Source organism: Gracilibacillus sp. JCM 18966, assembly GCF_055392695.1.
Genome location: NZ_AP043883.1, coordinates 3,460,291 through 3,517,961 on the forward strand (window position 1 = coordinate 3,460,291; position 57,671 = coordinate 3,517,961).

Annotated in this window: 56 protein-coding genes (2 of these 56 only partly in view); 4 read left to right on the forward strand and 52 right to left on the reverse strand. The window is 36.7% G+C overall.

The annotated features are described in order from the left end of the window. The 22 genes from hslU to smc form a co-directional block, all read right to left on the reverse strand. Nucleotides 1-886 carry the 5' portion of an ATP-dependent protease ATPase subunit HslU gene (gene hslU, locus ACZ5N5_RS16825; protein WP_464372810.1) on the reverse strand. Its footprint begins 515 nt before the window's first position, so 886 of the gene's 1,401 nt are visible here — the first part of the coding sequence; its start codon is at nt 884-886; the stop codon falls past the left edge of the window. An 11-nt stretch (nt 887-897) separates the two neighbouring features. Continuing rightward, nucleotides 898-1,437 (reverse strand): ATP-dependent protease subunit HslV, encoded by a 540-nt coding sequence (gene hslV, locus ACZ5N5_RS16830; RefSeq protein ID WP_054787622.1) that lies wholly within the window; start codon nt 1,435-1,437, stop codon nt 898-900. 20 nt (nt 1,438-1,457) lie between these two features. Beyond that, on the reverse strand, nt 1,458-2,375 hold the full coding sequence (gene xerC, locus ACZ5N5_RS16835; RefSeq protein ID WP_464372811.1) for a tyrosine recombinase XerC: 918 nt from the start codon (nt 2,373-2,375) through the stop codon (nt 1,458-1,460). Between the two features lie 462 nt (nt 2,376-2,837). Further along, complete coding sequence (gene topA, locus ACZ5N5_RS16840; RefSeq protein ID WP_109984615.1) at nt 2,838-4,916, reverse strand: type I DNA topoisomerase; 2,079 nt, start codon at nt 4,914-4,916, stop codon at nt 2,838-2,840. Nucleotides 4,917-5,143: 227 nt separating this feature from the next. Next, a complete protein-coding gene (gene dprA, locus ACZ5N5_RS16845) occupies nt 5,144-6,061 on the reverse strand; it encodes a DNA-processing protein DprA (RefSeq protein ID WP_464372812.1) in 918 nt (305 codons plus the stop codon). Nucleotides 6,062-6,124: 63 nt separating this feature from the next. Next, nucleotides 6,125-7,027 (reverse strand): succinate--CoA ligase subunit alpha, encoded by a 903-nt coding sequence (gene sucD, locus ACZ5N5_RS16850; RefSeq protein WP_109984443.1) that lies wholly within the window; start codon nt 7,025-7,027, stop codon nt 6,125-6,127. A gap of 115 nt (nt 7,028-7,142) precedes the next feature. Then, nucleotides 7,143-8,309: an ADP-forming succinate--CoA ligase subunit beta gene (gene sucC / locus ACZ5N5_RS16855; RefSeq protein ID WP_109984444.1), complete on the reverse strand. Its 1,167-nt coding sequence runs from the start codon at nt 8,307-8,309 to the stop codon at nt 7,143-7,145. Between the two features lie 153 nt (nt 8,310-8,462). Further along, complete coding sequence (locus tag ACZ5N5_RS16860) at nt 8,463-8,738, reverse strand: EscU/YscU/HrcU family type III secretion system export apparatus switch protein (RefSeq protein ID WP_054787568.1); 276 nt, start codon at nt 8,736-8,738, stop codon at nt 8,463-8,465. Beyond that, nucleotides 8,735-10,759 carry a hypothetical protein gene (locus tag ACZ5N5_RS16865; protein WP_464372813.1) on the reverse strand — a complete coding sequence of 675 codons (2,025 nt, stop codon included), beginning with the start codon at nt 10,757-10,759 and terminating at the stop codon, nt 8,735-8,737. The genes ACZ5N5_RS16860 and ACZ5N5_RS16865 overlap by 4 nt, the downstream gene beginning before the upstream one ends. Nucleotides 10,760-10,770: 11 nt before the next feature. Continuing rightward, on the reverse strand, nt 10,771-11,595 hold the full coding sequence (locus ACZ5N5_RS16870) for a ribonuclease HII (protein WP_464372814.1): 825 nt from the start codon (nt 11,593-11,595) through the stop codon (nt 10,771-10,773). Between the two features lie 102 nt (nt 11,596-11,697). Next, nucleotides 11,698-12,549 (reverse strand): ribosome biogenesis GTPase YlqF, encoded by an 852-nt coding sequence (gene ylqF / locus ACZ5N5_RS16875; RefSeq protein ID WP_054859511.1) that lies wholly within the window; start codon nt 12,547-12,549, stop codon nt 11,698-11,700. Between the two features lie 33 nt (nt 12,550-12,582). Next, nucleotides 12,583-13,143 (reverse strand): signal peptidase I, encoded by a 561-nt coding sequence (lepB, locus tag ACZ5N5_RS16880; protein ID WP_054787574.1) that lies wholly within the window; start codon nt 13,141-13,143, stop codon nt 12,583-12,585. A gap of 128 nt (nt 13,144-13,271) precedes the next feature. Further along, nucleotides 13,272-13,616 (reverse strand): 50S ribosomal protein L19, encoded by a 345-nt coding sequence (rplS, locus tag ACZ5N5_RS16885; protein ID WP_054787575.1) that lies wholly within the window; start codon nt 13,614-13,616, stop codon nt 13,272-13,274. Nucleotides 13,617-13,735: 119 nt separating this feature from the next. After that, nucleotides 13,736-14,479 (reverse strand): tRNA (guanosine(37)-N1)-methyltransferase TrmD, encoded by a 744-nt coding sequence (gene trmD, locus ACZ5N5_RS16890; protein ID WP_109984447.1) that lies wholly within the window; start codon nt 14,477-14,479, stop codon nt 13,736-13,738. Then, nucleotides 14,476-15,000, reverse strand: a complete 525-nt coding sequence (rimM, locus tag ACZ5N5_RS16895) for a ribosome maturation factor RimM (RefSeq protein WP_109984448.1) — start codon at nt 14,998-15,000, stop codon at nt 14,476-14,478. Before rimM ends, trmD begins: the two co-directional genes overlap by 4 nt. Before the next feature lie 16 nt (nt 15,001-15,016). After that, nucleotides 15,017-15,403, reverse strand: coding sequence for a YlqD family protein (locus tag ACZ5N5_RS16900; RefSeq protein WP_054787577.1), 387 nt, complete (start codon nt 15,401-15,403; stop codon nt 15,017-15,019). Between the two features lie 168 nt (nt 15,404-15,571). Further along, complete coding sequence (locus tag ACZ5N5_RS16905; protein ID WP_054787578.1) at nt 15,572-15,799, reverse strand: KH domain-containing protein; 228 nt, start codon at nt 15,797-15,799, stop codon at nt 15,572-15,574. A gap of 14 nt (nt 15,800-15,813) precedes the next feature. Next, on the reverse strand, nt 15,814-16,083 hold the full coding sequence (rpsP, locus tag ACZ5N5_RS16910; RefSeq protein WP_054859514.1) for a 30S ribosomal protein S16: 270 nt from the start codon (nt 16,081-16,083) through the stop codon (nt 15,814-15,816). Between the two features lie 110 nt (nt 16,084-16,193). Further along, the gene (gene ffh / locus ACZ5N5_RS16915) at nt 16,194-17,555 is read right to left on the reverse strand and encodes a signal recognition particle protein (RefSeq protein WP_109984449.1); all 1,362 of its coding nucleotides are present in this window, start codon (nt 17,553-17,555) and stop codon (nt 16,194-16,196) included. 12 nt (nt 17,556-17,567) lie between these two features. Beyond that, the gene (locus ACZ5N5_RS16920; RefSeq protein ID WP_054787580.1) at nt 17,568-17,894 is read right to left on the reverse strand and encodes a putative DNA-binding protein; all 327 of its coding nucleotides are present in this window, start codon (nt 17,892-17,894) and stop codon (nt 17,568-17,570) included. Between the two features lie 71 nt (nt 17,895-17,965). Continuing rightward, nucleotides 17,966-18,961, reverse strand: a complete 996-nt coding sequence (gene ftsY / locus ACZ5N5_RS16925) for a signal recognition particle-docking protein FtsY (RefSeq protein WP_054859515.1) — start codon at nt 18,959-18,961, stop codon at nt 17,966-17,968. Nucleotides 18,962-18,977: 16 nt separating this feature from the next. Continuing rightward, complete coding sequence (smc, locus tag ACZ5N5_RS16930) at nt 18,978-22,544, reverse strand: chromosome segregation protein SMC (protein ID WP_464372815.1); 3,567 nt, start codon at nt 22,542-22,544, stop codon at nt 18,978-18,980. Nucleotides 22,545-22,682: 138 nt separating this feature from the next. Here smc and ACZ5N5_RS16935 point away from each other — a divergent pair, with 138 nt between their 5' ends. Then, nucleotides 22,683-22,904, forward strand: coding sequence for a DUF1128 family protein (locus tag ACZ5N5_RS16935; protein ID WP_054787581.1), 222 nt, complete (start codon nt 22,683-22,685; stop codon nt 22,902-22,904). A 55-nt stretch (nt 22,905-22,959) separates the two neighbouring features. Here the strand turns inward: ACZ5N5_RS16935 and rnc are convergent, their stop codons facing one another. The 9 genes from rnc to ACZ5N5_RS16980 all read right to left on the reverse strand — a co-directional run bounded on the left by rnc (nt 22,960) and on the right by ACZ5N5_RS16980 (nt 31,831). Next, nucleotides 22,960-23,646 (reverse strand): ribonuclease III, encoded by a 687-nt coding sequence (rnc, locus tag ACZ5N5_RS16940; RefSeq protein WP_109984451.1) that lies wholly within the window; start codon nt 23,644-23,646, stop codon nt 22,960-22,962. Between the two features lie 183 nt (nt 23,647-23,829). Continuing rightward, nucleotides 23,830-24,063: an acyl carrier protein gene (gene acpP / locus ACZ5N5_RS16945; protein WP_054787582.1), complete on the reverse strand. Its 234-nt coding sequence runs from the start codon at nt 24,061-24,063 to the stop codon at nt 23,830-23,832. 75 nt (nt 24,064-24,138) lie between these two features. Beyond that, the gene (gene fabG / locus ACZ5N5_RS16950) at nt 24,139-24,879 is read right to left on the reverse strand and encodes a 3-oxoacyl-[acyl-carrier-protein] reductase (protein ID WP_054859517.1); all 741 of its coding nucleotides are present in this window, start codon (nt 24,877-24,879) and stop codon (nt 24,139-24,141) included. Further along, on the reverse strand, nt 24,879-25,826 hold the full coding sequence (fabD, locus tag ACZ5N5_RS16955) for an ACP S-malonyltransferase (RefSeq protein WP_277677836.1): 948 nt from the start codon (nt 25,824-25,826) through the stop codon (nt 24,879-24,881). Before fabD ends, fabG begins: the two co-directional genes overlap by 1 nt. Further along, a complete protein-coding gene (gene plsX / locus ACZ5N5_RS16960) occupies nt 25,827-26,837 on the reverse strand; it encodes a phosphate acyltransferase PlsX (protein ID WP_464372816.1) in 1,011 nt (336 codons plus the stop codon). Beyond that, the gene (gene fapR / locus ACZ5N5_RS16965) at nt 26,821-27,414 is read right to left on the reverse strand and encodes a transcription factor FapR (protein ID WP_109984454.1); all 594 of its coding nucleotides are present in this window, start codon (nt 27,412-27,414) and stop codon (nt 26,821-26,823) included. Before fapR ends, plsX begins: the two co-directional genes overlap by 17 nt. A 104-nt stretch (nt 27,415-27,518) precedes the next feature. Further along, nucleotides 27,519-29,552, reverse strand: a complete 2,034-nt coding sequence (gene recG / locus ACZ5N5_RS16970) for an ATP-dependent DNA helicase RecG (protein WP_464372817.1) — start codon at nt 29,550-29,552, stop codon at nt 27,519-27,521. A 175-nt stretch (nt 29,553-29,727) separates the two neighbouring features. Next, nucleotides 29,728-31,392, reverse strand: coding sequence for a DAK2 domain-containing protein (locus tag ACZ5N5_RS16975; RefSeq protein WP_181397508.1), 1,665 nt, complete (start codon nt 31,390-31,392; stop codon nt 29,728-29,730). A gap of 76 nt (nt 31,393-31,468) precedes the next feature. Further along, on the reverse strand, nt 31,469-31,831 hold the full coding sequence (locus tag ACZ5N5_RS16980) for an Asp23/Gls24 family envelope stress response protein (RefSeq protein ID WP_054859520.1): 363 nt from the start codon (nt 31,829-31,831) through the stop codon (nt 31,469-31,471). A 409-nt stretch (nt 31,832-32,240) separates the two neighbouring features. Here ACZ5N5_RS16980 and rpmB point away from each other — a divergent pair, with 409 nt between their 5' ends. Continuing rightward, nucleotides 32,241-32,429 carry a 50S ribosomal protein L28 gene (rpmB, locus tag ACZ5N5_RS16985; RefSeq protein ID WP_054859521.1) on the forward strand — a complete coding sequence of 63 codons (189 nt, stop codon included), beginning with the start codon at nt 32,241-32,243 and terminating at the stop codon, nt 32,427-32,429. A gap of 53 nt (nt 32,430-32,482) precedes the next feature. On the opposite strand, the gene spoVM is transcribed toward rpmB, so the two are convergent. The 14 genes from spoVM to ACZ5N5_RS17055 all read right to left on the reverse strand — a co-directional run bounded on the left by spoVM (nt 32,483) and on the right by ACZ5N5_RS17055 (nt 45,894). After that, complete coding sequence (gene spoVM, locus ACZ5N5_RS16990) at nt 32,483-32,563, reverse strand: stage V sporulation protein SpoVM (protein WP_054859522.1); 81 nt, start codon at nt 32,561-32,563, stop codon at nt 32,483-32,485. A 106-nt stretch (nt 32,564-32,669) separates the two neighbouring features. Next, a complete protein-coding gene (locus ACZ5N5_RS16995) occupies nt 32,670-33,323 on the reverse strand; it encodes a thiamine diphosphokinase (RefSeq protein WP_054787585.1) in 654 nt (217 codons plus the stop codon). A gap of 71 nt (nt 33,324-33,394) precedes the next feature. Beyond that, nucleotides 33,395-34,045 (reverse strand): ribulose-phosphate 3-epimerase, encoded by a 651-nt coding sequence (gene rpe, locus ACZ5N5_RS17000; RefSeq protein ID WP_277677834.1) that lies wholly within the window; start codon nt 34,043-34,045, stop codon nt 33,395-33,397. A 1-nt stretch (nt 34,046) separates the two neighbouring features. Continuing rightward, entirely contained in the window at nt 34,047-34,928 is an 882-nt protein-coding gene (gene rsgA, locus ACZ5N5_RS17005) for a ribosome small subunit-dependent GTPase A (protein WP_109984458.1), read from the reverse strand. Then, nucleotides 34,929-36,914 carry a Stk1 family PASTA domain-containing Ser/Thr kinase gene (gene pknB, locus ACZ5N5_RS17010; protein ID WP_109984459.1) on the reverse strand — a complete coding sequence of 662 codons (1,986 nt, stop codon included), beginning with the start codon at nt 36,912-36,914 and terminating at the stop codon, nt 34,929-34,931. It lies immediately after the preceding gene. Then, nucleotides 36,908-37,660, reverse strand: a complete 753-nt coding sequence (locus ACZ5N5_RS17015; RefSeq protein WP_054787586.1) for a Stp1/IreP family PP2C-type Ser/Thr phosphatase — start codon at nt 37,658-37,660, stop codon at nt 36,908-36,910. The genes pknB and ACZ5N5_RS17015 overlap by 7 nt, the downstream gene beginning before the upstream one ends. A gap of 28 nt (nt 37,661-37,688) precedes the next feature. After that, nucleotides 37,689-39,050, reverse strand: coding sequence for a 16S rRNA (cytosine(967)-C(5))-methyltransferase RsmB (rsmB, locus tag ACZ5N5_RS17020; RefSeq protein WP_464372818.1), 1,362 nt, complete (start codon nt 39,048-39,050; stop codon nt 37,689-37,691). Beyond that, complete coding sequence (gene fmt / locus ACZ5N5_RS17025; protein WP_277677832.1) at nt 39,047-39,985, reverse strand: methionyl-tRNA formyltransferase; 939 nt, start codon at nt 39,983-39,985, stop codon at nt 39,047-39,049. The genes rsmB and fmt overlap by 4 nt, the downstream gene beginning before the upstream one ends. A 21-nt stretch (nt 39,986-40,006) precedes the next feature. Beyond that, nucleotides 40,007-42,415, reverse strand: coding sequence for a primosomal protein N' (gene priA / locus ACZ5N5_RS17030; protein ID WP_109984462.1), 2,409 nt, complete (start codon nt 42,413-42,415; stop codon nt 40,007-40,009). A 1-nt stretch (nt 42,416) separates the two neighbouring features. Then, on the reverse strand, nt 42,417-43,616 hold the full coding sequence (gene coaBC / locus ACZ5N5_RS17035) for a bifunctional phosphopantothenoylcysteine decarboxylase/phosphopantothenate--cysteine ligase CoaBC (protein WP_109984463.1): 1,200 nt from the start codon (nt 43,614-43,616) through the stop codon (nt 42,417-42,419). Nucleotides 43,617-43,863: 247 nt separating this feature from the next. Continuing rightward, nucleotides 43,864-44,073 carry a DNA-directed RNA polymerase subunit omega gene (gene rpoZ, locus ACZ5N5_RS17040; protein ID WP_109984464.1) on the reverse strand — a complete coding sequence of 70 codons (210 nt, stop codon included), beginning with the start codon at nt 44,071-44,073 and terminating at the stop codon, nt 43,864-43,866. Further along, entirely contained in the window at nt 44,070-44,690 is a 621-nt protein-coding gene (gene gmk, locus ACZ5N5_RS17045; protein WP_054859528.1) for a guanylate kinase, read from the reverse strand. Before gmk ends, rpoZ begins: the two co-directional genes overlap by 4 nt. Before the next feature lie 15 nt (nt 44,691-44,705). After that, nucleotides 44,706-44,966, reverse strand: coding sequence for an extracellular matrix/biofilm regulator RemA (remA, locus tag ACZ5N5_RS17050; RefSeq protein WP_054787587.1), 261 nt, complete (start codon nt 44,964-44,966; stop codon nt 44,706-44,708). Between the two features lie 40 nt (nt 44,967-45,006). Next, nucleotides 45,007-45,894: a YicC/YloC family endoribonuclease gene (locus tag ACZ5N5_RS17055; protein ID WP_464373794.1), complete on the reverse strand. Its 888-nt coding sequence runs from the start codon at nt 45,892-45,894 to the stop codon at nt 45,007-45,009. A 141-nt stretch (nt 45,895-46,035) separates the two neighbouring features. On the opposite strand from ACZ5N5_RS17055, the gene ACZ5N5_RS17060 reads away from it, so the two are divergent. Then, nucleotides 46,036-47,745 carry an Rqc2 family fibronectin-binding protein gene (locus ACZ5N5_RS17060; RefSeq protein WP_464372819.1) on the forward strand — a complete coding sequence of 570 codons (1,710 nt, stop codon included), beginning with the start codon at nt 46,036-46,038 and terminating at the stop codon, nt 47,743-47,745. Nucleotides 47,746-47,986: 241 nt separating this feature from the next. After that, entirely contained in the window at nt 47,987-49,285 is a 1,299-nt protein-coding gene (locus tag ACZ5N5_RS17065) for a DUF2254 domain-containing protein (protein ID WP_464372820.1), read from the forward strand. Between the two features lie 279 nt (nt 49,286-49,564). Here the strand turns inward: ACZ5N5_RS17065 and pyrE are convergent, their stop codons facing one another. The 7 genes in view from pyrE to ACZ5N5_RS17100 are tightly spaced (each overlapping or abutting the next) and all read right to left on the reverse strand, a layout consistent with a single transcriptional unit that may run on beyond the window. Further along, the gene (gene pyrE / locus ACZ5N5_RS17070) at nt 49,565-50,188 is read right to left on the reverse strand and encodes an orotate phosphoribosyltransferase (protein ID WP_109984468.1); all 624 of its coding nucleotides are present in this window, start codon (nt 50,186-50,188) and stop codon (nt 49,565-49,567) included. Continuing rightward, nucleotides 50,181-50,885, reverse strand: coding sequence for an orotidine-5'-phosphate decarboxylase (gene pyrF, locus ACZ5N5_RS17075; RefSeq protein ID WP_464372821.1), 705 nt, complete (start codon nt 50,883-50,885; stop codon nt 50,181-50,183). Before pyrF ends, pyrE begins: the two co-directional genes overlap by 8 nt. Then, nucleotides 50,878-51,792, reverse strand: a complete 915-nt coding sequence (locus tag ACZ5N5_RS17080; RefSeq protein ID WP_277677827.1) for a dihydroorotate dehydrogenase — start codon at nt 51,790-51,792, stop codon at nt 50,878-50,880. The genes pyrF and ACZ5N5_RS17080 overlap by 8 nt, the downstream gene beginning before the upstream one ends. Next, nucleotides 51,789-52,550 carry a dihydroorotate dehydrogenase electron transfer subunit gene (locus ACZ5N5_RS17085; RefSeq protein WP_277677826.1) on the reverse strand — a complete coding sequence of 254 codons (762 nt, stop codon included), beginning with the start codon at nt 52,548-52,550 and terminating at the stop codon, nt 51,789-51,791. The genes ACZ5N5_RS17080 and ACZ5N5_RS17085 overlap by 4 nt, the downstream gene beginning before the upstream one ends. Next, the gene (gene carB, locus ACZ5N5_RS17090) at nt 52,547-55,747 is read right to left on the reverse strand and encodes a carbamoyl-phosphate synthase large subunit (protein ID WP_464372822.1); all 3,201 of its coding nucleotides are present in this window, start codon (nt 55,745-55,747) and stop codon (nt 52,547-52,549) included. Before carB ends, ACZ5N5_RS17085 begins: the two co-directional genes overlap by 4 nt. Beyond that, on the reverse strand, nt 55,747-56,853 hold the full coding sequence (locus tag ACZ5N5_RS17095) for a carbamoyl phosphate synthase small subunit (protein WP_464367977.1): 1,107 nt from the start codon (nt 56,851-56,853) through the stop codon (nt 55,747-55,749). Before ACZ5N5_RS17095 ends, carB begins: the two co-directional genes overlap by 1 nt. Next, a protein-coding gene (locus ACZ5N5_RS17100) for a dihydroorotase (RefSeq protein ID WP_464372823.1) crosses the window boundary here: on the reverse strand, nt 56,853-57,671 show its 3' portion. 459 nt of this gene lie beyond the right edge of the window; only the last 819 of its 1,278 coding nucleotides appear in the window; the start codon falls outside the window, past its right edge; it ends in the stop codon at nt 56,853-56,855. Before ACZ5N5_RS17100 ends, ACZ5N5_RS17095 begins: the two co-directional genes overlap by 1 nt.

Consider the following 57,671-nt stretch of genomic DNA (forward strand, 5'->3'; position numbering starts at 1 on the left):
AAACGGTGGCGGATTGCTCTTGCTTGACAGCAATTTTATCCACTTCATCGATAAATATAATACCTGTCTGTTCCGCTCGCTCGATTGCTTTTTGTGTCACTTCATCCATATCGATTAACTTTTGTGCTTCTTGCTGTGTTAATATTTTTCTTGCTTCCTTTACTTTCAATTTTCGTTTCTTCTTTTTCTTTGGCATGAATTGACCTAGTGCATCTTGCATATTCATTCCCATTTGTTCCATTCCCGATCCTTGTAGCATATCAAACATAGATGGCGTTTGTTCCTCTACCTCTATTGAAACGATATTATCTTCAAGTTCTCCTAGATCCAATAGGCTTTTCATTTGTTGTTTTTTTTGTTTCATCGTTTCCGCTTGTTCACTTGATTCCTCTTCTGTATCATTAGATTTTTGTTGATTGGGGTTTAAGAACATTTCAAATGGATTTTTCGAATGATTTGCCTTTCTTTTATCTGGTACTAATAATTTTACAAGTTGCTTATTCGCCTCCTCCTCTGCTTTTCCCTTTACGAGCTCCATTTCTTCTTCTTTAACCATTCGTACGGATGTTTCAACTAGATCCCTAATCATCGATTCGACATCCCGTCCAACATAACCAACTTCCGTATATTTTGTTGCTTCCACTTTAACAAAAGGGGCTCCAACTAATTTAGCTAATCTTCTAGCTACTTCCGTTTTTCCTACCCCGGTTGGACCGATCATTAAAATATTCTTTGGAACGATTTCATTTCTTAGCTCTTCTGTTAATTGCATTCTTCGATATCGATTTCTTAAGGCAACAGCAACAGCCTTTTTTGCACTTTCTTGGCCAATGATATAGGCATTTAATTTTTCCACGATTTGTTTAGGTGTTAAATTTATTGACATGATTCTCCTCCTTAAAGCTCTTCTAAAACTAATTGATCATTGGTAAATACACATATTTCTCCAGCAGTCTCTAAGGAAGCCTTTGCGATTTCTTTTGCACTGAGGTGGGAAGCATGCTTCTTCAATGCTCTTCCTGCACTTAGTGCATAATTACCACCTGAGCCTATCGCTAGTATTCCATCATCTGGTTCAATCACTTCACCTGTACCTGAAACGAGTAAAAGCTCCTTCTCATTCATTACGATTAACATGGCTTCTAATTTCCGTAAATATTTATCATTACGCCAATCTTTGGCTAATTCAACAGCAGCTCTTGATAAGTTACCATCATAACTCTCTAATTTTGCTTCAAAGCTTTCAAATAAAGTAAACGCATCTGCAACAGATCCAGCAAATCCTGCTAAAACTCTTCCTTTAAATATTCTTCTCACCTTTTTAGCCGTGTGTTTCATTACAACTTGATTCCCAAGTGTTACCTGGCCGTCTCCACACATTGCTGCTTTACCATTGTGCTGTATAGCAAAGATAGTTGTTGCATGTAATTGATTCAGTTCATTCATCACGATACCTCCTATTTATTACTATTTTTTGCTCTCGGATGTGCCGATTGATAGATACTTGTTAATCTATCCTTTGTAACATGCGTATATATCTGTGTTGAAGATAAATTTGAATGGCCCAATAATTCTTGAACTGCCCTAAGATCTGCCCCATTGTTTAGCATGTGTGTAGCAAATGTATGACGTAATTTATGGGGGTGTAAGTGGACGGTAAGCCCAGCCTTTTTTACCATTTTACTTAGAATTAATCGCATTCCTCTTACAGTAAGTGGGCTTCCTTTTGCATTTAAAAACACAAAATTACTTGGAATGCTTTTACTTCCCATTAGCTGGTTACGTCCATCATTTATGTAGGTTTTTAAAGCATCTTCTGCAAACTCACCAAAAGGGATATATCTTTCTTTATCCCCTTTTCCTAATACTAAAATCGTCTTTAAGCTAAAATCAATATTTTCTATTTTTAAACTGGCGCATTCACTTACACGAATTCCGGTCGCATATAACAATTCTAATAACGCGGCATCTCTTTGTCCTAATGCTGTCGTACGATCAATAGTAGAAAATATGGTGTCGAGCTCTTCTTGGAATAAGAAACCAGGAATTGGCTTAGAGTTTTTAGGTAGGGTTATATGCTGAAAAGGGTTTGAATCGACAACCGCTTCCCTTACAAGAAGCTTATAAAAACTTCTAAGTGTCGATATATGTCTAGTGACGGAGCGCTTGGAAAGACCACTTTCGTATAACTGAGACAAATAATTTCTCACGATGTTGTGATCCACCTCTTGTAGTCTAGTCATGTTCTCTTTGTACATAAATTGAAAAAAATGTTCTACATCCTTTTGATATGTTTGAATCGTGGTCTTCGCAGCATTCTTTTCTATTTGTAAGTAATCTAAATAAAGTAACCATTCCTTCGTAAAGGGTTCCATTTTTCACCTCTAATAAGCGATAAAATCTTATCATAATCCTAAGTGTATCGCAAGTTCGTTAACCAATTTGTCAAATCTTTAACCTTTATACTATTCTATTCCCATCAAGTTAAACCATAAAACGATAATTATATTATTACCGTTTCCATTCCATTGTATCACCTATTTCTTGTCTAGACCAATCAAAAAGGTACCTCCCTAAAATATAAAGGCGAAGAACAAAAGCGCTAGGCGCCTGTTTAAAACGTAGCGACTGGTGCAAACCAACTGAGATAAAGGAATCATGCCCCTTCATAGGGGTATGCCGACGCCTTAACGCATAGTCCGTATTTAGTCAGCTTTCATTCAGCTTTAAAACTGGCCCATTGCGCTTTTCCTTATCTATTGAGTCATATTTTTATGCTTACTTACCTTAAAAAAACAAAAACTTGCTATCAGTATTAGATAGCAAGTTCAAACTGTTTAGCTCTGTGCCTCTTCTTTATAATCACAATGAGGACATTGTACTTGTGCCGTTTTTTTACTTTTCTTCTCGACGAGCATCGTATGACATTTTGGACAATTTCGTCCAATAGGTTTATCCCATGAGATGAAATCACATTCCGGATAATTATCGCATCCATAAAAGGCTCTTTTCCGTTTTGTTTTTCGTTCTACAATATTTCCATCCTTACATTTAGGACACTTTACTCCGATCTCTTTTAATATCGGTTTTGTATTTCGACAGTCAGGAAAATTAGAGCAGGCAAGAAATTTGCCATATCTCCCCATTTTGTAGACCATTTCATGTCCGCATTTTTCACAATTAATTCCTGCAGGTTCGTCTTTAATTTCAACCTTTTCCATTTCTTCTTCAGCTTTGGAAAGGCGTTGACTAAACCCTTGGTAAAACTGATCAATAATTCTTATCCATTCCGTTTTCCCTTCTTCAATCGCATCCAAGTCATCTTCCATTTTGACTGTAAAAGCGACATCGATAATCTCAGGGAAAAACTCTTCCATTAAAGAACTTACGATTTCTCCCAACTCAGTTGGAACAAATCGACGATTGTCTAACGCTACATAGCCTCGTCTCTGAATGGTGTCCAGTGTAGGGGCATAGGTTGAAGGTCGTCCAATTCCCTTTTCCTCCATTGTCTTAACAAGTCTCGCCTCTGTATATCTCGGAGGAGGTTGAGTAAAATGCTGACTAGGTTCCATTTTTTCCGATTTTACTTTAATTCCTTCTTCTATTTCTGGTAGCCACTTCTCTTGTTTATTTTCCTGATCATCACTACCCTCAATATAAACCTTCATAAAGCCTTTAAATTTAACTTTCGATCCTGTAGCACGAAATTCTATTCCTTCATTTAGCAAATGAACAGTCATTGTATCCATAACAGCAGGGGCCATTTGACTAGCAATAAATCGTTCCCAAATTAGTTTGTACAGTTTAAGCTGATCTCCTGATAGTACATTTTTTAATGACTGTGGATCACGAAAGCTATTTGTCGGTCGAATTGCCTCGTGCGCATCCTGTACGCCTTCACTTTTCTTAGCTTGTTTGTTAGAGCCTATATATGATTTCCCATACTTTTGATCAACAAAATCTCTCGCTTGGTTTTGTGCAGTGGTTGAGATTCTCGTAGAATCGGTACGCATATAGGTAATAAGTCCGGTGATTCCACCTTCTTTTTTACCCAAATCTATTCCTTCATACAATTGCTGTGCAATCATCATTGTTTTTCGAGCTCTGAAATTCAATTTTCTAGCTGCTTCCTGTTGAAGGGAGGATGTAGTAAATGCTGGTGAAGGATTTCGTCTTCTTTCTTTTTTATTAACTTTATCTACTAAAAAGTAGTCACCCTTCAATTTTGCTAAAATTTTATCTACATCTTCTTTTGTTTTTAATTCTACTTTTTTCCCATTAGAACCATAGAAATTGCCTTCAAATTGTTGGCCATCCTTAGAAAAGAGAGACTGGATACTCCAATATTCCTCCGGCTTGAAATTCTTTATTTCATTTTCTCGGTCGATAATCATCTTAACAGCAACTGATTGCACTCTTCCTGCACTAAGCCCTTTTTTGACCTTTTGCCATAATAGCGGGCTGATATTGTAACCAACTAAACGATCTAATATTCTTCTGGCTTGTTGTGCATCGACTAGATCCATATTAATTTTTCTCGGATGCTTAAAGGAATCTTTAACTGCATCCTTAGTAATTTCATTAAACACCACTCGGCAATCTGAATGTATATCAATGTCTAAGCTATGAGCTAAATGCCATGCAATAGCTTCTCCCTCGCGGTCGGGGTCGGCTGCTAGAAAAACTTTATCTGCTTTTTTGGCAGCTGTTTTTAGTTCTTTTAAAACCGGACCTTTTCCTCTAATTGTAATATACTTTGGTTCAAAATTGTTTTCGACATCTACCCCTGTTTGACTTTTAGGTAAATCTCGAATGTGCCCCATCGATGCTTTTACTTTATATCTTTTACCTAAATATCTTTCAATTGTTTTAGCTTTAGCAGGTGATTCGACGATTACTAGATATTGTGCCATAAATTCTAACCCTCCCAAGAGGTTACTTCCTATTAAATAGTACATTATCGAAATTTCAAATTTTATTCAACTATTTCTCTTTTAATGAATAAGATAAATCTTCCCTATTATTAAATACTTTTGTATGATTTGTCAAATAATGAATAAAAAATATCCTTCAGTAATTAAATGTAAAAAAACTCCTTTTATTTAGTCATTTACCCATTTAGCTACCTCTTAAATACTAGTTAAGATTGTGGTGAATGGTTTAATATTTCGATCCATTTAACTTTTTGATCATGCCATTCCTCGATTATTTCTTGTCCTGTAAGCACTGATTTTGCACCGTCCTTGATTAATTGATTACACCCTCTGCTAGTTGGGCATAAAACAGAACCAGGTACTGCAAAAACTTCTCTCCCTTGTTCTAATGCTTGGTCAACAGTTATCAATGAACCACTCTTTTCTTTTGCTTCTATCACTAAAGTACCAAACGTTAATCCACTTATGATGCGATTTCTTTCGGGAAAATGGTATTTTTGAGGTGTTTTATATGGAGGATATTCAGAAATGACGAGATTATGCCTGGATAGGTTTTGATACATTTCCACATGCTGTTTAGGATAGACATGACGGAAACCACTACCAAGCACCGCAATTGTAGGAGAATCGTATTTCATGGCTAATTCATGCACATAACCATCAATACCAAGGGCCATTCCGCTTACCAATAGCCATTTTTCATTAATTAAAGGCTTCAATAATGTTTGCATAATGGTTTTTGCAGCATCAGAGGGATAGCGTGTACCTACAATACTGATATTCGGTTGATGTGTCAATATATCTATATTTCCTTTTAAGTATAAGCTAAGAGGAGGATCTGGGATAAAGCGGAGCTGTGGTGGATAATTCTTATCAAAAATGGTAATAGCTTGATATTGTTGTAGGTCTTGTAGAATTTCTTTTTGTAACGAGGTCTGATGTAATCCTTGATAAAGTGCTTCTGCTCTTTGCGGATCTACACGAAGGATATCTCGCAAATCTTTCAAATTGTAATCATATATGTTTTGAAGATGAGGGTCTGACTTTAACAGTTTCCAAATAATTGGTCTCGTAACCCCTCTAATTTGTTTTAAATGTAGGAGTCTTAAGTTTTTTTTATCCATCTATTCACGTCCTTTGATTTAAATAAGGAAGAGATAAGGGAAGCTATCTCTTCCTAGTAAACATTAATGTGTCTTACATTTGTCATAGAGTCCTTTTTCTTTGAGGACTTTAATGAGTGTTTCACCCATCACAGATGGTGTTTCTGCCACTTGGATACCACAGCTGTTCATTACTTTAATTTTCTCTTCAGCGGTTCCTTTACCTCCAGAAATGATCGCACCTGCATGCCCCATTCGCTTACCTGGAGGTGCCGTACGTCCACCAATAAAGCCAACAACAGGTTTGGTCATATTAGCTTTTACCCATTCTGCTGCTTCTTCCTCCGCTGTTCCTCCAATTTCACCAATCATCATAACCGCTTCTGTTTCGGGATCATCATTAAACGCCTTTAAAACATCAATAAAATCTGTTCCGTTTACAGGGTCCCCACCAATACCAACAGCTGTTGATTGGCCAAATCCTTCTTCTGATAATTGATGAACTGCTTCATACGTCAATGTTCCTGAACGGGAAACGACTCCGATATGACCTTTTTTGTGAATATACCCAGGCATAATACCTATTTTACATTCTTCTGGAGTAATAACACCAGGACAATTCGGACCTACTAATCTCGTTTTCTTTCCTTCCATATAGCGCTTAACTTTGACCATATCCATAACAGGAATATGCTCCGTAATACAAATAACCAAATCAAGCTCTGCATCTACTGCTTCCATGATCGCATCTGCTGCAAATGGCGCAGGCACGTAAATAACTGATGCATTCGCTCCTGTCTCTTTAACCGCATCTTCTACTGTATTGAATACAGGTACACCTTCTACTTCTTGCCCACCTTTTTTTGGTGTTACACCAGCGACAATTTTCGTTCCATATTCTAGCATTTGTTTAGTATGGAAAAGTGCAGTTGATCCAGTAATACCTTGAACAAGCACTTTTGTATCTTTGTTAATAAAAACACTCATGTAATGGTTCCTCCTTATTCACTTTCTAGGAATTTATAAAATTCTGGACTGTGATAACCTATAGAGCTATGAAGATCAGCACGCTCCTCTGCGCTTCTTCCTTAAAACAACTCTATTAAGCTTGGTTTACTAATGAGACAATTTTTTCGGCACCATCAGCCATTGACTCTGCTGGTGTAATGTTTAAACCAGATTCAGCCAGAATTTTCTTTCCAGCATCGACATTAGTACCCTCAAGACGGACAACGAGTGGAATCTTCAAGCCCACTTCTTTCGTAGCTTGGACTACCCCTTCTGCAATGACATCACATTTCATAATACCACCGAAAATATTAACAAAAATGCCCTTTACATTTTTATCCGATAAGATAATCTTAAAGGCTTCTGTTACCTTTTCTGCTGTCGCACCGCCCCCAACATCTAAGAAGTTGGCTGGATCACCATTGTAGTGTTTGATAATATCCATTGTGGCCATGGCAAGTCCTGCTCCATTTACCATACAACCAATATTTCCATCTAAAGCAATATAACTTAAGTCATATTTGGATGCTTCTATTTCTTTCTCATCCTCTTCTTCTAAATCGCGATATTCGACAATATCCTTTTGACGGAATAATGCATTATCATCAAAGTTTAATTTCGCATCTAGTGCTAATACTTCTCCATCACCAGTTGTCACTAATGGATTGATTTCTGCGATAGAACAATCCTTCTCGATAAATACCTTGTATAATCCGAGCATAAATTTAACCGCTTTCGATAAATATTCTTCTGGAATATTGATATTAAAAGCAAGGCGTCTCGCTTGATATGGCATTAATCCAGTAACAGGATCGATCTCTTCTTTAAAAATTTTCTCAGGTGTTTCGGCAGCCACCTCTTCGATTTCTGTACCGCCTTCTTCTGAAGCCATCATCGTAACTCTTGAAGTAGCACGGTCTAATACTAAACCGATGTAATATTCTTTTCTAATATCACAGCCCTCTTCGATCAGTAAACGTTTTACTTCTTTACCTTCAGGACCTGTTTGATGTGTGACAAGTGTCTTGCCTAAAATTTCATCTGCATATGTACGAACTTCATCGATATTTTTCGCAACCTTCACACCACCTGCTTTTCCTCTTCCCCCAGCATGAATTTGCGCTTTAACTACCGATACCTCTGTACCTAATTCTTTGGCAGCATCGACAGCTTCCTCTACTGTGAATGCTACTTTCCCATTCGGAACAGCCACTCCGTATTTACGCAGAATTTCTTTGCCTTGATACTCGTGAATATTCATCTTCCATCCTCCCATCAATTAATCACTGCATTCTCATTGTATAAAAAAAGGACAGCAATTGTCTACAAAATACTCTAAATAATATGAAACTTCATTTTATTTCAATCTTCCTTCTTTCCATCTCATTTTTATAGTAAAGATTGGCCTGTGTAACTATTTTGATTGTTGATCTATTTGATAAATATAGGCAAACACTTCTGCTACTGCTTGATATAACTCTTCTGGTATTGTCTCATTAATGTTCAATTCAGAAAGTAATTCGACTAAGGTAGGATCTGATTGAATTGGAATCTGATGCTTTAGGGCCTTTTCAAGTATATTTTCGGCAACATACCCTTTTCCAACAGCTGTAACCTTAGGTGCATTGTCTACATCACGATCAAATCGGAGTGCTGCTGCCTTAGCCTTTTGTTGCTTCTCCTTACTCATATGCGAAAGTCAATCCCTTCTGTACGTGTAGATTCTTTTATATAAGGTTGACGGGGTAATTTACCAATTTGTTGATCACTCATCTTTTTCCAAACAACAGAGGTAAGTTGATAGTTAAGTTCCTCCAACCTTTCTTCTAGCTGGGGTTTATACATAGATAAAAGAGGTGGAGCTAACTCTTTATCATTGTAGACCGTAATATGGACGATTCTTTTTTGGATGGACATGGCAATCATCGTTTCCCCTAGTTGATTCAAATCAAGGTGAAATAGAATTCGGCAATATTCTGGATCAATCTCATCACTCTCATTTTTTCGTTTTCCTGCGAATTGTAGCACTATGTCATTTGCAAGACCTAATTTCTCTGCGGGTATTTGTAGATTAAGCTCATACATTTGATGATCATTTACCATCTGTAATTGTAATCCTGTTAATGTTTGTAATAATCTAGTCATTTTATCCCCGATACTGTCAGTGGAATGCTGCGAGAGTAGCAGAAGTGTTTGCTTCAAGGAAAGCGGTTCTATCTGTTGTCCTTTTTGTTTAAGTAGCTGTGCTTCATCCTGTATTCCACTTGTTTCTATAAAATGCTTTATTAATGTAATAAAATGGTTTTTAACAGATTGTGGATCATTCGGATTCATTTGATCGAGTCTCTGCAAAATCTCTCTTGCTACAAACATTTCATCTTGCGTCAATTGTTGCCCCATTACCTTTGTAAGTATTTGTATTGCACGTTGATCACTATTATTCAATGGCTGATTTTGATCCATCCATGACCGGATAAATTGGGCATCATCTGCTGATAATCCTTTCAATAATACAGAAAAAATAGAATGACTTGCTATTAATGATTTGATTGATCCAATCGGTAGATTATTCTCTAGAGCATTCTCCAATCTACCTACTAATTGCCCGAAGCTCTGTTGTTGTTCTTGATGAATAAAAGGCTGGTTTGTCATTAATTGTTTGGCTGCCTCTTTTAATAATAAATAGAAGGATGATTGGGATAGCTGTTGTAGTAAGCCTTTATCTTTTGTCGATAAATGCTGCATTGCTTGAAAATCGTGTTGCTGTAAGACTTCTAAAGCTTGGCGTTCTATTGGAAAATGAGAAGTTGTCATTATCCATTTTTGTAAGACTACCAAATCATCTGACGATAAATGATTCGTCAATTTTGCAAGCATTCCGCTATTTGATAACGACTTTTGGATTTGATCAGCAGATAGTAATGGATGCTGTAAATTCGATTGTTCGATTATTTGTAAAAATCGAGAAATTGGAATCTCCTTGGATAATCCTGCTTTTTTTAATAATGCATTAATCGTTTGGATGTTCATAGTCAAATAGTTTTTCGTATTACCTTCATTAGTCAACAGATTGTTACCGAGTATTACTTGCAATTTATCGTATAATAAAGAAAAGTGCTTCTCATTCATGACAAGTGACTTCTGTTTCAACATTACTTCCAACATGTCATTCAATTCACTCATTTGACTTCCTAATGATTGTGTTAGTATTTGCTGCAAACTTTTAAAAACTTCTTCTGTTAGTGGTAAGTCCTTCGCTAGCATAGTTAAAAGGATTTGTTGATTTTGATTATTCCCACCTATTAACTCAATTAATTGAGCTAATTCCTTACCTGCTTTATTAGAGAAAGGTATCTGTTGTGCGACAATTTGTGCAAATAAGGAACGACTGTTTTTCGTTGAGGGTATTCCTAATTGCTGTAGTAAGCGATCTATACTACCGTCATTTTTTTGAGGTGTTTCGGTTATTTTTTTAATTCTTGTAACATCTCCAGCGGATATAACCTGAAAGAGATAACTTTTCTTCGCTGTCAAGGCTGTTTCTAATTGTGCTACTATTTCTTTTCCGTTCACTTGAATGGTAGCTTTTTGATTAGGGAAAAGCTCTAATACTTTTGCAGAAATCATTTGACCAGGCTTTAATGATGGTAATTGCTTTAAGGTGCTTGGTTTTGTTAATGAAAAAGGATTTGCAATATTTTGCAAACTCATAAATAACCCTCCTAAGTCAAAGATTTTAAAAAGCTTCTTCGATGGTGTTTAGTCAACCCATATTTCTTAATTGCTTCTATATGAGCCCTTGTACCATACCCACTATTTTTATGAAAATCATAGTGTAGATGAGATAGATGAAGTTCTTCCATCAGGCGGTCACGCGTAACCTTTGCAACAATACTTGCTGCTGCAATAGAAATACTCTTTTGATCACCTTTTATAATGGAGTCACTCGGATAAGCTAGTCCTTCTAGTTGCATTGCATCAATTAAGATATGTTCAATATCTTTGGATAATCCATTTAAAGCTAGTCTCATAGCTTTTTTGGTTGCTTGAAAGATATTTATTTGGTCAATCTCACTCGGTTCAATGATACCGATATTATAATCTAATGATTGTTCGATGATATGCTCGTAAAATTCCTCGCGTTTTTCTTTACTTAATTTTTTGGAATCATCAATTCCAATCAGTTGAAATTCTTTTGGTAAGATAACCGCTGCCGCCACAACTGGTCCAGCTAGAGGTCCCCTTCCTACTTCGTCTATTCCCACAATATGTAACTTGCCCTTTTCCCAGTGCTTTTTTTCGTAACTACTCATATGCTCAAAATGCCGTATAGCTTTAGCTATTTGGGCTTGCTTCCGATCATATTGTACAAGTAGCTTTTGTACACCCTTGCGATGATCCTGTCTAAATTCTTCTATAATTTCAGCACTACATTCACTGTTGAATAGATAGTCTTTGACTTTTTGGACTGTCCATTTTGTATCCAAATCCTCCACCTCATTTTCTTTTATCACTGTATTAAACCGTAAGGCAAGGTTATCACTCAAGATTATTTAAAAAGTAACGAATGTTACACATCTTGATAAGTCACCCTTTATATCGGCACTTTTTCATAAAAAATAAAGACATTCTTCTATAATGGAATGCCTTTAGTCATCTATATTTGGCTCTTCTAGTGTTAAATTTCCTAGCTTTCCGTTTCTTAAATCCTGGATGATAACTTCTGCCGTTTTTTCGTAATTGACGAACCCTCCCGCTTCAAGGCATCCTCGTCTTGTTCCTATCTGTTCGAATATTTCCGACATTTCTAATTGGTCTGATAATTGGTAGCGCTCCTCTATATTGGTTGGGTAATATTCCTTCATATATCGAATGATAAATGCAGCAATTTCCTGCATTGGCAGTAGCTGATCCTTAATGGTACCTATCGCCGCTAATCGGAGTCCAACAGATTCCTCTTCAAATTTCGGCCATAGTATTCCAGGTGTATCTAATAGTTCAAAGTCATTTTTCACTTTAATCCATTGTTGACTTTTCGTCACTCCTGGTCGGTCACCGGTTTTTGCTATCTTTTTGTTGGCAAGACGATTAATCAATGTCGATTTTCCTACATTTGGAATTCCTATAATCATTGCCCTTGCTGCCCTTGGTCTTACACCCTTTTTTTTCAAACGTTCCAACTTAGCCTGTCCTAATTTTTTTGCCGTTTCGACTATTGTTTGAATATCCTTACGATTATTCACATTAGCTGTCACCGCTGTTATAGTATGTGCTTGAAAATACTGTAGCCATTGTTCCGTGATTTCTTGATCTGCTAAGTCTTTTTTCATTAACACTAACATTTTTGATTTATTGTTAAGAAGTTGTTGGAGCATAGGATTCTGTGACGAGTATGGTGCTCTAGCATCCACTAGCTCGATGACAAAATCCACAAGCTTTAATTTTTCCTGCACTTCTCTACGTGCTTTTGCCATATGGCCAGGAAACCATTGAATGGTCATATCATCACCTTATTTCTATATTGTCTCATATCATTATTCTAATAAGCTAATCTTGTCAATAGGCCAATACGTTAATTTAGCAACTCCAACGATATCATCCATCGGAATATAACCTAATTGCCTACTATCTGTCGAGTTCGTACGATTGTCCCCAAGTACGAAAACATGTCCTTCAGGTACTACTTCTTTATTTCCCTTTATGTCTTCCTCCAGTGAAAAATCAGTTGTATAAGTTGTATTTTCTTCTAATTGAGATTTTACCTCAGCTAGAAATGGTTCATCCACTGGTTGGTCATTTACGTACAATTGATCATTTCTGTACTCAATTTTGTCACCAGGTAACCCAATGACTCGTTTAATATAATCCTTCTTCATGGTTGCATGGAAGACCACGACATCAAATCGCTCAATCTGATTAAAGGTAACACTTAGTTTTTCTACAATTAATCGATCTCCATTTTCTAAAGTTGGTAACATCGATGGCCCTTCTACAACGATTGGTACTGCTATAAACATTCGTACAAAAACAATGATGACTACAGCTACCAACAAAATCTTTATCCATTCGACCCAATCATTCTTTTTGGATGCCATATAGGAAGTTCCTTTCTTAACAACTAAGTAGATTTAGTCTTTGATTGCATAATTACTTTATAAGGAAATAATTGTATATAGAAGAAAAAGGAGCCTGACAATGCAAGCTCCTTTCACATTTTGTTACATTAGCGAATTTCTTTAATACGAGCAGCTTTACCACGTAGGTTACGTAAATAATAAAGCTTCGCACGACGAACTTTACCACGACGAGATACTTCGATTTTTGCGATACGTGGTGAATGCACTGGGAATGTACGTTCCACTCCTACACCGTAAGAAATTTTACGAACAGTAAATGTTTCACTGATGCCACCATTTTGACGTTTAATTACTACACCTTCAAATACCTGAATACGTTCACGGTTACCTTCGACAACCTTCACGTGAACTTTTACCGTATCACCAGCACGAAATTCAGGTAAATCAGTACGTAATTGGTCTTTTGTAATTTCTTCGATCAATTTTTGCATTCTATTACACTCCTTCCAAACCAATGCTCTTTACGAATGATCATAAGCGGAACACCGTTTTTTAACCTTAAGTCTCTACTTAAGCACAACTATCAATATAGCATAATGTCAATGTAATTTCAACTACTTCCTTTGGATTCCTTCCATTGTTTTAGCCATTCTTTTTCTTCAACAGAAAATGATTGATTTTCTAATAGATCTGGCCTTCGCAAAAAGGTTCTCTTTAAAGCCTGTTTTCTACGCCAAGTGTCAATGTGCGCATGATTTCCCGATAATAATACATCAGGTACCTTCATCCCACGAAACTCAGCTGGTCTTGTATAATGTGGATGCTCTAATAATCCAGTTGAAAAGGAGTCCTCCACTGCCGAGGTATCATTCCCGAGCACACCAGGAATTAGTCTTACTACACTATCGATCACTACCATTGCTCCAAGCTCTCCACCTGTCAGTACATAGTCTCCTATAGATATTTCATCTGTTGCAAGACCAGTTCGAATTCTTTCATCATAACCTTCATAATGTCCACATATAAAGATAAGGTGGTCCTCCTTAGCTAGTTCCTCTGCCTTTCTTTGGGTATAGGGCTCCCCTTGTGGGCACATGAGGATGATTCTCGGCTTTACCGTCTCTTCTTTTTCAATGGAGGCAATGGCATCAAAAATAGGTTGAGGCTTTAGCACCATTCCTGCACCTCCACCATATGGATAATCATCTACTTTGTTGTGTTTATTATCTGTATAATCTCTAAAGTTAATATAGTGATATTGTAAAAAGTTTTGGTCGATTGCTTTTTTTAAGATAGAGGATTGAAAAACTCCTTCAAACATTTCAGGAAATAGTGTCAGTATGTCTACCTTCATAATTCAATTAGTCCTTCCATAGGTTCAATGATGATTTCTTTCTTGTCAATGTCTACATGTTTGACAACAGACGCAATATAAGGAATGAGAATGTCCTTACCTTTATTTGATTTTACTACCCAAACATCATTTGCGCCAGGGGATAGTATTTCTTTTACTTGTCCAATTGGCTCCTTTTCCATTGTGAAGACCATACAATTTATTATTTCATGGTAATAAAATTCATTTTCCTCAAGGTCATCATCTAGTTGATCCTTTTTAATGACTAATAAGGAACCTTTATATTTCTCTACATCATTAATATTATTCATTTCTTCAAAATGTAATAAATCGAATTGTTTATGGGTCCGGTGGGCATCGACGACAACTTTTAACAAGTCTCCCTGTTCATTTGGTTGTATCCATAATGTAGATCCAGGCTCAAATCGTTGTTCAAAATCTGTAATTCTAACGACTTTGACTTCACCCTTTATTCCATGAGTATTAACAATCTTTCCAACTTTTAAAAAATTATTTTCCATATTCATTATCACCTAATTATGTAATTTTTGTAATGATTCCATCCTTGATCACAATGGATCTTTGCTCCATAATATGATCCCAATTCATACCTTCTTCTATATCGATCATAGCTTCTACTTCTCCATCACTGATTTCATTTCCGATTGGGAGTATATCCAATTGTTCGATTTTATATTTATACCATTTAATATGATCTTTTCGATTGGCAATTTCTTTCTGAAATTTCGCTGAAATATCTGCCTTTTTCTTCGCAGTACGTTGCTCAAGCTTTTTCTGTTCAAATAATAATTGTTGACATTCTTGCTCTAGCTTAAATACTTTCAAATCATATTCTTGTCTTAGCTTCGCTTTACTTTGATCTGTAACAATTTGTTTTACAGCGACCTTCCGAATAATTTTCATCCATTTCAGCCTTTCTATACTAAATTATTCAAGACCTTTTCAATAAAAGAATAGCAAAACTTCTTCGAAAGATAAAGAAGGAAACGATAATTATATAAGACTTTGACTAATAAGAAGCAGAAAAAAATTCCATAGAAAAAGAGAAGGTTCTATGCGCCTTCTCTTCTATTACATGATATCCAAATAAACTTTCTTATTGCTTTTCGTTCCAGCTGCATAAACAACTGTCCGAATGGCTTTTGCGATCCGTCCATTTTTACCAATTACCTTCCCAACATCATTCTCATGTACTTGAAGATGATAAACTATTTTATTCTCTTCTTCTTTTTCTGTCACAACAATAGACTCGGGATGATCAACCAATGGTTCGATAATTGTTTCAATTAAGGATTTCATGGAATCACACTACTTTATTGATTTTTTGAATCATGGAATTTTTTTAAGATGCCTTCTTTAGAAAACAAGTTGCGAACAGTATCACTTGGTTTTGCACCTTTTGTCATCCAATCAAGGGCTTTTTCTTCATCTAATTTTACTTCAACCGGATTCGCTACCGGATTATATGTTCCAATTTGCTCGATAATACGTCCATCACGTGGTGAACGAGAATCAGCAACTACAACACGATAAAATGGATTTCTTTTTGAACCCATACGTTTAAGACGAATTTTTACTGCCATTTCTTACACCTCCAAATAAATGTTTCACACAAGATAGAATTGTAACAGATTTTAAGTTGCCTGTAAAGTGTTTTTGCCTTACATACTAAAAATAAAATTGCTCTTCTATTTTAGAGGAAAGGGAACTGAAAACCTTTTGATTTTTTTCCCTTTTTGCCTTTCTTTCCTTGTTGCATATTGGTCATTTGCTTCATCATTTTCTTCATTTCGTCAAATTGTTTTATGAGACGGTTAACCTCCGAAACAGATCGACCAGATCCTCGTGCAATCCGCTTTCTTCTGCTTGCATTAAGGAGACTGGGATCCTGACGTTCTTGTGCTGTCATAGATTGAATAATAGCTTCTACATGCGCAATTTGTTTTTCGTCAAATTCAACATTTTTTAAGCCTTTCATCTTATTAGCACCAGGGATCATGTCTAGAAGATCCTCTAATGGTCCCATGTTACGAACCTGACCCATCTGTTCCAGAAAATCATCAAACGTAAAGGAGGCAGATCGCATTTTTTCCTCAAGTTCTTTCGCACGCTTTTCGTCTACATTATCTTGAGCCTTCTCAATTAAGGAAAGAACATCCCCCATGCCTAGAATTCTTGATGCCATTCTCTCTGGATGGAAGACCTCTAATTGATCTAGTTTCTCGCCCATCCCTGCAAATTTTATCGGTTTGTCTGTAACTGCTTTTATCGATAATGCGGCCCCACCACGTGTATCTCCATCTAGTTTTGTTAAGACGACTCCGGATACATCTAATTGTTCGTTAAAGCTCTCAGCAACGTTCACCGCATCCTGGCCAGTCATGGCATCCACCACAAGAAAGATTTCGTCTGGGCTCACATTATTCTTAATCTGAATTAATTCATCCATTAAATCTCCATCAATATGCAAGCGACCTGCTGTATCGATTAAAACATAATCCAAATGTTCTTCCTTGGCTTTTTCCAGCGCCTCATTCGCAATATCGACAGGGTTTGCATCCGTTCCAGCAGAATAAACAGGCATATCTAATTGCTTTCCAAGTGTTTCTAGTTGGTCGATCGCAGCAGGTCTGTAAACATCTGCTGCCACAAGCAATGGTTTCCGATTATATTTTTTTCGTAATAGATTAGCTAGCTTACCAGTTGTCGTTGTTTTACCAGCACCTTGCAAACCAACCATCATAATAACCGTTGGCGGACGATCTGCCGCTGCTATTCTACTTTCTTCTCCACCCATTAATGCTGTTAACTCTTCTTTTACAATCTTAATGACTTGTTGCCCTGGTGTAAGGCTCTCCATTACCTCTTGTCCTACTGCTCGTTCTTTAATATTTTTGATGAAGTCCTTGACCACTTTAAAGTTTACGTCTGCTTCCAATAGGGCAAGACGAACTTCTCGTGTCATTTCCTTAACATCCTGTTCTGTAACTTTACCTTTACCTTTAATTTTTTGAATGGTATTCTGTAGGCGGTCGGCTAAACCTTCAAATGCCATAATGTACGCCTCCTATTCAATTTCTAACATTTGATCAAAAACTTTCTCTAGCTGATCAAATTGTTTGGCTTGTAATAATTGTTTCGCTTCCTCTAATAATGATTGTCGATTTTGAAATTTTTCGTATAAGCCTAATTTTCGCTCATACTGTTCAAGCATTTGCTCCGTTCTACGAATATTATCATAGATCGCTTGTCTAGAGACATCAAAGGTTTCTGAAATCTCGCCAAGCGACAAGTCTTCCAAATAATACATTTCCATATAGCTTTGTTGTTTGGGAGTTAATAACTCCTGATAAAAATCGTATAAAGCATTAATCCTGGTCGTTTTATCTAGCATGAAAGGACACCTCGTTAAGTGAATTTCCTTTACAATTTAGTCTAAGCTTGATCGAATACACCTGTCAAATGTTATTCCTCATCATCCACCATATCAGCAAACAATCCATATACAAACGCTTGAGGGTCAAATGTCTGAAGATCTGTTACCTTTTCACCTAATCCAACAAGTTTTACTGGTGTGCCAAGTTCATTCCGTATCGCTAACACAATACCTCCTTTTGCCGTACCGTCTAGTTTCGTTAAGACAATACCAGATACATCCGTTGCTTCAGAGAAAGTTTTTGCTTGACTTAGGGCATTCTGACCAGTAGTTGCATCAAGAACAAGTAACACTTCATGAGGTGCATTTGGTACTTCACGTTCGATGACTCGTTTCACTTTAGACAATTCATTCATTAGGTTCACTTTGTTTTGTAGCCTACCTGCCGTATCACACAATAAAACATCTGCATTACGAGATTTGGCTGCTTGGATGCCATCATAGATTACAGCAGCAGGGTCACTACCTTCACTATGTTTGATTACCTCTACATCGACTCTTTTACCCCATTCACTCAATTGTTCAATGGCGCCTGCACGGAAGGTATCTCCTGCTGTCAATAGAACTTGTTTACCTTCAGATTTAAGCTGATGCGCAAGTTTACCAATCGTCGTTGTTTTACCAACACCATTTACTCCAACAAATAAGATAACCGTTAATGCATCATCTTGAAGATTTAACCCAACAGATTCTTCATTATCATCACCATAATAAATTTCTACTAGCTTTTCTGAAATAACATTTTTCACTTCATGAGAATCACTGATGTTTCTTCTCTTCACTTCCATTTTCAGATCATCAATTAGATCCATAACAGTGGAGACGCCAACATCAGCAGCGATTAACACTTCTTCTAAATCCTCAAAAAAATCTTCATCTACTTTACGATATTTCGCTACTAAATCATTAATTTTCTCGGAAAAGGACTTTCTAGTTTTACTTAATCCTTCTTTATATTTATCCGATACTTCTTCCTTCGATTGATTGGATTGAAATTTATCTTTTAATTTTTTTAGAAAACTCACAACCAAACCTCCTAAATTATGCTTCTAACAGCTCCGGTGCTTCTTCTAATTTTACGGAAACTAGTCTAGAAACACCAGATTCTTGCATGGTAACTCCATATAATACATCTGCTTCTTCCATCGTTCCTTTTCGGTGTGTTATGACGATAAATTGAGTATCCTCACTAAAATATTTTAAATATTGGGCAAAACGCGTGACATTTGCTTCATCCAATGCTGCTTCTACTTCATCAAGAATACAGAATGGTACAGGACGTACGCGCAATATGGCAAATAAAAGGGCAATAGCAGTTAAAGCACGTTCGCCTCCAGATAACAAGCCTAGATGCTGTAATTTCTTTCCTGGTGGTTGGGCAATAATATCTACACCTGTTGATAAAAGCTCTGTGGGGTCAGTGAGCTTCAATTCAGCTTCTCCTCCACCAAATAATTTTTTAAACACAATCTGAAATTCTTCCTTTATTTGAGAAAAAGTCTCTTCGAAGCGTCTTGTCATTTCCTCATCCATTTCTGCGATCACTTCATACAATGTTCGCTTGGCTTCAATTAAGTCATCTTGTTGTTGGGTTAGAAATTCATGTCTCTCCTTAATTCGATCATACTCATCGATGGCTCCAAGATTTATCGTACCTAATTCTTCGATTGATCGCTTGATAAGCTTAACCTGTTGCTTCGCTACCTCAAGGTTATCTGGTTTGGAATAGGTTGCTCTTGCCTTCTCAAAAGTGATGCTATACTCGTTTTCAAGAAAATGTAATCGATGATCCAGGTCGGCATCAAGTCGTGTTATGTTCATTTCATGTGCTTGGATCTCGGTTGCTAGCTTATGCTCTTCCTCCCTCAATTTATTCACTTCAAGCTCTAATGATTGAATGTCTTGATTAATCGTAGCACGTTCTTCTCTCATTTGTGCAATTTCTTGTTGTTTGTCCTCTTTCATCTGTTTCTTTAATACAATTTGTTCATCCATTTCTTCTTCTGTTTGCTGGTTATTTCGGAGCTCGTATAATTGATTTAATTGTTGCTTTCGTTCATTACACTCCTCCGTTAATTCAGAAACCTCTAATTGATTAAGAGTCACTTTTTCTTGCTGGTTAGTAATTTGTGTTTTTAATTCAGCCTCTCTTACTCGAAGCTTTTGGAGCTTTTCTTTTAATGAGTCCTCTTTTTCTGCATAGCTTTCACGTTGTTCTTGTAACTTATTAATCTCCTCATCTATTTCAGATAACTCTTTTTTGAGTTTTTCAAGGTTCTGATCGATTTCATTTGCTCGTTTGGTCAGTTCTTTTTGATCCTCTTCTTGTTGTAATTTATCCTGATCGTAGATGGAGAGTCGCTGATTCAGGTGATCAAGAGAAAGCTTGCTTTCTTGAAGTTTCGCCACATGCTTTTGGTAGTCTTCCTCTATTCCTTCTAATTCCTGTTTTGTTTGCTCGAGCTTTTGTTCGAGACCTTGGACCTTTTCCTTTTGTTCTTTTAACTTCGATTCAAAATCTTGTACTCGAAATTGGTAGGAATTGAATTTCTTGACAATGTTTTTAAGTTCTCGATCTCTCGTGAAGAGCGATTGGTTCGTTTTTTTCTTCGCACCGCCTGACATCGAACCACCTGGGTTTACGACATCCCCTTCTAGTGTGACAATCCGATATCTTCTGTTCGTTTTTCTTGCGAAGCCGTTGGCGTCCTTAAGTGTTTTTGCAATAATCACATTACCTAGTAATGCACGTAAGATATTCTCATATTGCTTATCATAGTCTATCAATTCACTTGCAATACCGACAAATCCTTGTTCCTCTTTAATAGCTTGAAGTAAATTCATCGGTATTGACTTTGGCTGCATCGAGCTTATCGGTAAAAAAGTAGCTCGACCAGCATTTGATTTCTTTAACCATTCGATTACTTTCCGGGCAACCTTTTCATCATCTACTACAATGTGCTGTGCTTGTGCTCCAAGTGCTGTCTCCATTGCATCAATTAAATATTCCTCAAACTCGATCAGCTCTGGAATTGCCCCATGAACACCGTGAAACAGTTTGTTTTCCCTTGCTTTTAGTACTTCCTTCACACCTGCATAGAAACCTTGGAAATCCTCCTTCAGATCCTCAAGCAATTCTTTTTTCGATTTTAAGTTTTCCAGCATTTGATAACCTTTATAAAGTTTTTGCTGCATATCTGCTAACAAATTGTTCTCGACTTTTAAGTCATGATTATATTTCTCTATGTTTGTTCTGTAATGCTCTATTTTTTGCTGCTTGTCTTGACAGATTGGTTCAAGCTGTAGGACCTCTTTAGAAAGCTCTTCTCTTTCTTCTAGCAAGTCATTCCATTTATCAGATTGTAAAGACCTTTTTCCTTCCATTCTATCTAATTGCTGCTTAATTGAGTTCTTTTCATTTCGTTTTGCTGCTTGTTGATTTAATAGTTCAATATAATCACTTTTAAGGGATTCAATTTTATCCTCTAAATCGGTTTTCCCGAGTGTTAGTTGTTCGTTCGTTACAGCTAATTCCTGTGAATTCTCGTTCTTCTGATCCTTGTATTCTTTTAGCTTTTCTCGATCTTGGGCAAGTAATTTTTCTGTCTCTATTATTTTTTCTGTATATTTTTGAATTTCCGTTTCTAGCTTTTGTTTATTCTCATGAAAGTGTTGAAGCCTTTCCTTATATATTTTTTTGTTTCCTTCAAGACTTTCTACTGCTTGTGTTACTTCCAATAGGACTTCCTGCAATGATTGAATTTTATCATCGATCTGTTGCACGGTATCTTTTTTCTCAGCTAGCATCGTTGTTTTTTCATTGACTACTTGTTTTTTTTCATCCTGAAAACCTGTTGTATTAGCTAAATCTTTTTTGGTAGCTTCAAACTGCTCATGAAGGGTTTCAATTTCTTTCACTAAAACGCCTACTTCATGCTCTGTTAGTCTTTTCTTATGCTCTAGATATTCTTTCGCAATAGAGGCTTGTTCTTCAAGAGGCTCTAGTTGACCGCTTATTTCATAGACAATGTCCTCTACACGATTCAAATTTTCTTGAGTTTCAGCAAGCTTATATTCTGCTTGTTTTTTCCGATTCTTATATTTTAATACACCAGCAGCCTCTTCAAAAATCACTCGACGTTCTTCGGACTTCGAACTGAGAATCTCTTCGACCTTTCCTTGACTTATAATGGAAAAGGCCTCTCTACCTAGTCCAGAATCCATAAAAAGCTCGGTAATATCCTTTAATCGACAAGCTTGTTTGTTCATTAAAAATTCACTTTCCCCTGAACGATAAACTCGCCTTGTTACACTAACCTCTTCATAATCAACCGGTAAGCGTTTGTCAGAATTATCCAGTACCAAAGTGACCTCAGCAACATTTAATGGCTTTCGCGTATCACTTCCTTGGAAAATAATATCTTCCATCTTCGATCCTCTTAATGATTTAGCAGATTGCTCTCCTAATACCCATCTAATCGCATCTGTAATATTACTTTTGCCACTTCCGTTCGGCCCTACAACTGCCGTCACACCAGGAACAAAGTCAACTCGTACTCTTTCAGCAAAAGATTTAAAACCCATTGTATCCAATTGTTTTAAAAACATATTAAAAACTCCTATAGGTTAATCCTAATTATCATGATGTATCTTACAATTTTACGATAACTATTTGCATTTCAACTAATTTATTTTATCATAAAGAGAGAAACGTGAGAAGAAAGAATAAGTAGGAGTTGATAAAGATTGAGTTTAGAAAACAAAACGGAAGCAAATTTTGAAGCAATGATAGTTGAAATGAGTGAAAAGCTTCAAGTCGTCAATCGTTCGATAATGGATCCAAAGGACTATGATATCGCCTATTATGAGGAGCTTAAATCATTGTATGATTATCTGATGCAAAAAGGAAAACTGTCCGTTGCCGAAACACATGCATTTATCGATGAATTAAGCCAATATCGCAAATAGTTAGGTAAGGGAAAAGGTGCAGCCACGTAGTTTTATTTCTGGCTGCACCTTTGTCTTATGGTTTTGTTTTATCAAGTGCTTGTTTCGCTGCTCGTTGTTCTGCTTCTTTTTTCGTTCTTCCTAGTCCTTTTCCGGCTATACGTCCATTGATGGTTACGACGGCATAAAACTCACGATCATGAGCAGGACCTTTCTCATCGACAATCTCATATTCCACTTGTTTGTTTTTGTGTTGTTGCACGGTTTCTTGTAACTGACTTTTATAATCCATCGTATGCGAAAAAGCACCGGTCGTAATTTTCGGATAAACATGCTTTTTTAAAAATGTAATAACTGTTTCATAACCTTGATCTAGATAGAGAGCACCTATAAAAGCTTCGAATACATCCGCTAAAAGAGCAGGTCTGTTTCTGCCTCCAGTCATTTCCTCTCCCTTACCTAATAATACAAAATCGTTAAAATGTAAGGATTCAGCAAATTTTACGAGTGCAGGCTCACAAACGATCGAAGCTCTTAATTTTGTAAGATCTCCCTCTTCCATTTCCTGATATTGTTTAAATAAATATTGTGAGACTCCTAGCTCTAATACTGCATCCCCTAAGAATTCAAGTCGTTCATTATCCGAAAGTTTTTTCTTCCTATGCTCATTCACATATGATGAATGGGTAAATGCTTGTTGTAGCAATTTTTCATCATGAAAAGAGATGCCTAATTGCTGTTGGAGTGTTGCAAAATCATTCAATATACTCACCTACCGATATAAAATAAACTGAAGCTTATGGTGGAAGGACTAATGTACTTCCCATTATAAAAACGTTTACAGAATTAATTACGTGTTTATATTGATTTTAGACTAATTGTACTGTGATTGATACTAATGTAAGGTGTGAGAAAAGCCTTACTTGAAATGTAAGGCTCTTTCTCCTTATTGATTGCTGTTTATGTAATTTACAGCATCACCTACTGTAGCGATTTTTTCAGCATCTTCATCAGCAATTTCCATATCAAATTCATCTTCTAATTCCATTACAAGCTCTACCACATCTAAGGAATCAGCCTCTAAATCATCTTTGAATGAAGCTTCTAGTGTCACTTTATCTTCATCCACATCTAAATGATCGACAACAATTTGTTTTACTTTTTCAAACGTATCTGCCATTTTACCAGTCACCTCCTTTCAAAGAATTAAGCCATAACAAGCGGAAGTTTCCACTTTAACAACAACCTCGCTATATTACATTACCATACCACCATCGACTTGAATAGTCTGTCCTGTAATGTACTTCGACTGTTCGGATGCTAAGAATAAAGCGACATTTGCAATATCTTCTGCCTTCCCAAGTTTTTGAAGTGGTATTAAAGCAAGAGTATTTTCTTTTTGTTCTTCTGTTAACTGATCTGTCATGTCTGTTTCAATAAAACCTGGTGCAATCGCATTAACGAGAATATTCCTTGCAGCGAGCTCTTTGGCTGAAGTTTTGGTTAGGCCAATTACTCCAGCTTTTGCTGACACATAATTAGCTTGTCCTGGGTTACCGCTAATTGCAACAACAGAAGAAACATTAATAATACGTCCACTTTTTTGTTTCATCATTTGCCTTGTTACAGCTTTTGTGCAAAGGAAGACTCCTTTTAAATTGGTATCAATTACATCGTCAAAATCGGTCTCACTCATTCTCATCAATAAATTGTCACGGGTTATCCCTGCATTATTGACAAGAATATCTAAGCTACCAAAAGTTTGCACAACTTCTTTAATCATTGCTTTTACTTCGTCTTCACGGCTTACATTTGCTTTAATTTTAATCGCTTCTCCACCTAATGACTGAATTTCGTCGACAACGGATTGCGCTTTTTCTTCATTTCCGGCAAAATTTATGGCAACCTTCGCACCGTTTTTTGCGTAGCTTAATGCAATTGCACGTCCAATGCCTCGAGAAGCTCCTGTAATCAATGCTACCTTATTTGCTAACATTACTCTTCCTCCTTTACCCAATCGATCAATTCCTGTAGTGACGGAACATCTTGAACTGTAAATACTTTTGCTCTACGATTGACCTTTTTCACAAGGCCAGTAAGTACTTTTCCATTGCCTATCTCCACAATCGCGTCTACTTCCTCTTGTAAAAGCTGCTCAATAATTTCCTCAAATCGAACAGGAGAATATAATTGTTCCACTAATAATTGTTGAATTTCTTGATGATCTGTCACTTTGTCTGCTGTTACATTGGCAAATACCGGTATTGTCGTATTTTTCCACGCAATTTTCTCTACTTCATTATGGAAATCTGCGGCAGCAGGCTTCATTAAACTAGAATGGAATGGGCCACTTACCGATAATGGTAAAACTCTCTTTGCCCCTGCTTCTTTCAATGCATGTACGGAGAGATCCACCGCTGCTTTCGTGCCAGAAATAACAATTTGTCCTGGACAATTTAAATTAGCAATTTCGATCACCTCATTATGCTCGGATCGAATGGTTTCTAAAGTATTTTCTAGTTCTTCTTTTTCAAGGCCTAACACTGCAGCCATCGCTCCTTGACCAGCAGGAAAAGCACTCTCCATTAGCCTTCCACGTATATGGACAAGCTCAAGTGCATCTTTGTAATCTATTGCTTCAGCAGCAACTAGTGCACTATATTCCCCAAGACTATGGCCTGTTGTTAGTACAGGTCTAATATCTTGTTTTTTTAGAAGTTCTGTAATGGCAGTACTTACTAATAATAGTGCAGGCTGTGCATTTTCAGTCTGTGTTAATTTCTCTTCAGGTCCTTGAAACATAATCGATGATAGCTCATAACCTAAACGGTTATTTGCTTGTTCAAATATAGTTTTTACTTCATCAAACTTCTCATACAACTCTTGACCCATGCCTACAGATTGTGAACCTTGGCCTGGATAGATAAACGCTAGTTTTTTCATTTATGATTCCTCCCCGTGGCTATTACTAGGTAGCATGTTGACCTCTGTCTGAATCTTTTTCACTACATCGGTTTCCACTATAGTTATGGCTTGTTGAATGGCTGAAAAGATAGCTTGTTGATTGGAAGAACCATGTGCCTTAATGACAGGTGCTTTTAAACCAAACAATCCTGCACCGCCATATTCGGAATAATCGAGTTGATTTTTCAATCCCTTTAATTCATTTTTTGCTAACAATGCTGCTATTTTTGTTTTAGGATTGGTCATAAACTTTTCTTTTAGCATTTTGAAAAGAGTTAGTGCGGTTCCTTCGATTGTTTTTAATGCTACATTGCCACTAAAACCATCTGTAACCACTACATCTGCTACACCATCCAAGAGATCACGCGCTTCAACATTTCCAATAAAGTGAATAGGAGAGTTCTCTAATAATTCAAACGCCTTTTTGGTTAGATCACTACCTTTTCCATTTTCGGTACCTACATTTAGTAGTCCAACACGAGGTTGCTTAATTTTGCGTACCTTTTCCATGTAAATAGAACCGATAATACCATATTGCCTTAGGTGCTGTGGTTTTGCATCCACATTCGCACCAACATCAAGCATTAAAAAGCCATTACCATTGATTGTTGGAAGTGTTGGACTAAGGGCAGGTCGATCAATTCCTTTAATTCGTCCAATAACAAATAAACCTGCACTCATTAAGGCGCCCGTATTTCCTGCAGAGATACAAGCATCTGCTCGACCTTCCTTTACCTCATTTGCCATTAGTACAAGGGAAGCATTTTTTTTCCGTCTTACTGCTTTTACAGGCTCATCGTCATTCGTAATTCTTTCCTCTGTATGAATAATTTGAATAGAAGGGTGATTAGAAACATATTGGCGGATTTTATTCTCATCACCAATTAAGGTTATGTTAAGCTCTTTAAAGTGATCAACAGCTTTTTTTACTCCTAAAACAATCTCTTTTGGTGCATGATCTCCACCCATTGCATCAATTGCGATTCTCATGTTTATTCCCTTCCTTTTCCTGATTGGATCTGAACATCTCGAAAACACCTGAAAAAACTATTTCATTATCTACAAAGCTTTCCACTTTTACAATCGTTCTTTTCATTTTTTCTTTATCCTTGATCGTTGCTTTCGCGATGACTCGTTCCCCTTGGATAACCTGTCTCGTAAATTTAATATCAGCATTTGTGGTAAGTGCTAATTCATCATTTATGACGGCAACTGCTAGCGAGTTAGCTTGTGCGAACAAATGATGACCCCGGGCAATCTTATTTCTAGAAAATACGTGCTCCTCTGTGATATCTAAAATCGAAATAGCTCTTTGATCTAATTCTAAATCAATGATTTCACCAATAACCTCATCAATTGGTAATGCCTTTACTGTCTCATTCCAATTAGAGGTTGCAACGGATTTTATTCTAGCTCGAAGTTCAGGGATTCCCAGCTCCATCCTATCTAAACGAATGGTCTGAATACTAACTTGAAATAGTTGCGCAAGTGCTTCATCCGTTATAAATGGCCTTCCCTCAATCGTCTCCTGCAAGAGTTCTTGCCGCTCTTTTTTTGATCGCCTCATTTTCTTATCCACCGTCCATCTATATGTCATAAAATCTATTTTTATGACTAGGTACTAATAGTAATATATAATACCATATGGAATTATGCAAGCAAATGTCATTACTAATTTAACAAATCTGACTCCAACGTAAAATGAGATTGAACATAGCTTTTTAATGGTTGAAAATCTGGTTCATTCCATCGTTTATTTTGTACTATATCTGTTGCATCATTTCTTGCTGTTTCTAGTGCACGATAATCATGAACCAAATCTGCTAAACGAAATTCAGGAACCCCACTTTGTTTCACTCCAAATATATCCCCAGGTCCTCGCAATTCTAAATCCTTTTCTGCTAACTCAAATCCATCAGTGGTTTCCGTCATAATTCGCATTCTCTCTTTACCTGTATCTCCTTTAGGATCTGCTACTAGGATACAATAGCTTTGTTTATGCCCTCGGCCAACACGCCCTCTTAACTGGTGTAATTGCGATAGTCCAAATCGGTCTGCATCATGAATCATCATAACGGTCGCATTGGGTACATTTACCCCTACTTCTACCACTGTTGTGGATACGAGAATCTGAATGCGATTATGAGTAAAATCATTCATTACCTGCTCTTTTTCTTCATTGCTTAACCGTCCATGCATTAACCCAACAGATGCCTTCTGATCCAATATTTCTTTTAATTGGACATATAGATCAAGCGCATTTTGTATATCGAGCTTATCGGATTCTTCAATTAATGGACAGACCACATATGCCTGTGCACCTTTTTTTACCTCATTATAAATAAAGGAAAGTACCCGGTTTAGCATATTGTGTTTGACCCAGTATGTTTCTACTGGTAGTCTTCCTTTTGGCATCTCATCAATTTTAGAAACGTCCATATCTCCAAAAGCCGTGATGGATAGGGTTCTCGGAATTGGGGTTGCTGTCATAAACAGAATATCTGTTAGTAGCCCTTTATCTTTGAGTGCATTTCGTTGATTAACACCAAAGCGGTGTTGCTCGTCAATAATGACATAACCTAGATCATGAAATTGAATATCATCTTGTATTAAAGCATGTGTACCAATGATGACATCACAAGCTCCATTTGAAAGTTTTGCTTGTATTTCCTTTCTTTTTTTGCCTTTAATGGAGCCTGTAAGTCGTTCTATGTTTACATCCTTTGGTAAAAAATCTATTAATGATTGTTCATGTTGCTCTGCTAAAATTTCTGTCGGAACCATAAATGCCACCTGCTTTCCAGCAGTGATTGTAGCATAGAGACTAATAATAGCGATCGCAGTTTTTCCAGAACCAACATCTCCCTGTAACAGTCGATTCATACGATATGGGGATTTCAAATCATGAAGAATTTCCTTTAAACTGCGGGTTTGTGCATTGGTTAACGGAAAAGGTAATGTATGAATAAATTGCTCCACCTTGTCTCGATCAATTGTTTTGGCATTACCTAATGTCGACTCTTTATGCTTCTTCCTTAGCAATTGCATTTTTAGCTGAAATATTAATAATTCTTCATAAATAAATCTTCTCTTGGCATGCTTCAATAATTTGAAGTTTTCTGGAAAATGAATCGTTCTTAATGCGGTTTGCCGATCAGGTAAACGATAATTTGCTAAAAATTCTTCCGGTAATAGTTCATCTATTTCTTGAATGGATTGCTCTAATGCGTTGCTCATCACTTTTACAATTTGAGCATTTTTCAAGTTTCCCTTTAGAGGATATATGGGCGAAATGGGGCTTTGTTCGTCCATTGTTCCCTTTTTATATTGGTCAATTGTAATTTGTAACCGATGCTGATCCCATTTTCCGCTAACTGTTACGGTTTCCCCTACGACAAAATGCTTTTTAGCGAATGCCCGGTTAAACAAAACACCTTTGACAACTGCACCATCTACTTTTATCGATACTACAAGCCTTGATCTTTTTTTCTGATAAAACTGTAATACCGGCTCTAGGATAACTTGTCCAACAATGGTTACCTTTTCTTCATGCTGTAATTCATGCAATGGCTTCATTTCGTAATGGTCATAGCGGTTTGGGAAATAATAAAATAAATCCTCAATAGATGAGATCCTTAATTCTAGGAATTGCTCTAACATTTTAGGTCCTATTCCTTTTATATCTTGTAATGATGGATTAGCCAATTCTCTCACACTTTCTTTTGTTCACATCTGCCAACAATTAGTTACCTTATGTAATTGAATGGTTATGGTATTTTATTTAAGTTCACATTAGTGAATAAAGCCCTATCCATAAAGATAGAGCATTAGTTGTAGCTATTTTTTCACATTGCTTAGTCTTGAGTAATAGAAGCCTCTCTTATTCGATCGAAAAAATATAAGAATAAATCGGTTGATTTCCTTTGTGCACTTCTATTTCAATATCTTCATATTTCTCTTCTAAGAAACGAACCATTTCCTCTTCTTCATCACTTGAGGCATCTTCACCACTTAATATAGTAATGATTTCATCTTCCTCTTCATCGACGATTTCACTTAATAATTGCTTTATAACTTCCATTTGATTTGGATTGGTTGCAACGATTTTACCATCTGCAAGCCCCATAAAATGGCCGTTCTCAATTGTCATCCCATCAATCTGAGTATCTCGCACTGCATAAGTAATTTGTCCTGTTTTGACATCTTTACTTGCAGCTACCATTTGTTGTTTGTTTTCTTCTAATGTTGTGTCTGGATTAAACACAAGTAATGCAGACATTCCCTGTGGTATTGTTTTGGTTGGAACTACCTCAACTTCAGCATCCACAATTTCTGCTGCTTGCTCGGCTGCCATCACAATATTTTTATTGTTTGGTAATATAATCACCTTTTCCGCATTCGCTTTTTCTACTGCGTTGGCAATATCTTTGGTGCTTGGATTCATGGTTTGTCCACCTTGGATAACAATCGTTGCACCAAGACTTTTGAGTAATTCATTAAGCCCATCGCCCATTGCGACGGTGACAATTGCAAAATCCTGCTTTTGTTTTGGCTTAAGGTTATTTTTTTCGGTGATTTTTGAATGTTGTTCCCTCATGTTTTCAACCTTTAAGTTGATAAAGCTTCCGAAGCGTTGACCAAGATTGAAGACATCCCCTGGATACTCTGCATGAATATGAACCTTAACAATCTCATCGTCAGACACTACTAATAATGAGTCACCATGTTGGCTTAGTTCTTCTCTGAATTTTGTTTCATCGTATGGATGCTCTTTCAGTTTATCTTCTTCAAAACGAACCATAAACTCTGTACAATAGCCATACTGAATGTCGTCGGTTTCCATGAAATCCTGAGCTTGTTTATGGTGTTCAGCATGAACTAAATCTTCTAGATCCATTGTGTCGTCAATATTATGTTCAGGTAATTCTTCTCCTTTTAGTGCAGCAAGAAAGCCTTCATAGATTACTACTAAACCTTGTCCACCACTATCCACCACCCCTACTTCCTTTAAGACTGGCAATAAATCTGGTGTTCGTTTTAAGGATGCTTTTGCCGCTGCTACAACCTTCTCTGTAAATAAGATAATATCAGACTCGGAATCTGCGAGCTTCTTTGCTTCATTTGCCGTATCTTTAGCCACCGTAAGAATTGTACCTTCTACAGGCTTCATCACTGCTTTATAAGCGGTATTAACACCACTTTCTAAGCCTGAAACAAAACCTGCTATATCTAGCTCTTTTTTTCCTTCAATTCCTTTTGCAAATCCTCTAAACAATTGTGATAAAATGACTCCAGAATTACCTCTTGCACCCATTAAGAGCCCTTTTGCAAATGCATTCGCAATATCTGATACATTTTGCTCATTTGCTTGCTTTACTTCATTCGCACCAGACGTGATCGAAAGATTCATATTTGTCCCCGTATCGCCATCCGGAACAGGGAATACATTTAGTGCGTCAATTTTATCAGCATTATTAGATAAATGATGAGCTCCTGTTAGTACCATCCTTGCAAAGGTAGCTCCATTAATTGTAGTATTCGTCACTTCCTAGTTCCTCCCTCAAACCATATCAAAAAATATTGATATTTTGATATCCCTCTAATTCTTGTTTTCATCTATTTTAATCTTGGCTTACCCGTACGCCTTGAATATAAATATTGATCGAATCTATATTCAAGCCAAGAGTCTTTTCTAATTTATATTTCACTTGTGATTGCACATTATGAGCCACCTCTGAAATTTTGGTGCCATAACTTACTATGATATACATATCAATATGAATATCATTCACTTGTTGTCTTACTACGACTCCTTTTGCAAAGTTCTCTTTCCGTAAAATTTCCGCAATACCATCTCTTAATTGGTTTTTAGATGCCATGCCTACAATGCCATAGCATTCTACTGCCGCTCCACCTGCTACTGTCGCAATTACTTCGTTTGTAATGGTTACATGACCATCCTTCGTTTTTATTTCAATAGACATAACTCAACCTCCTAGTATTCAAATATAGACCTTTTCGCCAAGTAACCACTGTAGTTACTGACATCCAAACTTCTAGGAACCTTCTCTTGTGGATCCGTTAAATTTCTACGAACAATAGAAGGAATGATTCTCGATTAGACACTTTTATCATCTAAGTTTATTATATAACAAATGGATAGAATGTAAAAAAAGTTTATCACAGCTATTACCATATGAAAGCTTATCCATTATAGAATGGCGGAAAAATGAAATTCTGTCAAGCCTCTACGCCTTAATCCACTGCGTGAAAATATACTTACTAAAACTTTTCCAATTGAGAAAAACTTAGAAGAATAATTGCAAATATGAACGATCTATGATAAATTATATAAGTATGTACAGAGTTAGTGTAAGCTAGGAGGGAACAATGATGGGACGTAAATGTGTAGTAACTGGTCGCAAAACGACTTCAGGAAATCAACGTTCACATGCGATGAACGCAAATAAGCGTAAATGGAAAGCAAACGTACAAAAAGTTAGAATAATGGTTGACGGAAAACCAAAACGCGTATATGTTTCTGCTAGAGCTCTTAAATCTGGCAAAGTAGAGCGTGTCTAATAATATGTTTGTTAAAGAAAAGGCCCCTTCATGTAAGGAGCCTTTTCTTTTTTTTACTTTTTATTGCCCGAACCAAGTATTGCTCTTAGGAAACCACCTAAAAACTTAGGTAGTTTAATTGTATAAAATTTCATTCTACCCCTCCCCGCCTTTTGAAAAGCACATTTCTATACTCTTTTTATAGCTTATGATGGTTGACGGAAAGAATTGCATCCTAGTACAATTTTCCATCATGTTTCTTTAGCTTTTCAATGGATCCACACTCTTTATCATTATTAATATGCCATCAGTAAAAGAAAAAGTACCTTGCTCGTCAATTATTTGATTAGAAATACATAATGTCGAGCCCCATTCAATTGTTATCTTATCAAGCGGGTAATAAAATCCTTTTAAGGTTAGGTTTTTTACCATTTGGGAAAATGGAATAAATGAAATATATTGTCCTGGATGAACATTTTTAATATGGTATTTGCCAGATTTATAAAGTGATAATTGATTCTGATGATCTACGATTTCGCCAAAGACATTTCGTTTCATTAACCGATAAAGTAAATGAATATTAGCTAATTCGTGATCCAATCTTCCACCTGTAACACCAAATAACTGAATAGAGTCAGGCTCTTGCTCTAGAGCTAACCGAATAGCAAGCTCTAGGTCGGTCTCGTCCTTTTCTGTAGGGTATAGAACGAATCTAGGAGTAGTAGCTTTAATTAATTCTTTGTCGTGAACCGAAACCGAATCAAAGTCTCCTACAGCCATATGGATGTCAATCCCTGCGTCTAACAAATATTTTGCACCTAAATCAGCTCCAATCCAAAAATCAATTTGGTGTTGGAAAGCTAGAAGATTCGCAAGTAATTCCTTTGGTCCGCCAGCCACTATACCTATTCTCATTTTGACAACCTTCCAATTTGTGTTCTATTTATCCCCATCAGTGGGAAAATACTACTGATGGTAGTCTCACTTTAAGCATTTCTTAATATATTCATTGCTTTTTGACGGTCTTCTTTGTTAAATATGGCACTGCCAGCCACTAGTACATCAACACCTGCTTCTTTACATTGTTTCACTGTGTTCTCATTAACCCCGCCATCGACTTCAATCTCAAATGATAAATCGAAATCTTCTCGCCAACTAACGGCTTGCTTCACTTTATCTAATACTTCTGGAATAAACAATTGACCGCCAAACCCTGGATTCACTGTCATAAATAATACTAAATCCACATATTTCAAAATTGGTTTAATGCTTTCAACAGGAGTGGCTGGGTTAATCACAACACCCGCTTTTTTACCCGTCTCCTTGATTAGGTGAATTGTGCGATGAAGATGTCTACATGCTTCCACGTGCACGGTAATTATATCTGCTCCCGCCTCAGCAAATTGCGGGATATACCTATCCGGATTTTCAATCATTAAATGAACATCTAGTACGGTAGAGGTTATTGGTCTTATAGATGAAACAACTAAAGGACCAATTGTAATATTTGGAACAAAATGACCATCCATTACATCTATGTGAATATAATCCGCTCCGCCATTAACTACATCCTCAATCTCTTCTCTTAATATGGAAAAATCAGCTGATAGGATTGATGGTGCAAGTTTTACTGTCATATTAATACCTCGGCTTTCTCTGCTTTATTTCTTCAATAAAATGTAAATAATTTTCATATCGTTCTGCTAGTATTTCTTTATGTTCAACTGCTGTCTTTACTGCACAACCTGGTTCTTTTATATGCATACAGCCCCGAAATTTACATGTGTCTCGTCGTTCGACAAACTCTGGAAAACAATTCGGTAAGCTTTCTAATTCTAATTCGGCAAAATCTAATGCGCTAAAACCTGGTGTATCGGCAATTAGGCCATTTTGAAATGGTATTAATTCTACATGTCTTGTCGTATGTTTTCCTCTACCTAGGCTTTCTGATATTTCATTTGTTTCTAGTTCAAGCCCAGGAATCAGTGCATTAAGTAAGGAGGTCTTTCCCACTCCAGACTGCCCAGCAAAGACAGAAATTCTTTGCTCAAGAAAGCTAGAGACTTGTTCCACTAGATCTTGATCTTCTTTCGATAAAAAGCGAATGGTATAGCCAATATCCTGGTAATATTGCAATTTAGATTGCAAGGATTGAGCTTCACTTTTTTCAAGCAAATCCATTTTTGTGAAGAATAGTATTGGCTGAATATGTTTTGATTCAACCATTACTAAAAACTTATCTAACAAGTTCAAGCTTAGATTAGGCTCTTTAGCCGAGGACAATACGATCGCTTGATCAACATTCGCAATTGGTGGACGAACTAATTCATTTTTTCGGTCATCAATTGCTGTAATATATCCTTCTTGTTCTCCACTCTCTTCAAATTCTACGGAGTCTCCTACTAATGGTGTGATTTTCCTTTTACGAAAAACCCCTCTGCCTCTACAACGAAACACTTTGCCATTATAATCAACATAATAGAAACCACTCAATGCCTTTATTATTCTGCCTTTTGCCATTTACTCACCCTTTACATCTTCATAGCTTATTGTCTTTTCAATTAATAGTTCATCATCTCGCAATACTTTGTAGGAAGCTTCTTCAGCTTCGGCTATGGTTAAATCAATCTTAAAAGTAGTATCCTCTGTAATCATTTCCACTTCCTGATATAACTCTTGAATGGAATGATTAACATCGCCTACATAAATGCTAACAGATTGGGCTTCATTTTTATCAGGATCCTTCGTATATGGGACAGTAAAGGATTCGGTATGGGTAACTTGTTTTGGCTGTTCTGGCCCCTTAGAAACAGTAATTGTAATTTCTTGGCCTTTAACAACTTCCTCATTAGCAGCTGGATTTTGATCAATTACTTGCCCTTCTTCTACTTCATCGTGATATTCTTCAACAATTTTCGGCTTCAAATCATTACTAGTTAAATACTCCTCTGCTTCACTGACAGTCATTCCTGCTAATCTATTTAAACGAAATGTTTCCTGACCTTTACTTACTTCAAAAATAACCTTTGTATTACTTGGGACAACCTTATCACCTGGTGATGGTTGATGCTGAGATATGATCTTCCCTACAGGCTGATCAGAAAAAACCTCGTATGAAATCACATCTTGATAGCCAGCATCCAACAAACTTTTCTCTACACTCTCGTACTCTTCCCCAATATAATCTTCAAATTCCACTGTATCAGGACCTGTACTCACGTATACTGTAATATCTTTTCCTTCCTTCACCGTAGAATTGGCAGCAGGATATGTTTCGATAACATGATTCTCTTCTATTTCTTCGTGTGCCTCTGTTTCTTTGTTTACTTTTAACTGTAAGCTTTCTAATTCTTCCAATGCTTCTTGATAGCTTTGACCAGATACGTCTGGGATTTTCACATCCTTCGGTTCAAATAAACTTGGAAGTACAAATAGAGCTAATAGAATCGCGCCACATAATATCACTAAAAGACTTGTTACCCAAATTATAGACTTTTTTCTTTTCTTCTTTTTCTTTTCTTTTTTGGGCTTTTCCTTCTTACTAGTTTTAGAATCTGCTTTAACAATCGTTTCATCATCGGCGGCACTTACTTCTGTGTATGTGTCCTCTTTTAAAATGGGAATGGCCTTTGTAGTCCCATCTTCCTCATTATTAGGAGGTTCAAACCTCGGTTCATGAAGCTTTTCGGGATCTAATGCATGGATAACAGCATTTTCCATATCCATTGCCGATTGATAGCGATATAGCGGATCCTTCGTGGTCGCTTTCAGCATAATATTTTCAACAGATTGTGGAATATTTGCCTTCCATTCACGTATAGAGGGCAAATCCTTCTGCAAATGCTTTAATGCGATGGAGACAGCAGATTGCCCTGAAAACGGAAGCGTTCCAGTAATCATTTCAAACATTACAATACCAAGGGAGTAAATATCTGACTTAACATTAGCCTTTCCTCCACGAGCTTGTTCAGGAGATAAGTAATGGATCGACCCGAGAACAGAATTGGTTTGAGTTAATGCTGTGGCGCTAAGTGCAACAGCTATTCCAAAGTCCGTCACTTTAACTTGACCATATTGATCGATCAACATATTTTGGGGTTTTATATCTCTATGTATAATACCATTATCATGGGCATGTCCAATAGCGGATGAAATTTGAGCCATAATATCCAGTACTTCTTCTAGCTCAATTGGTGCGTGTAATTGAATATATTGTTTTAATGTCATCCCATCAATATATTCCATTACCATATAATAGATTTGATCTTCTTCCCCAATGTCATAGATACTCACAATATTTGGATGAGATAAGCTTGTTGCAGCTTGTGCCTCCCGATGAAACCTTTTAATAAATTCATCATCATTTGCATATTCTAATCTTAATACTTTAATAGCCACTTCACGATCCAAAATTAAGTCGTTTCCTAGATAAACATTGGCCATACCACCACCGCCTACCAGTTTTTTTACTTGGTAGCGGTCGTTTAAAGTTCTCCCCTCTAACATTCAGAATCACCAACTTCTTCTTGCTGCTCGATAAGCGCGAGGGTAATATTATCCTCTCCACCACGTTGATTGGCCAATTGAATTAATTCATCAATTAATTGTTGTGAGCCTTTCTGTAACAATTTTTGATAAAGCTCATTATCGTCTATTTTATTTGTGAGCCCATCTGTACACAGTAATAGCTTGGACCCTTCTTCCCATGTTGTAGAATAAACATCTGGTTCTACATCTTTTTCCGTGCCAAGGGCCTTTAAAATAACATTTTTACGAGGATGAACCTGTGCATCTTCCTCTGAGAGTTGGCCAGTTCTCACTAGTTCACCCACTAAGGAATGGTCTGCTGTAATCTGCTTGTAGTCTTCCTTGTCTAGTAAGTAAGCTCTACTATCCCCGATATGAGCAACACTAATAAATGTTTGATGGCATATAGCTGCTACAATCGTTGTTCCCATCCCTTTGTATTTATCTTCCTGCTGTGATTGTTCATATACGGTATTATTTGCTTTAGATACAGCGGATTGTAACCACACCTCAGCGCTTTCCTTGTTGCTTACACGCGGTTCCTTATTTTCCCACATTCGTACTACACTTTCAATCGCTAATTGACTCGCTACATCTCCAGCCTGATGGCCTCCCATCCCGTCTGCCACTAGTGCCAATATGTGATCCGTATCTTCCAGAACAGATACTGCATCCTCATTAATTTCTCTAATCTTTCCTTTATCTGATCGAAAATAATATTTCATCCATTTACACCTCTTTACAAGGATTTCATCATTTCACACTATCTTTCTTTGTAAGTCTTGTAATAAAAAAACCATCACTATTTAAATCTTGAGGAAATAGTTGAATACCAAACTCAGTAAGACCTTGGCTATTTCTAAGGCCAATAGGTAACTCTTCAGAAAATAAGGGGTCTACTATAAACCGTTGGTTCTCATTCAAGAATCGCTTAATCACTAACTCATTTTCTTCTTTATTCACTGTACATGTACTATAGATTAATTTCCCATCCTTTTTCAATAATAGGGCTACGCTTTCTAATATCTCTTGTTGAATGGATACCAATTTTTTAATATCTGCCTCTTCTTTATTATATTTGATATCAGGTTTACTACGTAATACACCTAAACCAGAGCATGGGGCATCAATTAGAATTCGATCAAATGTAGCTTTTTCGTGCACCTGATCAAGTTTTCGTGCATCCGCCTGGCCTGTTTGGATACAAGTAAGTCCCAATTGTTCCGCTTTTTTCTTTACAAGCTTTGCCTTCTTTTCATGCAAATCATAAGCGAAAACAGTCCCTTTGTCACGTATTTTCTCTGCAATATGGGTTGCTTTTCCACCAGGGGCACTACAGGCATCTAATATCGTCATGCCTTCCGAAAGGTCCATCATTTCCGCAACTAGCATGGAGCTTTCATCTTGAACGGTGAACAGGTGTTCATCAAAAGCAGGATGTTTTAAAACATTTCCCTGATCGATTAAAATGCCTTGTTCTGATATTTCTGAGGCTCTTACTTTCAAACCGTCCTCGTGCAATTGTTTGATAAGGTCTGTTCTTTTGACTTTTAATGGCTGTGTACGAATACTTATTTGTTTATGGGTTATATTTGTTTCACACATTGCTTTTGTTATGTCTATCCCATATTGCTTTATCCATCTATTTACTAACCAATTTGGATGACTTGTAGTGATGCTGATTCTTTTATCTTCCTTCTTAACTTCATTTAAATCTGGTAATCCATTTCGTTGAACAGAACGTAACACACCATTGACAAAATTAGCAATTCCTTTGTGCCCACGTTTTTTAGCGATTTCTACAGACTCGTGAATGATAGCATGATCAGGTATTTTCGTCAGATAATGCATTTGATAAATAGATAAATAGAGCAGCCATTTCACCCAATTATCCAGCTTTTTTTTCTTATTAACAAAGGAATTAAGGTAGTATTCAAGTGTCAATTTGTGTTGTAGGGTGCCATAAACAATTTCTGTTAATAGCGCACCATCTCGTGTATCCAAATCATATTTTTTCATGGCCTGATCAATGGTTAAATGACTATAACCGCCTTTTTCCCCTATTTTCAGTAATAAATCTAATGCTATTTTTCTTACCTGATCATTTTTCTTCATTCGCCTAATTTCTCCCCTACTTCAAGGTTATTCCCAACACCTCTTATAAAATCTGCTGCTGACATCTTTTTTTTGCCAGCTGGTTGAAGTGTCTTAATGATTATCCCTTTACTATCACCTGTTGCAACAACAATACCGTCCTCCGTTATATCGACAATCTCACCAGGATGTTGATTCGTTTGCTTTTCCGATTTTGTGGCATGGTAAATTTTTAGATTGTTTCCTCTCCATTTAGTGGAAGCTACGGGCCATGGGTGCAAGCCACGTATTTGATCAAAAATTTGCTGCATCGAATTTTCCCATTTAATTTTTTCTTGCTCTCTTGTAATGTTCGGAGCAAATGTCGCTAAAGCTTCCTCTTGCTTTATAGGTTCAATTTGTTCATTAAAAATTTTCGGAATCGTATCGGAAAGTAAGTCTGCTCCGATCACTGATAGTTTATCATGTAAACTTCCGACATCATCTTGTTCGGTGATCTTTACCTCTGATTGACTGATAATATCACCAGCATCTAATTTTTCTGCCATGTACATAATAGTAATACCTGTTTTTTGATGGCCATTTAATATGGCATAATGAATGGGAGCTCCACCTCTTAATTCTGGCAATAGTGAAGCATGAACATTGATACAGCCATATCTTGGTATGTCTAACAGCTCTTTAGGTAAGATTTGGCCAAATGCAGCGGTCACAATTAGATCTGGTTCTATTGCTTGTATTGGTTCGAAATTATCTTTTATTTTTTCTGGTTGAAATACAGGAATATTGTTTTTTTCTGCAGCAACCTTCACAGGTGGTGGTGTCATCGTTTTTTTTCTACCTTTTGGTCGATCTGGTTGGGTGACAACTAATTCTACCAAATAACCATCTTCTAATATTCGCTCTAATATGGGAACTGCGAAATCAGGTGTTCCCATAAAGATAACCTTTTTCATTCTTACCAACCCCATTTTCCTTTACATTAATTGATATGGTTCAAAATCCACCGTTATAGTAAGATCATTTTTTTGAATATCTTCATAATAATAGTCGAGTATTTTACGAATAATCTCGTGTTGCATTGGTTCATTTTTATATTTTATCATGCACTGATAGCGATATCTATTGTTAATCCTTATAATCGGTGACGGTGTAGGTCCTAAAATCGTTGCATCATTTGTTAGATGTTTATACAATAGCTTGCTAATCATTTTCGTGACCTCCATTACCTTCAATTGGTTAGGATGAGACACATTAATTAGTGTTAGAAAATAATATGGAGGATAATGAAAATTCTTTCGCATATTCATTTCCTGTAAAAAGAATTGAGTATAATTATATTGGCTTGCTAATTCAATACTATAGTGCTCTTTTGAATATGTTTGAATAATTACTTCACCAGGAAGCTGATGACGCCCTGCTCTACCACTAACTTGCGTTAATAATTGAAAGGTTTTCTCTGAGGCTCGAAAATCTGGTAAATTCAACATAGCATCCACTGCAAGCACACCTACTAAAGTGACATTTTCAAAATCTAATCCTTTCGCGATCATTTGAGTTCCTAACAATATATTCGCTTCTTTGCTTTGGAACTTCTGCAGTAACCGTTCATGTGCACCTTTTCTCCTCGTGGTATCAACATCCATTCGTACAATTTTTGCATCAGGGATGACCTGCATCAAGGCTTCCTCCACTTTTTGGGTACCTGTTCCAAAATAACGAATCTGATCACTCTGACAATTTTCACATTCTTGCATCATTGGTATTTGATAATCACAATAATGACATTTTAATAAATGATTACTTTTATGATAGGTTAAAGCTATATCACAATGTGGACATTTCACTACATCCCCACATTCTCGACACATAACAAAAGTAGAATATCCCCGTCTGTTTAAGAATAAAACTACTTGCTCTTTTTTGGCTAATCTTTCTTCGATCGCACCTAGCAATCTCTTGGAAAACATCGTCCGATTACCAGCATGTAATTCTTCGCGCATATCGACAATTTCTACCGGGGGCATTACTTGGTTATTCATTCTGTCAGGCATTTCTAATAAATGGTATACATTTTTTTTTGCACGGGCATATGATTCAAGTAATGGGGTGGCACTTCCTAATACCACTGGACATTGATGATAAATCCCACGTTGCTTCGCTACTTCTCTTGCATGGTATCGCGGCTGTTCCTCCTGCTTATAGCTTGTTTCATGTTCCTCATCAATAATAATAATACCTATATTCTCAAATGGAGCAAAAATAGCTGATCTTGCGCCTACAACTACTTTTACTTCTCTTTTGTGAATCTTTGTCCACTCATCAAATTTTTCTCCAGGCGATAAGGCACTATGTAATACCGCTACTTCCCCACCGAATCTCTCTTTAAAACGTTGAACCATTTGTGGAGTTAGTGCTATTTCTGGAACTAAAACAATCGCTTCTTGTCCTTTTTGTAATACTTTTTCTATAGATTGTAAGTATACTTCTGTTTTCCCGCTACCAGTTACTCCATGGAGAAGAAATACCTCAGACTGTTCCTTCTCGATTGCCTTCCATATTGGTTCAATAGCAACTTGCTGTTGATCACTTAAGGGTAGTGGTTTTGTTCGTTTAAATTCTCTGTTTTGGTAAGGATTACGGTATACCTTCTTTTCAATTTTCTTTAACAATCCCTTTTTAATCAATGCTTGAATAGTACTCGTTGTCGTCTCACAAGCACGAAGTAAATCACCTTGTTCGACAGATTCATTGTTTTTAAGAAAATATTCTAACACTAACCGTTGTTTTTGAGCGTTTTTGGATAGATCTTGTATCGCCTCTTCTATTAAGTATAACTCTTTATTTGGTTCAATAAACGATACTTTTTTGATCGTTTCCTTCGATTGAACTATATAATGAATCTGAACATGTCCATTTTTCATTTCCTTGTGTAATTCTCGATAATTTCCATTTCGCTGCAAAAACTCATCAAAGCTAATAACTGTTCTGCCATCAAATAATTTTTGTAAGGACTTCGGCAATTCTTCAAAGGTTAATGCTTCAATTTCCTTTTTGTATTTTGCTTTTAAAACTTGTGGTAGCATTGCTTGATATGCTTGAATATATAAACTAATTGTCTCCTCTGCAAGCCATTTACCTAGTTCTAATAATTCATCTGTTAATACAGGGGTCATATCCATTACCTGACTAATTTTACGCAACTTATCAAATTCAGATTCCGCTACAAGATTGACAACGAATCCCATCACCTTTCTTGGTCCAAACGGTACAGAGACTCTCATACCTTTTTTTATTAATCCTACCATCTCAGGTGGAACGAGGTAATCAAACGAGTGATTCGTTTGATTTGTCGGAACATCGACAACTACTTTTGCTACTTGCATATTAATCCTTCCTTAATTCCTGATCAATAAATAATAATATTTGTTTAGCGATTTCGTTTTTAGAGTTTTGGTTGATGTGATTTTCTTTTCCATCCTTCGTTAAAAAGGTTACTTCATTTTGATCTGATTGGAAGCCAATATCGATTCGACTTATGTCATTTATCACAATCGCATCTAAGTTTTTTTTCGTTATTTTTTCTTTACCATATTCTATTAAGTGTTGACTTTCTGCTGCAAATCCCACCAGATATTGATCCTGTTTTTGACCTCCAAGATACTCTAAAATATCACGTGTTCTTTCCAATTCTATAGACAAATTATTTGGTTGTTTTTTTAATTTTTGCTGATGGAATTCAACAGGTCGATAGTCTGCTACGGCTGCAGCACTAATCACAATATCCATTTCCCCATACAAACGATTCATCTGTTGAAACATTTCCTCTGCTGTTACTACATCAAATCGGTTCACATGCTTAGGAGTTTCAAGTGAAGTAGGACCAGAGACCAAATACACTTGGGCGCCTTCTTTACTAGCTTCTTCCGCAAGTGCATAACCCATTTTTCCTGACGAATGATTCGTAAAAAAACGAACAGGATCTATTGCTTCTCTGGTCGGTCCAGCCGAAATTAATATTTTCTTCCCTGTTAAATGTTGTCTTGACTGAAATTGTTGCTCTAACAAACGAACAATTTGCTCTGGTTCTTCTAAGCGACCTTTCCCAACATAACCACAAGCGAGATAGCCTTCTCCTGGTTCGATGAAATGATAACCCCAATTGTCTAATGTCTGCATATTCCGTTTAACTGCAGGGTGTTGGTACATATGAACATTCATTGCAGGAGCGATGTATACGGGGGCTTCTGTTGCTAACATTATTGTTGTTAACATATCATCTGCTAAACCGTTAGCGATTCGACCGATTAAATTAGCGGTGGCAGGGGCAAGCAAAATGAAATCCGGCCAATCTGCCAGATCAATATGTGCAATCTTATTCGGGTCCTTTTCATCAAACGTATCAATATAGACTTCATTTCTTGAAATAGCTTGAAAGGATAGTGGTGTAACGAATTCAGTTGCACTTTTAGTCATGACTACTTTCACATTAGCTCCAGCTTGCGTTAGCTTACTAGTTAATGCAATAGCCTTATATGCCGCAATTCCTCCTGATACACCTAATAATACTTTTTTTCCATTAAGCATGATCTCACACCCTCAAAATGAATTTTTACAAGTACTGTATAGAAGAAACCCTCGCAAGCAGAAGCAATGCGAGGGATATAATCGTCTCATTATCAGGGAGACTTCCGTCAGTAGAATTTTCTCTTTCTTCATAGCTAGCGAAACTTATCAGGATGTTAAGCGCCTGTTCTTCTAAGCTTTATATGTTTGATCTACACACCTCTTAAAGCAAAGGAGTTAAGTACACTAAGCGCCGTGATAACTGAAATTAATCTATTACCGAATCTTCGTCTACTGTTAGTTTTTCTTCTAAAATTTCTTCTAAGGCTAAACCTACATATGTTGCAGAGTCAGGACGGGAAACCTGATGGATCTTTGTGTCTTGAATTTGTCTAGCTCTTTTGGCAGCTAAAGTTACCAACGTGTATTTTGAATTGATTTTCGATTGAAGCTTATCAATAGATGGCTCTAATATCATTCTTTTTCAACCTCCAATAATGATTTATATTGTTTAATTACTCTTTCTTTTTTACAATGCTCTCCTTGGACAATGGATTGAACTTTGCTTACTGCATTCATTACATCGTCATTCACCACAACATAATCATAGGCATCCATCATCTCAATCTCATTACGCGCTTCTTCTAATCTACTCGAGATTAGATCCTCAGACTCTGTACCTCTATCTTGTATCCGATTTTTCAGCTCCTCTAAACTTGGAGGAATTAAGAATATGAAAACACCTTGAGGAAAGTTTTCCTTAACCTGCATGGCACCCTGTACTTCAATTTCAAGAAATACATCATGGCCATCCTCGATCATCTTTTCTACATATTGTTTTGGTGTTCCGTAATAATTGCCTACATATTCAGCATATTCTAATAGCTTTCGCTGTTGTATCATTTCTTTAAACTCGTCATGGGTACGGAAGAAATAGTCTACACCATCTCTTTCGCCCTCACGTTTTGAGCGGGTAGTCATTGAAATTGAATATTTCAAGTTAGTATCTTGCTCAAATAATGCCTTTCTAACAGTTCCTTTGCCAACACCTGAAGGTCCTGACAAAATAAATAGTATCCCTTTTTCTTCTATCAAAATACTTCCTCCTATTTATTCATCACTAATTTCATCATGACTAATCACTCTTTGTCCAACGGTTTCAGGTTGAACGGCTGATAGTACAACATGATCACTATCTGTGATAATAACAGCTCTTGTCCTTCTTCCGTATGTAGCATCAACTAACTTATTATTATCTCTTGCTACTGTAATAATTCTTTTAATTGGTGCAGACTCAGGTGATACAATTGAAATTATACGATTTGCGGAGACTACATTTCCAAAGCCAATATTAATTAATTTTAAACTCATCTCGAGCTCCCCCTTATTTAAATAAGAACACATTTCTCTATTATTCAATATTTTGAATCTGTTCTTTGATCTTCTCTAAATCACTTTTCATATGTATAATTTGTTCACTTATTCCCGCATCATTTGATTTGGATCCGATTGTATTACACTCTCGATGCATTTCTTGTACGATAAAGTCCAATCGTCGCCCCACTGCACCTACCTCGTGCACCAATGAATCAAATTGATTTATATGACTATGCAATCTTGCCAATTCTTCAGATATATCCCCTTTTTCTGCTAGGACTGCTATATCCTGATTTAACTTAGTTTGATCGATAATTGGAGCATCCTGAAGATATTCATCCATTCTAGCTTTTATTCTTTCTTGATACTCTATTATAACAATATTTCTTCGTTCACCCAACCATTTTAATTTATTTTCTATGTTTCTTATATAATTCAAGATATCAATGCATAGATTTTGTCCCTCTTTTTTCCTCATTTCCTCTACTTGTTTTAACGCTTCTGCTATTTTTTCTAATATAATGGAATCTAAGTGGGAACTCATTTTGCTATCTTCTTCTTCGATTTCCATAACTTGAGGTAATTGGGCGACTAAATCTATCGTTATCTCTCCAGCAAGGTTCAATTCTTTTTGTACTTCCTTTAACTGCTCGACATATTGCCTCACAAGATTCCAATTCGTTCGCATGCGTTGTTGTAACTGCTCGCCTTGTATTTGTATGGAAAGCTCCACTCGTCCTCTATGTAAATGTTTTTTTATCATTTGTTTTATTTTGTTCTCGATTGGTAAAAGGAAATTCGGTATCTGGGAAGAGATATCTAAAAAACGATGATTAACTGTTCTCATTTCAATTATAATATGCCAATCTTCTGTCTGATACTGTGCCTTTCCATAGCCTGTCATACTTCTCATTCCAATCACTTCCAATTAATAACTAGTATGGACGCACTTTATCCACCATAAACATCATACCAAAAACAAGAAAGCTTTCACAACTGATTTTGAGTCTGATTGGGTAAATAATAAAGCATCATGTTATAATATGAAAACGAGGTGATAGAAATGGTCTTTGATGGAGTCGTAACAAGAGCTATTGCTCATGAATTAGATAGGAAGCTTTCTTCTGGAAGAGTCCTTAAAATATATCAACCAACAGAAACAGAGCTATTGTTCACCATCCGACAATATGGAGAGAATAAACAATTGTTACTGTCTGCACACCCTTCTTATGCGAGGATTCATATAACAGAAGATCAATATGATAATCCTAAAGAACCAACCATGTTTTGTATGATGTTAAGGAAACATCTAGGTGGTAGTTTCATTGAATCCGTCGAACAAATAGAAAATGAAAGGATTCTTCACATCCATTTCCAAACAAAAAACGAAATTGGTGATTTAAGTGTAAAAAAACTAGTCGTCGAGTTAATGGGAAAGCACAGTAATATCATTTTAGTTGATCAAGATAGACAATTGATATTAGATAGTATTAAACATATTTCTGGTGCACAAAATAGACATCGATCTATTCTTCCAGGAAATGAATACATCTCCCCCCCTAGTCAAAATAAGGTAAGTCCAATAAACGTGGACGAAGAAATGTTCATTCGCAAGCTTGACTTTAATGCAGGAAAACTGGATCAACAAATTGTCCAAACATTTATGGGGATCTCCCCACTTTTAGCAAATGAAATTATTTACCAAGCAAGGCTCGGGAATTTAGACGATTATAAGCATGCTTTTAAAAAAATTATCTCCCCAATTAGAGAAAATGAGTATGTGCCACAAATTCTGCACGATAATAAAAGTCGTTTTTATGTTCTTGATTTAGAAAGTTATAGCGGTGAGAAAAAACGTTTTAATAGTGTAAGTGAAATGCTAGATACTTATTATTCCGGAAAAGCAGAACGAGATCGTGTCAAGCAAAAAGCAGGTGATTTAATTCGTTTTTTAACGAATGAAGTGAAAAAAAATCAACGAAAGCTCTTGAAGTTAGATAAGACTTTAGAAGAGGCAGAGCATGCTGATCGATATCAACGAGATGGAGAATTGTTAACTGCGCATATGCACCTTGTCCGAAAAGGAGATAAACAGGTTGAGGTGACAGATTATTATGATCCAAATCAGGTGACAAGAACCATAAAACTCAATGAGCATAAAACACCAAGTGAAAATGCCCAAGCCTTCTTTAAAAAATATCATAAATTAAAAAAGTCTAAGCAAATGGTGGAAGAAGAGAAGAAGAAAGCTAATGAAGAAATTGTCTATTTAGAAGAGATTATCGAACAAATTAATTCTGCTCGCGAACAGGATATTGAAGAAATCCGAGAAGAATTACAAGAACAAGGTTATTTAAAGAAAAAAAGCGGAAAGGGTAAACCAAAGAAAAAAACGACAAAACCAGAACCTGAAACCTTTTATGCGTCCGATGGTACTATTATCTTAGTTGGTAAAAACAATAAACAGAACGAGTATTTAACCAACCGTATTGCTCGAAAAAATGAAATTTGGTTGCATACAAAGGATATTCCTGGATCACATGTTGTCATTCGTTCCACTGATCCTAGTGCAGGCACATTACATGAAGCAGCGCAATTAGCTGCGAACTTCAGTAAGTCAAAAAACTCTTCTTCTGTACCAGTGGATTATACGTTAATTCGCCATGTTAAAAAACCGAATGGGGCAAAGCCTGGATTTGTAATATATGAAAACCAAAAAACTCTTTTCGTCACACCAGATAAAGCGTTTATAAGCAAATTAAAAAATAAATAGCAAGAGCGATCTCATTTGAGGTCGCTTTTTTTATACGTTAGGAAAGTATAAATTTTTGCAGGAGGTAAAGCGACGAAGCGAAAATCTTGATGTCCAAAGTATAAGAAAAGCTAACGCATCCGCTAAAGGATGATATGAACGGGCGTCCAGCGATTTTGTTCTGGACGAACATCCTCATGCTTAGAAAACTTCATTCAGGGTATGAATAAGTGAAATGGAAAAATAGCGGGAGATGAAATGGATGAAAGATAAATTCTTACTAAAAATTAGAGATAGCTTCTGGTTTGTTCCTTTTCTTTATGGAATTAGTGCCATTATACTTGTGTATCTCACTATTTATATAGATGCCTTTGTTATCCATCATTTTAAACAAGCGATACCTAACGTATTATTAACCTCTAAGGATGTTGCAATTGAATTATATGCTTCTTTAGTTACTGCAGGATTAACGATGACAACAATCAGTTTTTCCGTCATTATGGTTGTATTAACGACTTACAGTATGCAGTTTTCTCCGAGGACCTTACAAGATTTTATGCATCATCAAACAACGCAGCATGTTCTTGGTGTCTATAGCTTTAGCTTTATATTTGCACTTCTTAATTTATTGATGGTTGGAAAAGCAGACCTGCTTCTTGGTCCGATAATCATGGTAATAATCGCTATTATTGATTTAGCATTTTTTATTTCATTTATCCATCATTCGGCCAGATGGATTCAAGTAAATAATCTCATTGCTTCGATTCGAGATGATGGTACAAAAATTATTAAACGATCAGATAAAGAGGTAGACTTTGTTGAATCAGAAGAGTGGAATGAAGAAGAAATAAATGGGTTAGGTAAGTTACAAATAACAAAGATTCCAACATTAAAATCTGGTTATGTCCAAAAAATTGATTGGGATGGATTAGTCCGATGGGCTATGAAACATGAGTGTGTCATTCGGGTACATGTACATGTTGGTGATTTTGTTTCACAGGAATATGTCCAAATGTCCGTATACATGAACAAATCCATCGATACTTTCCAAATGCTCGAGGAAATGGTTATTGTTGGAAATGAAAGAACAGACCTACAGGATATTGAATTTATATTACAAAAAATGGTTGAAATAGCTTTAAGGGCTATCTCACCTGCGGTTAACGACCCTCATACAGCCATAAATTGTATTAATCGAATTGGAGCGTTACTTATAGATATCGGTGAATCCTATAAGGAGACAAAATTTATTGCGGATAATAATAACAGACTCAGAGTAATCAAAAAAACGAAAACCTATCAAAATTATCTGTACAAAAGCTTTTATCAAATTCGCCATTATGGAAAAGAAGATATTTCTATTGTTTATAGTATGATAGAAATATTATTTAAAATAGCAATCGTTAGTGACGATAGAATAAAGAAAGAGATTTGGAAATTTCATGGTTACATTATGGATATTATCGATTGGGAATCATTATCAGAGTTAGATTATTACCATTTGAAACAGATATACGATAAATTAGTAGCTTGCTGTTCTGGATATGAGCATACAAAATAATGTGAAATCAGGATGATAATTAAACAATTAACAACCCAGACTCTATCCTTCGGCTAAGTCTGGGTATTGTTTTAGTAATCTTTAATCATCTTTAGTTTTTATGATTAACTTTAAACTTAATTCGATTGATAATAGCCAGCTAATAGTATATTTCCTTAGCGCAAGATTCTACTTAGAGAAAAAATACTACTGCACCACCCACATTCGTCATCTTTGGATTCAGAATAAGTCGAACAATAGCGAATTTATTCTTTTCTTGCGGTTGCCCGGGAAATGAACTTAACTATTCCCTAATTCATCTCGCCATTCTAACAGACTATTTTTTTCTTCTACTGTAATTTCATTATTCTCTACCAATGCCTCTGCTAAAACATCAAAGTTCGTAATGGTGGCATAAGCTATCTTCTCACTTGTAAACTGCTGATCTGCTTTCTTTAATCCATAGCTAAAGATGGCAAGAACACTTAACACTTTTGCACCTGCCTCCTGTAAGACAAGGGCACTTTCTATAGAGGATCCGCCTGTTGAAATTAAATCCTCAATAACGATTACCTTTTCGCCTTTTTCAATTTTACCTTCAATCTGATTTTGCTTACCATGACCTTTTGGCTTTGACCGAACATAAACCATAGGTAAACCTAAATGTTCTGCAAGCCATGCCGCATGAGGAATCCCTGCAGTTGCACAGCCAGCAATTACGTCTGGTTTTTCTGGCAATTGTTCAATTATATTAGCAAATTCGATCACTATCTTCTTACGGATTTCTGGATAAGACATCGTTAATCGGTTATCACAATAAATGGGGGAATGAATTCCTGAAGTCCAGACGAATGAACGATCTGGCTTAATTTGAATTGCATTAATTTTGTAAAGTGCATTTGCTATTTCTTTTGATTTAAGCATTATTCCACTCCTTTATCACACGTTCGTAATTCGCCTTTGGATTATCTGCTTTAGTAATACTACGGCCTATTACTAAATAATCGGCACCATTTTTTTTGGCAAAGGCAGGTGTTGCTACTCGTTTTTGATCATCCTTATTCGAATTAGCGAGGCGAATACCTGGCGTTACGGTTAAAAATTCATTGCCACATACTTGCTTAATCCTATTTGTCTCTCTTGCTGAACACACCACCCCATCGGCACCACTTTCCCTCGAAAGGAGAGCTAACCGTTTCACAGCATCCTCAATAGACTGTTTAATATATAATTCATTCTCTAAAACAATCTGATCCATCGATGTTAACACTGTAACAGCAATTAGTTTAGGGGGACTATTAGTAGTGCCTGCTTGTAAACCTCTTTTGGCTGCTTTAATCATCTCACTACCTCCAGTTGCATGAACATTGACAATATCGACATTTAGATTAGCTAAATTGAACATTGCTTTCTCTACTGTTGTTGGAATGTCATGTAATTTTAAATCTAAAAAGATTGGGTGATTATGTTGTTTTAACCATTTTATAATTTGCGTACCTTCCCGATAAAATAGTTCCATTCCAACTTTAACAGGAACTCCGTAGAAATTATGCTTATCTATAAATTGTTGCACTTCTTTTGCTGAGCGAAAATCTAGTGCAAGAAAAAATGGATTATCCATCAACATGCCCCTTTCCTATCGCTTCTTCTACAGACGAAAACCCGTATTTCGCCAATGTTGCTTCTAACTGATGAATAATATCAGGACAAGCAAATGGGTTTTGAAAATTTGCCGTACCGATTGCTACTGCATGAGCGCCAGCGAGTAAAAATTCTAATACATCCTCTGCTGTCATAATCCCACCCATTCCAATAATGGGAATGTCTAGTGCCTGTCGCACTTCATAAATCATTCGAATCGCAATTGGTTTTATCGCAGGTCCAGATAGTCCTCCTGTTCGATTAGCGATCAGTGGGGCACGTTTTTTCAGGTTTATTTGCATACCTGTCAATGTATTAATCATGGAAAGTCCATCAGCACCTGCATCTACCACTGCTCTTGCCATTGTTGTAATATTAGTCACATTTGGGGAAAGCTTCACATAAACAGGATACTTGCTTGCCTCTTTCACTTTATACGTAACTTCCTTCGCAAGATCAGGATCTGTTCCAAACTGGACCCCACCTTCTTTGACATTGGGACAAGATATGTTCAATTCAATTGCAGCGATATCTGTTGAATGATTTAGCTTCTCTATAACCCTTACATATTCTTCCACAGTACTTCCTGCAACATTTGCTATAACAGGTGTATTAAACTGTCGTAAAAAGGGTAGCTCATCTTTTATTATAGTTTCTACACCAGGGTTTTGAAGTCCAATTGCATTTAACATACCACTTGAAGTCTCTGCTACTCGAGGTGTAGGATTACCATATCTTGCTTCACCCGTTGCTGCCTTGACAATAATTGCACCTAACTCATTAAGATCGAAAAATTGACTGTACTCTTTCCCAAATCCGAAGCAACCAGATGCAGGCATAACAGGATTCTTTAAATCTAATCCAGGTAATTTCACTGCCACATTCATGCTAAAATCACCTCATTTGCATAAAATACCGGACCATCCTTGCATATCTTTTTGTTCTTCGATGGATCAGCTTTTAATGGAACAACACACGCATAGCAGGTCCCTACACCACAACCCATTCTTTCCTCTAAGGAAATATAGCCTTTTTGATCTTGCAATTGGTTAGTAACCGCCTGAAGCATGGGAGTTGGACCACATGAAAAATAATAATCTATCGGGGAATTTAAATTACCAATTATATCCGTAACAAAGCCCTTTTGACCATAAGATCCATCATTCGTTGCAATGTATACATCACCTAACTGTCGAAACTTTTCTTCGTAAAAAACTTGTGCTTTTGTTTGAAATCCAAGAACACTAGTGACCCTTACCCCTTCTTCCTTCAATTTCTTACCAAGATAGTACAGAGGAGGGACACCAATCCCTCCACCTACTATAAGAGCGTGATCTAAATTTAAATCCTCAATCGGATAATGTGTACCACAAGGGAGAATAACATCTAGGTAATCCCCTGTCTTAGATTTACTTAGTTCACGTGTTCCCTCTCCAAAGATTTTAAAAATGACGGTAAATGTCTCTTTTTCCGTATCTACATTGGCAATGGAAACTGGTCTACGTAACATGTGACCATTTAGTGCAATATGAACAAATTGCCCTGGCTTTAATTCATGACTGATGGTTGAATGCAAAACCATTTCGAACGTATCCTCTGCAATTTCTATATGGCTTTTGATTTCGATTAATTGCTTCGTTATCACAGAACCACTGCCTTCCCTTGTACTGCTGGTCTTGCAGTAAATGTCGTGGAATCAATTACATTGACGATAGCTTCAGCTGTATCTAAGCTTGTGAGACAAGGAATTCCATGCTCCACAGCTTCTCGGCGAATTCTAAAGCCATCGGATCTCGGCTTTTTCCCTGATGTTAGGGAGTTTACGACAACCTGAACCTCACTTTTTTCAATGATGGATAGAACATTTTTACCTTCTGCACCCACTTTTCCTACAGAGGTTACTGGTAAATTTAAGCTTTCGAGATGGTTTGCTGTTCCTTCTGTTGCAAATAAGTGGAAGCCGAGCTCAAAGAATCTCTTGGCTATTTCTCCCGCCTCTTCTTTATCCTTATCGGCAACGGTAATTAGCACGGCACCTTCCATTGGTATCTTTAATCCGGATGCTGTAAGTCCCTTGTATAATGCTTTTTCTAATGTGCGGTCCCGTCCAATCGCTTCACCTGTTGATTTCATCTCAGGTCCGAGCATGGTATCAACACTCCGCAGTTTTTCAAAGGAAAAGACAGGCACTTTTACAGATACCGTTTCCGGTTCAGGGAGTAATCCTTTTTCATAACCCATTTCGGTTAACGATTCACCGATAATACATCTTGTTGCTAAGTTCGCCATCGTAACACCTGTAATTTTACTTAAAAACGGGATTGTACGACTTGCTCTTGGGTTAACCTCTAGCACATATACTTCATTCTTATGCACCACAAACTGAATATTAATGAGTCCTTTGACACCTAGTTTTTCTGCAATTTTGATCGTAATGTCCACACATTGTTGTTTGATATTCTCTGTTAAACGTTGCGTTGGGTAAACTGCGATCGAATCTCCAGAGTGAACACCTGCACGTTCAATATGTTCCATTACTCCAGGAATAATGGTTGTATCTCCATCACTAATCGCGTCAACCTCTACTTCTATACCTGTTAAATATTTATCAATTAATACAGGATGCTTATGCTTAATATGATTCGTTTTGGCAAGATAGCCTTCCAGCTCCTCTTCATTGTAAACAATCTCCATCTGACTACCACCAATGACATACGATGGACGCACTAATACTGGATATCCGATTGATTCGGCTGCTTCCTTAGCTTGATCTAGTTTACGAACACTTTTTCCCTTTGGTTGAGGAATCTGAAGTTCTTGTAACAGTTGCTCGAATTTATCTCGATCTTCCGCTGTATCAATTGCTTCAAGTGGTGTACCTAGTATCCGGACACCTCTACGTTCTAAGCCTTCTGCTAAATTAATAGCGGTTTGCCCACCGAATTGAACAATTACACCTTCTGGCTTTTCTAAATCCACAACATGCATCACATCTTCAAGAGTCAATGGTTCAAAATACAGCTTGTCAGATACACTGAAGTCTGTCGAGACGGTTTCTGGATTACTATTCATAATAATCGCTTCATAGCCCGCTTCCTTTAGAGCTAATACGGAATGTACTGTAGCATAGTCAAATTCTATCCCTTGTCCAATTCGTATTGGTCCAGAACCAATAACGATAACTTTTTTACGATCTGTTACGATCGATTCATTTTCTTCCTCATAAGCACTATAGAAATATGGTGTTTCCGATTCAAATTCTGCCGCACATGTGTCAACCATCTTATAAACAGGCAATAATCCTTCTGATTTCCTAGTCTCATAAATTTTATCGACATTGACTCCCCATACTCGGGCTATTTGCGTATCGGACAACCCGAGATGTTTCGCTTCCTTTAATGCTGTTAAATCATTTCGATTATTAGCCAGCTTTATTTCGAAATCTATCATTTTCTTTACTTTTGTTAAAAAGAAGAGGTCAATTTTTGTTAACTGATGAATTTCTTCTACTGTCATACCTTTTCGTAAAACTTCAGCCAAAACGTAGATTCGTTCATCGTCTGGTTTGACTAAACGTTCTGTTAATTCTTTTATGGTGTTTTCTGTTAGTTTAGGTAAGAAAAAGTCTTCACCACTAATATCTAATGAGCGAATTCCCTTTAGCATCGATTCCTCAAAATTCCTCCCAATTGCCATGACTTCACCCGTCGCCTTCATTTGTGTCCCTAATTGACGGTTACCGAGGACGAATTTATCAAAAGGGAAGCGTGGAAATTTAGTCACAACATAATCCAATGCTGGCTCGTAGCACGCATAGGTTGTACCAGTAATTGGGTTCATTATTTCATCTAATGTCATTCCAATCGCGATTTTTGCTGCAATTTTTGCAATAGGATAACCTGTTGCTTTTGAGGCGAGTGCAGATGAGCGGCTTACCCTTGGATTTACTTCGATAATATAGTATTGGAAGCTTTCCGGATCGAGCGCTAGCTGTACATTACAACCACCTTCAATTTTTAATGCGCGAATAATTTTAAGAGATGCCGATCGTAACAGCTGGTATTCGCGGTCGCTCAATGTTTGAGAAGGTGCTACAACGATTGAATCTCCTGTATGAATACCTACTGGGTCAATATTCTCCATATTACAAACAACTATTGCTTGATCATTTTGATCACGCATTACTTCATACTCTATTTCTTTATATCCTGCTATATTTCTTTCAATTAAGCATTGATTGACCGGGGACAAAGAAAGTCCGTTTCGCGTGATCTCTCTTAATTCCGTCTCATTGTAGCACATTCCGCCTCCAGTACCACCAAGTGTGTAGGCAGGACGTACGATAAGTGGGTAACCAATCTTTCCTGAAAATTCTAGTGCTTCGTCTACTGTATGAACAATTTGGCTTTCAGGTACAGGTTCGTTAATTTGATTCATTAGATCACGGAATTTTTCACGATCTTCTGCTTGTTGAATTGCTTCTAGCTTTGTACCGAGTAATTCTGTCCCTGTTTCCTCTAGTATTCCAGATTCATCTAAAGCAACTGCCAAATTTAGTCCTGTTTGACCTCCAAGTGTAGGTAAAATCGCATCAGGTCGTTCTTTTCTAATAATTTTGGATAAGAATTCAACAGAAAGAGGCTCCATATAAACAGTATCCGCTACTGTATGATCTGTCATAATGGTTGCCGGATTCGAGTTTGCTAAGATAACAGTATAGCCCTCTTCTTTTAAGGATTGGCAAGCTTGCGTACCAGAATAATCAAATTCGGCTGCTTGTCCTATGACAATCGGTCCTGAACCAATAACTAGTATTTTTTGAATATCTGTTCTTTTGGGCATTATGCTTCCTCCTTCAATGATGCTTGAAATGCTTTAATCGTTGCAATAAACTGATCAAACAAATAGTTGGTATCATCAGGTCCTGGTGAAGCTTCTGGATGATATTGCACGGAGAAAGCAGGATATTTCGAATGCTTAACCCCTTCAACCGTCTTATCATTTAACGCTATTTGTGTTAATTCTAATTCCGTATTTTTAATGGAGTCCTCTGTTACAGCATAGCCATGATTTTGAGATGTTAAGTACGTACGCTTTGTTTCATAATCGTAGACAGGGTGATTGGATCCTCGGTGTCCAAATTTAAGTCTTCCCGTATCCGCACCACAAGCAAGAGAAAGCAGTTGGTGACCTAAACAAATTCCAAAGGTTGGGACTGTTGGGATTACCTTTTTAATCATTTCAATCGCTTCTGGAACATTTTTTGGATTACCTGGTCCGTTTGTTAACATTATTCCGTCTGGTTTAAGGCGTAATATGTTTTCTGCACTATAATTATATGGAACTACTGTCACATGACAACTTCTTTTCGTCAATTCTCGTAAAATACCATGCTTCATTCCGAAATCTACTAGTACAACTCGATATCCTCTACCAGGGGCAACATAAGGCTTCATCGTTGAAACGCGAGCAACCTGATCTGTAAGTAATTCTTTCGACTCCAATTTAGCTAGTAAAAATTCTTTTTCTTCATACTCCCCATACTCTTTAGCCTTTGATAGGATACCTTTCATTGTTCCATACTTGCGGAGAATTTTCGTTAGTTTTCTAGTATCGATACCAGCTATACCAGGAATATTATTGGCTTTTAGAAATTGATCGAGACCCTCGTCACTTCTAAAATTTGAAGGAGTTTCACAAAATTCTTTAACGACAAAGCCAAAAATTGATGGATTAATCGTCTCAAAATCATCCTTATTGATACCATAATTTCCGATTAATGGATATGTCATTGTCACAATCTGCCCGCAATAAGAGGGATCAGATAAAGTTTCTTGATAACCAGTCATTCCTGTATTAAAAACAACCTCTCCGATACTCTCTTCAGTAGAACCAAATGCTTGACCTTCAAAAACTGTTCCGTCCTCTAAAACTAACAATCTATTCACTATGCTTCCTCCTTATATACGACTTCTCCTTGATAGATGGTTGCAATAGGCTTTCCTACTATTTCCCACCCATCAAAAGGTGTATTTTTCCCTTTTGACAAGAAAGTTTTTTTGTTGATTTTTTCTTCTGTTTCAAGATTGATTAAGGTTAAATCTGCACTTGTACCAACCTCTATTCGACCAAATGGTAAACCAAATGTATCGGCAGGTTTTACTGTTAACCAATCAATTAATTGCTTTAAAGTAAAGATCCCCTCTTTTACAAAATGTGTATAAAGCAGTGAAAAAGCTGTCTCAAAACCAACAATACCGAAAGGAGCTTCTTCCATTCCATTCGCCTTCTCTTCATGAGTATGAGGAGCATGGTCTGTTGCAATAAAATCGATCGTTCCATCTAATAACCCATCAATTAAAGCTTGTTGATCATCACTTGCCCTTAAAGGTGGATTCATCTTATAATTTGCATCATTTTCCCTTATAAAAGTATCATTCATTAATAAATGATGTGGTGTCACCTCTGCTGTTACATGAATTCCCGCTTTTTTCGCATCACGGATGACTCTGACTGATTCCTTTGTACTTACATGGCAAACATGGTAATGGCAGTCTGCCGCTTCAGCTAACAGAACATCTCTAGCAATTTGGACTGATTCACATACCGAAGGGATACCTGGTAGATTTAGTTGTTTATTTACCTCTCCATCATGCATCACACCACTATGAATTAAGGTGTTGTCCTCACAGTGTGCAACAACTGGCATATCAATTGCTGCAGCTTGCTTCATCGCTTGGAGCATCATATCTGCAGATTGGACGCC

Excerpts from the sequence above, each read along its gene's own strand:
- trmD (WP_109984447.1), bottom strand. The coding sequence starts at position 14,479 with ATGAAGGTAGACATACTGACACTATTTCCTGAAATGTTTGAAGGAGTT.
- ACZ5N5_RS16865 (WP_464372813.1), bottom strand. The coding sequence starts at position 10,759 with ATGAGTTTGCAAAATATTGCAAATCCTTTTTCATTAACAAAACCAAGC.
- spoVM (WP_054859522.1), bottom strand. The coding sequence starts at position 32,563 with ATGAAATTTTATACAATTAAACTACCTAAGTTTTTAGGTGGTTTCCTA.
- ACZ5N5_RS16980 (WP_054859520.1), bottom strand. The coding sequence starts at position 31,831 with ATGTCTATTGAAATAAAAACGAAGGATGGTCATGTAACCATTACAAAC.
- ffh (WP_109984449.1), bottom strand. The coding sequence starts at position 17,555 with ATGGCATTTGAAGGTTTAGCCGACCGCCTACAGAATACCATTCAAAAA.
- ACZ5N5_RS16920 (WP_054787580.1), bottom strand. The coding sequence starts at position 17,894 with ATGCTAGATAAAACGACCAGGATTAATGCTTTATACGATTTTTATCAG.
- rpe (WP_277677834.1), bottom strand. The coding sequence starts at position 34,045 with ATGACAGTAAAACTTGCACCATCAATCCTATCAGCTGATTTTTCCATA.
- rsgA (WP_109984458.1), bottom strand. The coding sequence starts at position 34,928 with ATGGCAAAAGGCAGAATAATAAAGGCATTGAGTGGTTTCTATTATGTT.
- fabD (WP_277677836.1), bottom strand. The coding sequence starts at position 25,826 with ATGAAAAAACTAGCGTTTATCTATCCAGGCCAAGGTTCACAATCTGTA.
- sucD (WP_109984443.1), bottom strand. The coding sequence starts at position 7,027 with ATGAGTGTTTTTATTAACAAAGATACAAAAGTGCTTGTTCAAGGTATT.
- ACZ5N5_RS17065 (WP_464372820.1), top strand. The coding sequence starts at position 47,987 with ATGAAAGATAAATTCTTACTAAAAATTAGAGATAGCTTCTGGTTTGTT.
- ACZ5N5_RS17080 (WP_277677827.1), bottom strand. The coding sequence starts at position 51,792 with ATGAATGTGGCAGTGAAATTACCTGGATTAGATTTAAAGAATCCTGTT.
- fabG (WP_054859517.1), bottom strand. The coding sequence starts at position 24,879 with ATGTTAGCAAATAAGGTAGCATTGATTACAGGAGCTTCTCGAGGCATT.
- rsmB (WP_464372818.1), bottom strand. The coding sequence starts at position 39,050 with ATGAAGAAAAATGATCAGGTAAGAAAAATAGCATTAGATTTATTACTG.
- remA (WP_054787587.1), bottom strand. The coding sequence starts at position 44,966 with ATGAGTTTAAAATTAATTAATATTGGCTTTGGAAATGTAGTCTCCGCA.
- plsX (WP_464372816.1), bottom strand. The coding sequence starts at position 26,837 with ATGAGAATCGCAATTGATGCAATGGGTGGAGATCATGCACCAAAAGAG.
- ACZ5N5_RS17060 (WP_464372819.1), top strand. The coding sequence starts at position 46,036 with ATGGTCTTTGATGGAGTCGTAACAAGAGCTATTGCTCATGAATTAGAT.
- fmt (WP_277677832.1), bottom strand. The coding sequence starts at position 39,985 with ATGAAAAAGGTTATCTTTATGGGAACACCTGATTTCGCAGTTCCCATA.
- rpsP (WP_054859514.1), bottom strand. The coding sequence starts at position 16,083 with ATGGCAGTAAAAATTCGTCTTAAACGTATGGGTTCAAAAAGAAATCCA.
- coaBC (WP_109984463.1), bottom strand. The coding sequence starts at position 43,616 with ATGCTTAATGGAAAAAAAGTATTATTAGGTGTATCAGGAGGAATTGCG.
- lepB (WP_054787574.1), bottom strand. The coding sequence starts at position 13,143 with ATGGCATCCAAAAAGAATGATTGGGTCGAATGGATAAAGATTTTGTTG.
- fapR (WP_109984454.1), bottom strand. The coding sequence starts at position 27,414 with ATGAGGCGATCAAAAAAAGAGCGGCAAGAACTCTTGCAGGAGACGATT.
- ACZ5N5_RS17015 (WP_054787586.1), bottom strand. The coding sequence starts at position 37,660 with ATGAAATATTATTTTCGATCAGATAAAGGAAAGATTAGAGAAATTAAT.
- pknB (WP_109984459.1), bottom strand. The coding sequence starts at position 36,914 with ATGTTAGAGGGGAGAACTTTAAACGACCGCTACCAAGTAAAAAAACTG.
- rplS (WP_054787575.1), bottom strand. The coding sequence starts at position 13,616 with ATGCAAAAATTGATCGAAGAAATTACAAAAGACCAATTACGTACTGAT.
- rpoZ (WP_109984464.1), bottom strand. The coding sequence starts at position 44,073 with ATGATATTAGAGCCATCTATTGATAAGCTTCAATCGAAAATCAATTCA.
- topA (WP_109984615.1), bottom strand. The coding sequence starts at position 4,916 with ATGGCACAATATCTAGTAATCGTCGAATCACCTGCTAAAGCTAAAACA.
- xerC (WP_464372811.1), bottom strand. The coding sequence starts at position 2,375 with ATGGAACCCTTTACGAAGGAATGGTTACTTTATTTAGATTACTTACAA.
- ACZ5N5_RS16995 (WP_054787585.1), bottom strand. The coding sequence starts at position 33,323 with ATGAGAATAGGTATAGTGGCTGGCGGACCAAAGGAATTACTTGCGAAT.
- pyrF (WP_464372821.1), bottom strand. The coding sequence starts at position 50,885 with ATGGATAATCCATTTTTTCTTGCACTAGATTTTCGCTCAGCAAAAGAA.
- ACZ5N5_RS16905 (WP_054787578.1), bottom strand. The coding sequence starts at position 15,799 with ATGAAATCCTTAATTGAAACAATTATCGAACCATTGGTTGATCATCCC.
- pyrE (WP_109984468.1), bottom strand. The coding sequence starts at position 50,188 with ATGCTTAAATCAAAAGAAATAGCAAATGCACTTTACAAAATTAATGCA.
- rpmB (WP_054859521.1), top strand. The coding sequence starts at position 32,241 with ATGGGACGTAAATGTGTAGTAACTGGTCGCAAAACGACTTCAGGAAAT.
- smc (WP_464372815.1), bottom strand. The coding sequence starts at position 22,544 with ATGTTTTTAAAACAATTGGATACAATGGGTTTTAAATCTTTTGCTGAA.
- carB (WP_464372822.1), bottom strand. The coding sequence starts at position 55,747 with ATGCCCAAAAGAACAGATATTCAAAAAATACTAGTTATTGGTTCAGGA.
- rimM (WP_109984448.1), bottom strand. The coding sequence starts at position 15,000 with ATGGAAAATAATTTTTTAAAAGTTGGAAAGATTGTTAATACTCATGGA.
- priA (WP_109984462.1), bottom strand. The coding sequence starts at position 42,415 with ATGCAAGTAGCAAAAGTAGTTGTCGATGTTCCGACAAATCAAACGAAT.
- ACZ5N5_RS16860 (WP_054787568.1), bottom strand. The coding sequence starts at position 8,738 with ATGAGTAAGGAGAAGCAACAAAAGGCTAAGGCAGCAGCACTCCGATTT.
- acpP (WP_054787582.1), bottom strand. The coding sequence starts at position 24,063 with ATGGCAGATACGTTTGAAAAAGTAAAACAAATTGTTGTCGATCATTTA.
- sucC (WP_109984444.1), bottom strand. The coding sequence starts at position 8,309 with ATGAATATTCACGAGTATCAAGGCAAAGAAATTCTGCGTAAATACGGA.
- ACZ5N5_RS16900 (WP_054787577.1), bottom strand. The coding sequence starts at position 15,403 with ATGAAAATTATTCGGAAGGTCGCTGTAAAACAAATTGTTACAGATCAA.
- ylqF (WP_054859511.1), bottom strand. The coding sequence starts at position 12,549 with ATGACCATTCAATGGTTTCCTGGCCATATGGCAAAAGCACGTAGAGAA.
- dprA (WP_464372812.1), bottom strand. The coding sequence starts at position 6,061 with ATGGATAAAAAAAACTTAAGACTCCTACATTTAAAACAAATTAGAGGG.